Consider the following 56207-nt stretch of genomic DNA (forward strand, 5'->3'; position numbering starts at 1 on the left):
CCTACTTCGACCTCGCCGACGCCATCATCACCATCCGTAGCCTCATCCGCCAGGCGTGGATCTTGTACCGATGGGACACCCGCCCCACCCGCCGACCATGAAGCCCACCTATTTGCGCGACCACTTAGCCGCTCGCGAAGAAGACCCGACAACCGGCTGCCGGCCTGCTCGTCGTCCGCCGTACGGCGAGCTACGTCAGCAACGGCCACCAGGGCCTGGACCGATGCGAGGAACTGGCCGAGACTGGAGTTGACGAAGCTCGTTGATTTCTCGTCGGACAGATGGTCGGTGACGTACAGCACCCCGGTCCGTCGCTCGATGACAAACCACGAGTAGTCCACCGGCTGGCCCTGCTGTTCTCGTATCGAACCGATGACATACCCATCGATCGGGGAGCCGGGCGGGGTCTCCTGAGCGAAGCGTTCGGCCACGGCGGACGTGAAGACCGTCGGCATCACGCAGCTGATGGCCACCCGGGGCGGCAAGCCCTGGGCCAGGACCTGCTTGGTGGTCGGTGGCAGGTCGAGGTTTGCAAGCCCTGCGGGGTCAAGCCGATGCCGCTCGTGGTCCACCCGGGAATCATGCACGAACCCCTACGAGCTACGTGCCCCGCCAGCTTCCATAGCGGCGACCGTAACTGAGGCGGACAGAGACGGCTCCGGCAAGCGAGGCTGTGGGACCAATGTCCCCACAGGCCACGACTCAGCAGAAAGTCAGCGAACGACGTGATACGTGACCGAGGCCAATGGCCACAGCCGGCGGGACGCCAAGGCAGAACCACGGCGAACGACACCGGCCGACACTGGTCGACAACAGCGAACAGGCTTTCCCAACGGGGGTCATGAACGACAGGTCGGAGGCGCGCCCGACCGGATGAGATGCGCTGCGGCGGGTCACCACAGCTCATCGAGGGCCGCGATCTGCTTGCGGAGGGTTCGGGCGTCCTGCGGCGGAAGGACAGCAACGGCGACGTCCAGAATCCAGCGCAACTCGGGCGGGTTAGGACAACACTCCATCACCCCACAGCCGGCTGTCGGGTCCCACAAGCGATGCCAGGGGTGGCGCACAAACCATGACCAGGCCCGTAGTGCATCAGACACGGCCTGGTTCCAGAGGCGGGTGCGTTCGAGGTACGCGATGGCTTTCAAGCCGCGGGCCGAGAGCCCGGGGATGACGGAGGTGGACCCGTCGAGCGATCGCCGGTAGGTGGAGTCGGCACGCAGTTGTGCGGGGCGCCTACGCGGCATTGCCCTTTCGTGGAGTCGACATGACGATCATCGTTGCACACACCCGTGTTCGGCTCACCGGCCCGACGACCTACGTGCACGGGGACCGGACCACGATGGAAGGCGGGCCGGGCCCAGCATCTTGTCGTGCTCGGGGATCGCCGGTCCTCGTCATCGGCGGTCTCGGTTCCGGTCCGTCGGAGATCCTCAATCATCCGCTGCAACCGATCCTCGTGATTTATGACCGACCGCGTGCCCGGTAGCGATCTGGGCGGCAATAGCCCATGACCTCGGCATGATCATCGGGCACAACGCGGGCACAAGTGACGCCGACAACGGCTGCCAACTGCCGTAAGGCAGCGGAAGATCTCGCCGAGGTCAGGCGGCCAATCCGCCCGATCGGAGTCGATCAGCACCACGCCGGAGGGGTTCAGGATTCCAGTCCCTGGCGGCCCCGCACTGCCCCGGGCCGTCCGCCCTGCGACAGGGGTCGCCTAGTTGATCGAGTCAGATCGTAGCCAGATGGGCCGAGACGGACGGGCCGGGACGTAGGGCACGGTCGTCGTACGAGCACCATTCGAGCATCAAGGAAACGGCGGGCGCCATACCGTGCACGTCACCAGCCGCCGCGGTGGGGGCGCGTAGGATGCTCAGCAGGGTGACTCAGTTCCGCCTGCGCACATCGCGGATCATGCCATAGAGACGCACCATCGGTGGCCAGCGGAGGACAGCTCGGCCTCTTCGTCCCGAAGGAACCACCAGCAGTCGATGCGCTGCTTGAGTCTTGGGACTCGCCTGTCCGAAGGTCCACCGCCATGAATATTGGCTCGTGTCTTGGGAGGCGGACCCCAGCGTCCACGGGCGTCTGACATTGCTCGCGCCCGTTGTCACCCAGATAGTCACTCAGCATCCGTCGTCGCGTCCCTCCTCGGCTGCCATGTCACTGGTACGGTTCGCGCGGGAGGCTCTGCGATGTCCGGATCAGACGAGCATGGGCCGTGGTTCGTGCCCACAGCCGGAAACCTGGCGGCACCGGTGCCGACACCTCCGCGCCGAACCGTGGCAGCGGTGGTGATGAGCCTAATCGGGGCCGTTCCTGGAATGGCCCTGTCGTTTGCTCCGCTGGCACTCATTCATCAGTACGTGGAGGTGTTCGCGGCCACTGCCACACCGGACAGCGGGTTTAACATCTACACCCTCGGGGCGCTAGCCTGCTTAGCGCTCGGCGGCTTCCTGCTGGTGAGCGCGCTTGTGACGTTGTTCTTCCGGCAGACACGGGCGCTCGGTATCGGGTACCTGTCTGGCCTCGTAGTCGGGCCTGTCTCCTTCATGTTTGTCCTTGCGGTCACGAGGCTGGCCGCATAGGGCCTTCAGAGCGGCATCATCAGACACAGGTGCTGCTCACCATCCCGATGCTCCTATGGACCGTCAAGTCAGGGGTCCCGTGTCGTGTCGGCGGTCCACGCGCCCGTTCCGGGAAGGAACGATCATGGCTGGTTGGCCATGAGCAGGGGTACTGTCGTCACACCCGACCGCGTCGCCGGGCCCGCTGACGCGCACAATGCCAGCGTGCGGGTAGTCGCGAAGGATGAGTCCGGCGAATGGACGACGTGGCGAGTAGGGCGCCGACGCCTGGCGTGGCGACCCGACTACAAAGGATGGTTCATCGACGCCGCCGAGATGGCCGGGATCGTGCTCGTGCTAAACGTCATACCGCTGGCCATCTACCTGCTGAACTGGGCTGCTGCACTGCTGGCGACCACGATCGTGTGGCCCCTGCGGGCAACAACCGGCAGCTGGCAAGTGGTGGCCTATTCGACCACGGTCGGTGACAAGGGTTATCGGACCCACGTGCAGGGTCGCAACGCCGCCGATGCGCTGGCGCATCAGTGGGGGCTCGAGATCAAGCAGCATGGTCAACCGCAAGCACCAGCAACCGGTGGTTGACCCCCATCCCGTTGCTCGTATGAAGGTCAAGTGGTCAGGGCGGTGAAGTCGGCGACCAGTGCGGTGTAGTCGGGCGTCCTCGACGTTCACGCCGACGGCACCGGCGTCGAGCACGGCGCGGGTGGTCAGGCCGACCTCCGCGACGTCGCGGACGATGTAGCGCTTCAGGTAGCGCAGGATCTCCTGCTTGCTGAGTCCTTCAGTGATGCGGCGGTGGACGTAGGCGCGGGTTCGCTGGTCGTAGCGCATGCGGCAGAGCGCGATGGTATGCAGGGCGTGGTTGGCGCCGCGGTCGCCTCCTCGGTGCAGGCGGTGGCGGCGCACCCGTCCGGAGCTGGCGGGGATGGGTGCTGCGCCGCAGAGGTGGGCGAGGGCGGCCTCTGATCGCAGACGGTCGGGGTTGTCGCCGGCGGTGGTGAGCAGTTGGGCGGCGACGTCGGGGCCGACGCCGAACAGGGCCGTGGTGCGGGGTGCCGCTGTCTGGACGATGGGTGCTACCTGCCGGTCGAGGGTGGTGATCTCGTCGGTGAGGACGGTGACGCGGCGGGCGAGTCCGGCCAAGGCTGCGGCGGTGGCTTGCTCCGGCTCGTGAAGTCTGGCCGGGTCGTAGGTCAGCGCAGCGGACCGGCTGACCAACGTGACGGCACTGACCCCGGTCAGGTGCGCTCGTAGGGCCTCCGGGGCGGCCGCGACCAGACCGCGCATCTGATTCAAGACGGCGGTGCGGGCCTTGACCGCTCCTCGGCGGGCGACCCTGAGCGCGCGGATGGCCTCGACCGGTCCGGTGCGGGTCTTCGGGGTGCCCATGGCGGTGCCGGCGAGGGTCGCGCGGGCGGCGGCGATGGCGTCGATCGGATCGGACTTGCCCTTGGCCCGGCGGGTCCTGCGGTCAGGGCGGCCAACCTCCCTTACGGCGATCTTTTTGCTGGTCAGATAGCGGGCCAGGCCGGCGCCGTAGCTGCCGGTGCCCTCAACTCCCACGGCAGTTACCCGCCCGAAGGAGCGCATCCAGGCCAGCAGATCCGCGTAGCCGGCGGTGGTCGCGGGGAATTCGACGGCGCGCGTGGCCGAGGGCAAGGTCGTGTTCGTGCCCACCCGCTGAGCCGTCACAGCACAGACCGCGGATCGAGAGAGGGAGTTCGGTGAATCAGCCACGGCGGGACCGGTACTGCACCGCGTGCGGCTCGTTGCTGGTCGCGGGGTCGTGCCCGGGCTGTGGGCGGAGTGTTCTCGGTTCCGGCGCACTCGGGGAAGCCCCTTCCCCGCCTGGCGTGGGCCCGGCTTCCCGCCACCGGTGCCACCGGCTCCGCACGGAAGGCCGGCCATGGCCGGCTCTGGCTGCCCATCGTGATCGCGGCGGCCGTCGGGCTGGTGGGTCTCTGCGCGGCATCGGTGCTGCTGGTGCCGCGATTTGTCGGACCGGAGGCCGCGGTGCGCGCCTACTTCGACGCGTTGACCGACCGGGACGCCGACCGGGCGCGTACGTTGCTCGCCGAGGGTTCCACGGTCGGTCAGTCGGGATCCGTCGCCGGAGTGGACGCGCGGGCGGACTTGTCGCTGTTGACGAACAGCACGCTGGCCAACAGCGGTTACACCCCGCCGCGCAACGTCGAGATCAAGGTCACGAGCTGGACCGTGGGCAGCGCGTCCACGCAGGTCAGCTACGACTTCGGTGGCCCACGCATCACGAGGACCCTGCCCCTGATCAACCAGGGGGGATACGAGGGCTGCGTTCATGGCGGATCACGGACGGGCTGCTCGAACTCACGCTGGCCCACCCGCTGGCGGACCGGCTGGTCGTCGCCGGTACCTGCCTGTTGGTGACCACCACGGTCCATGATCGCCTATCCGGGTGCCTACCGGGTCACCCTCCCCGAGCACCCGCTGTACCAGGCACAACCGATGATCGCGTTTGCCGGTGGCGCGATTCTCGAGCATTCCTCGGCCGAGGTCCGCGACGATGTGCGCCGGGACATCGAGCAGCAGGTGCGGGCCCACGTGGACGACTGCGCGCGCCGCACCGAGCGTGATCCGGCGGACTGCCCCTTCCGGGCGAGCAGCTACGTGGCGACGGTCAAGGCATGGACCATCATCCGGTTTCCAGAACTGGTCCTCAAGGTGGTTTCGGGCGGCATCGTCTCGGTGCAGTCCTCCGCCCAGGGCGTAGCCACCGTGACCCTGGTCCGCTCGCCGAGTGACACCAACTCCTGGCAGGAGTCCGTCGCCTTCGAGATCACCGGAACCGTACGGGCCGTCGACGGTAAGGCGAAGTTCTCGTTCGTACGCTGACACGGATGCGGGCGGCGGTCTTGTCGTGGCCGCCGACGAGCAGACGCATGCCGCCCTGCTGACTCTCATCAGGAACCAGCGCGCCAGGAGGGATTGAGTCGACATCCGCTTCTCGGCACGACAGCGCCCTCAGTGTGAGCCGGCGACCGCAGGGCATCGTTGCGCACGGTGACGGAGGGACGTCTGTCCAGGGCGCTCGCCCGGCACCTCACGAGCGGGTAGCCCGATACCGTTTCGATCCATGGATGACCACTGGCGCGAGCAGGATGGTCACGCACCGTTGACCGGTGCGCAGGCTGCTGACGTCGTTCGGAGACGAATCGACCACGGAATGCTCGAAACGTGGTTCAAGCACGACCGAGGACGACTGCTCGCTGTCGTTAGCAACGGCACCCGCGCCTTGATCATGCTGCTCGAGGAACCGGGCGATCCCGGCGAGCACGCCATCGACCCGACCGGAACCGGTCAACAGGACGGTTTCGTCCTCAGCAACGGGCAGCACGACGCATGCAGCGACCGCGACAGCGTCCCGCTTGTACAGGCGCTCGCAATCGTGGAACACATCGTCGATCACGGTCACCTGCCGGCCAGCCTCGCGTGGCACGTCGACCGGTAGCTACCAGCGGCTAGCCCGGCGATCAGCGCCAGTGAGCGGACGTGTAGTTAGCCGTTTGCGGATGCGGTTCGGCATGCTCGGCGAGCGTTGACGCACGGGCGCCTTCGCCGGAGAAGCTGGATCGGAGTCGGGGATGGGTTTCTGGGGCACCTTCGTAGTCCACCGTGACGAGCGACTGCTGTGGGAGCTGCTCCCCGGCATCGCCGCGTTCGACGATGCTGAGCTCTGCTACGACGGGGTGTCCGGCGGTTGGCAGGTGACCCGGGTCTTCCCCAGGCCCAGTCATCTGCCAACCGGCTTCCTCGCCGACCTCAGGGAGGCGAGCGGGGCGCCGGTGCTGGCCGCCGACATCTTTGACAGCGATGCCGCCTTCGTGCGGGCGCTGGGCCCGGACATGTCGGGCTGGCAGGCGTGGTTGGACCTCGACGCGGCGCTCGCCTACCTCGTGCCACCGCCTGCTCCGTTCGCCGAGGATGGCACCTACCTCGGCGACGACTGGAGTGACCCGGACCACGACCGGAAAGTTAGCGACGTCAGGCAGCGCATGTTGGCGGAGGCACCCGAGGGCGTGGCCGCAGCGGCCGCGGTGGCCTGGGCCGTCGAGGCCGGCTTGGAACCCGGCACCGTCGAGCAGGTGAGGGAGGTGCTAGGCAGCCACGAGGTGTTCGTCGAGGACCTGTTCTTCGCCCTACTCAACCGGCTCGGCATTGCCACCGACGAGGTGGACACGCCGGCGCGACCGGCGATTGTCGAGGTGCTGCGGGGCCTGTTCGGCCACCGGCTGAACGCGGTCGAGATGACCGCGCACCGGCCCGCCTGCGGCGAGCGGCTGGCCTTCCGCGGCAGGCCAGACCTGCGGTTGCACTTCGGCGGTCGGCAAGCGCTGGTCGCTTGCGGTTGCAGTAGGGAATTCACCTTGCTTCCCACCGTCCTGAGCGACGATTCCGCTGAAGCATCGAAGCGGCGCGTCGACGGCTCGCTCGCCCACGCCGCTTCCGTTGTCCTCGGGCGACCGTTGACCGACGCGGCGACCGTGCGCCACCGGTACCTGCCAGACGTCAAGGGCGTCGCGCTCCGCTTCGGCGGCCCCGATCTGTTCGTTGTCACCGTCGACGGTAGGTGGACCGTCGCGAAAGGCTCGACAGCGCCGACGCAGTTGATGAACGAGCTTGGACCGCACCGCCGAGACGAGATCCATGTAAATCCCTGGCTGGCCGGCTGAGCCAGCGAGCTGGGATACCGAGCGGCCGCGACTGATGCCCGGATTCTGAACGACGTGGGCTCTACGCCAGCAACATACTCATATCGGCTACTTGTGCGAACTCGCCCGCCTCTGAAGCGAGAGCCCACCGGTCCTGACGCCTTCGGCTCCGCCGAAGAGGTCACCGAGCAGGATGGCCTGGTCAGCGCACTGTCGATGGGATCGAAGTCTCGGCTCTTGGGACCTGCACCGGCGCCTGAGCGTTTGCCCGCAGAGTCAGGCGTCGATCTAGCAGCCTCGCTCCTGGCCCGTCCAGGCGTTCGACACGGCTATGGACGCCGGTCGATCACGGAGCCGCAGCGGAGTGACCACTTCGGTCTTCACTGGGAGGTCAAGCGAGCCAGACCGCCATATCGTTGCTGCTCAGCGCCGTACCAGCGCCGATGCCGGTTGAGCACTTCGCTAGCGGTGACCACTTCGGAGGCGTGCGCCCAATCTGCTCCCAGCGCAAGGCCCAGCCCGCCTACCGGGTCGTTACCGCCCTGACCTGCGCACACTCCCCCACCAGGTGAAATAGAGCCCAGTTGAAATCCGTTCAGCGCGGTTGAGCCCTGCGTGTGAAGCAGGACGCCACACTGCCTCTGACCTGCGAAAACGAGAACCCGCAGGTCGTCGTGGGTGCAGTTGAGTGCGGTTCGGTGCAGTTGAGCGCTGTTCAACGCCGTTCAGTGCACCCCGTTGCTCCCAAACCTGCTCCCCGGTCTCGGCCTGTATCGGCAGCAGCTGATCCTCTGAACCGGCCCCCAGGGGTCTTGGTGTTTTCCAACGCGTTGGCTGCGGTACCGCTGATGTGTGGGACGGATCGAACTCGGTGCAACGCGGCGACTACCCGATCTTCGTCTATCTGGCCGTAGACCCTCGCTAGATGCCCAGACAGGTCGTGGCGAGGGCCCTGACTTGGTGGTCTTCGTGATCGAGTAGCTGAAGGTGCAACTCCTGCAGCTCTTTCCAGTCCCCGCCGTCGCCGTCGTAGAGCGCGGAGCCGACCATGGCGTCCAGGGCGCGGGAAAGGTCGCCGCGATCGAGCGCCGTGCGCACGTCAGCTGGCACCGCCGGCGGCGGGTTATGGAAGACATGATGCTCATGACGCACACCAAGATCCTTGTACATGGGCTAGGTCGGCGCGGTGGCCCGACTGGCCGCCATGCTCAGTCAGGTCGGCGGCCATGAGCGCGAAACCCGGGACCCTGGCTGGCGACCACGCCTACGCCCGCGGAAGGTGACGGGCCTCCGACAGCCGACGCGCGAGTCGCGGCAGACGAGGCTATGTGGTCGTGTGGTTCTGGTGTCGCTGTACCCTCTTCCGGTGGCGTTACCCAGCAACGAACGCGAGCGTCGGCTGTCGCTTTATCGAGACCGGGTCGATGCCTACGTGGGCGTGGATGCGGAATTCGGACAGCGTTGGCGGAGCTGGTGTCAGAAGCTGTTGTCGTTCGGGGGCTCGCTCGTCGTTCCGCCGGGCAAGCCCGAGTCCGATCTTGAAGAGTTGCGTGCCGGCGGGTCTGCGTTTGGATCGGCAGTGCGATACGTCCAGGGCGATGCCGGTGAGTGTCATCGCAACGTCGCGGCGCTCTGGATTGACGGAGTCATCGAGTCGATCGGCACGGGCTACGCGCTGTCTGCCGACGAACTCTGGCGGCAGCACTCGTGGGGCGTGGAGCGCGACGGCGCGCTGGTGGAGACCACGGACGAGCGGCGCGCCTACGTGGGCATCGTGCTGCCCGCGAGGGCGCCGAGCATGCAGTTCGCCGGGAGCAACGCCCAGGAGCACCTCAAGACGGTGTTACGGCAACGCGGTCCCCGCACCGCAGGGCTGATCAGCATGATTCGCGAACTGGCGAGCGCGGGCAGGTCTCGGTCCTAGCTGGCGTTGGCGCGCCGCTGGCGCGGGACATTGTGTACCCGGCTTCGGACAGCCAACGGTCACCGTAGGTGGCGGGCGTGCGATCGGACAGCGCTCGCGATCGGCGGCAGATCCGGATACTGAGTCCCCGCCGTAGGGACAGGAAGTCCGTCTGCGCGGGCAGAGGGCCTCATGGGCGCGGTTGGGGGTCTCGGTCTTCGGCGAAGGCTGTCTGCTCCGCGGGTGCAACCCAGATGCCGGATAGCTGTCTGACGTGGTGGACCATGGTCTTCACTCGGCAGGTTCCCGACGCTTCGGGCGGCCATCGCTGTCACGCTGCGCGACGCGCAACTTGCGGCGATGCCGTGCCATACTGCGGCGCGTGCACGTGACCGGGGAAGTGCAGATGACGTACGGCCTGCTGCGGCGGATGAGCCAAGACGCACAGGGCCGCTGGCAACGCGTCATGCGGATGCTCCTGCTCGCCCTCGCGGCACTGGTTGTGCTGCTGGCCACGCTGCTCGCGGCAGTGACCGGGTTCAACGGTCGGCTGCTCTACCTCGTGCTGGTGTTGTGTGCCGCGTTCGCCGTGACAGAACTCCTTCCGGTACTGAGTTGGTTGCTGCAGCGCCGCCTCTTCGTCGAGCCGTTCCAATACGGGGTGAGCACGTCGGGCGTCGACATCCAGACCGCGAGCAGCCGGACCCAGATCGACTGGTCCGGCATCACCCGGATTCGGCGGCGACGCCATACCTGGCTGCTGAAGTACGGAATGAGCCAGATCCCGGTGCCGCGGGCGGCGTTCTCGCCCGAGGATCAACGGATCGTGGACGACTTCATCGTCGGGCGCCCCGAGTTCGCCGGGTGACCGTCCCCCGACGCGGCCAGCCCGAGCAGCGCGACCGCCGAATTGTGCAGCACGTCGACAGCGTCCCCGCGCGCAGCAGCCGACTGCTCGGCTACGGCCAGTAACCCGTACGGCAGTTGCGCAACGCACGGATCGCGGAAGAAGAGTAAACCGAATCTTGGAGTCTTGCGGCAACGGTCGTAGGCGCGGTCGGCGAACAGTTCGCCGAGTCGCCGGCGGGGTCGGCCGCGACGGCCTCGGACCCAGGGCTATTGCGTTGTCGGGTAACTGCTGGTCACGGCGGTGATCAGGTCGTGTGATCGGCGGGTGGCCCGGGCAATGTTGGTCGCGCCGGTGGTGCGGTGCCAGCCGATCGCGCTGTTACGCAGCGTTGCGATGACGGCGGGTCCGTTGCCTGTCCGGGCCTGGTGGAGGTCTTCACGGAACGTCACGTCGCGCACGTGATGGATCTTGTTTTCGATGTGCCAGTGTTGGCGGATCCAGCTCTGCAGGTCGACCGGCTGGGCTTGGCCGGCGGGTAGTGACACGGTCAGGTAGGCGGTTTCGCGGCTGGTCCTACCAGCGGCGATGCGGGTTCGGGTGATGCGCACGGCCTGCTGGGCGTGGGGGAAGACGATGCCGCCGGGGGTGGCGACGGTGACGGCTTTGACGGTGCGGGTCTCGCGGCGGCCGTGAGCACGGTCGCGAGTCCTGTCACCGACCGGGATCTGCGCCCAGGGAAGCCGTTTGAGCTGCTTGAACAGAGTCGGCTGGTTGGCCTTTACCTGCACGAGCAGGTGCGCTCGGCGGGCGGTGACCTCGTGGGCGTGAGGGGTCTGGGTGTGCAGGGCATCGGCGATGAACAGCACCCCGGCCAGGGAGCCGAGCACCTGTTCGGCGGCGTCGAGCAACGGAGCGAACGACGTGATCTCATTGCTTTTCGCGTCCACGGTGACCTGGGCGAGCACGATCCCGGTGGTGCTGTCCAGTGCGGACAGCAGATGCACCTGGCGGCCGTCGCCGATGCGGGCGCCGCGCAGCGTCTTGCCGTCGATGGCGATCACCGTGCGGTACCGCCTCGGCCTGGTCACCTCGACGGGAGTGCGGGTACGCAGCCAGCCGGCCGGAGCGTTGCCGAGCAGCGTGTCGTCCAGGCGCGTCAGCAGCCGCCAGACAGTGCTACCGACCGGCACTGCGGCGGTGAACCCGAGCCGGGCCTGGGCTTGTTCTTCCAGGTCGTGCAGCCAATCCGTGATCGCGGCGAACGACGACGCCCCGGCCATGACGGCACAACCCGCCACCGCCAGTAGCGGGGTCAGCGGGTAACGCACGCCTCGCGTGGGTCGCGTGGATCAGGAACAGCGGCGAGCGCGTGCAGCAGCCCGCCGCGTTCACCGTCGGTGACGGGCGCGGCCTCGGCGATGGAGGCGGGTGCTGCCACGGCCAGTGCAGGGATGAGAGAGGATGCCATCGGCGGGTGGGGTCTTCCTCGGAGTCATGAAGCGTCGCAACTCCATGATCACCGATGCGGCCTCACCCGCTTTTAGCGCCTCCACAGAGGCCGAACTCGTCTCGAAACTCCTGGTCAACGGCGCGCCGGCTGACTATGCAATCGCCCTGCGTACACGCCTGGCAGGATGAGCGTGCCGTCCTCGGTGAACAGTCCGGCAAACGCGTCAGCGTCGTGCGCCGCCCATGCCTTCACCATCCGTGCCGACATCGCCGCGACCGCCGCCTGGTCCGTCCCGTCCAGGACTGGAGCGTCCATACTCGTGGTCATCCTCTACCCGCTTTCGTCCGTCGTCTATCGGCAACAACTGATGACCATCGTGGCCGAGATCGAGCTGTCCTGGCGTCTTCCAGCGTGCGCCGAGTGGCCATGACGCGATCCCTGAGCCTCGATCCACCGATGGATGTCGGGCTGGGGGGTACCCCGCAGATAGAAGGCGCCCTCTGAACTGGAAGGACAGAAGTTCTCACGCCTCTATTCCGCCGTTCGAGAGAGCACCTCGCAGGTGAGATCACGCCATGACGCGCCGGTGGTCCGCGCGACGGCGCGAACCCGCGCCGCGGGACCTACCGGCGAAAGCGCCGTGCAGACCACTCCTAATTTGATCGAAGGATAGCGATGATTCCAGGTCGTCGAGCCAGAATTCCGTCCCGGTTGTCGATCTGCCACCCACCCGGCTCGTCGTAGGGTAGAGGCCACCACGGAGGGGCCGGCACACGTTGGGATACGAATGATGGCGAAGTACATGATTCTCATCTATGGCGACGCCCAGCAGTGGGACGCGATGACCGATGAGGAGTGGAAGGCGAACGACGCCGCCCACGAAGCGTTCACGGTCAAAGCAGGCTCACGGATCATTGACGGACAGCAGCTGGAGCCGGCGCCCACGGCCACCTCGCTGCGCACGGACGCGTCTGGCCAGATCAACACGACCGATGGGCCGTTCCTGGAAACCAAGGAAGCGCTGGGCGGCTACTACCTGATCGAGGCGACCGACCTGGACGAGGTTCTGTCGATGGTGACGCTGCTGCGCGAGGTGCACCAGACGCACAGCGGTGTGGAGATCCGTCCGGTGGTCGACCACGGATGACGTGGTGAGCCACGGATGAACGATGAGGTCGTCGCGGCGGTCGCGCAGGCGCACCGCCGCGACTGGGCCCAGGTGCTCGCCACCACTGCCCATCTGACCCGTGACCTCGACCTCGCCGAGGAGTGCACCCAGGACGCGTTCGCCCAGGCCCTGGAGACCTGGGCAGCGACCGGCATTCCCGACCGACCGGGCGCCTGGCTCACCACCATCGCGGGCAACCGGGCCCGGGATGTCCTGCGCCGCGAGTCAGTGTTCCGACGCAAGATGCCCCTGCTTGTCGCGGACGAGACGGTGCCGGGACCCGAGGACGGCCTGGTCGACGACCGTCTGCGACTCATCTTCACCTGCTGCCACCCTGCGTTGTCCAAGGAGGCGCAGGTGGCCCTGACTCTGCGCCTGGTGTGCGGGCTGTCCACGCCCGAGGTGGCCCGCGCGTTCCTGGTGCAGCCGGCCACCATGGCCGCGCGTGTCACCCGGGCCAAGAGGAATATCGCCACGGCACGCATCCCGTACCGGGCACCGGGCCCGGAGCAGCTCGAAGAGCGGGTTAGTGCCGTCCTCCAGGTCGTGCATCTCATCTTCACCACCGGGCACACGGCACCGCTCGGCGCTCACCTGGTCCGCCGGGACCTGGTGGACAGCGCGATCAGGTTGGCCCGCATGCTACATCTGCTCATGCCGACCGACGCCGAGATCAGCGGCCTGCTCGCGCTGTTACTGCTCACAGCGTCGCGTCTGGACACCCGCATCTCCGACGATGGGCGCCTGGTACTGCTGTCCGAGCAGGACCGCTCACGCTGGGACAGCCAGCTCATCGCCGAAGGCCAGTCGTTGTTGACCGATGCGTTGCGCCGACGGCCACCGACACGGTACGCCCTGGAGGCCGCGATAGCGGCAGTGCACACCGAGGCGCCGACATGGCAGGACACCGATTGGACGGAAGTTGTCGGCCTCTACGATGCCCTGTTCCGGCTGTGGCCCTCACCTGTGGTCGATCTCAATCGCGCCGTCGCGATTGGCCTGCGCGACGGGCCACGGGCCGGACTCGACGCGCTGACGCCGTTGCTCGCCGATCCGGCCCTGGCCGCATACGGATATCTCAGTGCCGCCCGCGCCGACTTCCTGCGCCAGCTAGGGCAGTGGGCGCAGGCCGCGACGGCCTACGAAGAGGCGCTGACCCTCACCGACAACAGCGTCGAGCGCGTCTTCCTCACTGAGCGGTTGACCGAACTGCAGCAGTATCTGTGATCGTCAGCATCTCACGGACGGTCTCGAAGTACCCGTCGATGCCATAGCGGCCGCGGCGGTTAGCGCCAGGGTCATTGCGTAGTTGTATAGCTGCTGGTCACCGCGTCGATGAGGTCGTTTGAGCGTCGGTCGGCGCGGCGGGTGGCTCGGGCGATGTTGGCCTCGCCGTTGCTGCGGTGGTAGTTGATCGCGGCGTGGCCAGAACCGTTCGGCGGGCAACGCTCTCAGAGCCTTCTACCGCGATGACCGGATCCTGTACTCCGAAGGTTCCAGCGACGGGGAGTGGCTTGACCGCTTCTACGTCAGCATTATCGAAGGCGTAGAAGGCAGCGGTGGGGGTGGCGGTGAGGTGCCCATTCCGGATAGGCCGCCGGTGGTCGACGCCGGCCCGCGCCTCGGCGGCAACGAAGGTGCGGCGGTAAACCTCTACGGCTCCGCAGTCGACGACAACGGATCGGTGTCGACGACCTGGTCGTACACGGCCGGCGCTGACGTCGACCCCGGCACCACCTGCTCCTTCGGTAACCCGAACGCCCCGCGCACCACGTTCACCTGCACCGACGACGGTGAATTCACCCTGACGTTGACCGGATCCGACGGCGTCAACGCCGCCGTCAGCGACACGACGACGGTGACGCTGCAAAACGTGCCGCCGCGCATACCAGCCTGAGCCCGGCCAACTGGGACGTGTTCAAAGTCGGCCAGCACGCTGGCAGGCGCCTTCACCGACGCCGCCAACGACACCCACACCTGCCGGGTCACCTGGGACGACACCACCTCCACCGTGTTCGCCCCGGCCGACCGCACGTGCCGCCAGGCGCACGTGTTCACCAACCCCGGCATGTACACGATCAAGCTGACGGTCACCGACGACGATGGCGGCTCCGCAACCGCCGAGACGATGGTGGTCGTCTACGACCCGGACGGCGGCTTCGCCACCAGCGGCGCACACCTGGACTCACCGGCTGGCTCATTGACGTCGGATCCGCAGGCCAGTGGACGCCTCAATGTGCAGATGAACCCGATGTACAAGCCGGGCGACACCGGGCCGGTGCCGGGCGGCGGGCGCATCAGCACGAGCCTGCAGGGCGCCGGCATGGTCCTGGAGTCCACGGCGCTGTCGTGGCTGGTCATCACACCCGACTACAAGGTCGCCGTCAAGGGTGTCGGTACCGTCAACGGTGCCAGCGGCTACGGGTTCATCGTCTACGGCTACGACGACCCCGACAGGCTGCGCCTGGTGGTGTGGCCCCTGTCGGCAGGCGAAAACCCGGGAAGCACCAAGCTGTACGACAACCGTGCCGTCGGCGGCTGGGACCTTGACGTGGCCGATCCGCAACCACTGAGCGGCGGCAGCCTCCAGGTGCATCAGTAACAGTCAGTCGGGTAACCAGATCCCAGGCCGGCGCCGTGCGGCGCCGGCCTGGGATATCCCTGCGGAGGTGACGGTGGTACACCTGCTCGGCGGCGTCGGCGGCACGGTCGCCGCCGACCACGGCCTGTTCCTCGTGCTCGACGAGCGCGCCGACGATATCGGCGACCCCGACTTCAGTCAGGACCGCATCTGCTGGAGCGGGCGCGACGCACTGTTTGTCGTCAGCCCGTCGATCGCCACCTGTCGGGCGTCGGTGACCGTGCAGGCGTGGGACGGAGAACCCGCGGCCGTCGACTCCACGACGTGGCCGGATACCGACAGCACTGAGGTCACCCTGCGGACCGGCACCGTGTACCTGTCGCACCTGCTCGACATGGCCCCCGTAAGCGACCTTCTGCCGGTAGGCCCTCCCGGCCGCTACCGGGTACGCGTCGACGTCGCGGGCCGGGCCCAGACGCGGGCGCTGCTGCGCTCGCCCGACTTCGATCCGGTCGGGCGCACCGTCGGCCCCGAGCGGATAGTGATCGGTTTCTGGCCGGCCTGCTGACCGCGTTCGTCAGGCCAGGCAACGCCCGCCGGGAAGCGTGCCGACAACCCGGGGGAGCCGGACACCGGTGAAGTCCACGGACCCCAGCACGCACCCGGTGCCGGCAGCGACGGCGTAGAAAACCGAGCCGGGCGACGCCGCGTCGGTCGGCTGTCCCCAGCGCACGGTCACGACGGTGAAGCCGCCCTCTGTCAGCACCTGTCGGATGCGCTGCACGCCGTCCGGCCCGCTGGTGGGCGGCACGGAGCCGAGCTGCACCGGAAAGCACGCCTCGGCGCCCGCGTTGGCGCCACAAGCCCGGTTGAGTTCGTCCTTGATTTCCTCGGCGGCGCGCTTGGCGTCCAGGCGCTGCTGCTTGGTCAGCTCGCTGCGGTTCGCCTCATCGACGAGCGGCTGGCGGCACTGCTCGTCCTCCGCGGCTGTTGGCGAACCTCTCCCCAGACGAGAGTGGCTCGCGAACGGAGGCCGCCGGTGATGACGTCCCAGCTGCCCATTCCCAGCGCTGGACCCACGCCGAACCGACCGAGCTACAGGACGCAAACGGCACCTCCGCACACGCCACTACGCCCGATGTGGGCGTGCCGCTCGTGTGGCCAGCCATGGCCCTGCGGTGAAGCGCGTCTCCTACTGACGGCCGAGTACGAGGCTGCCCTCCCCGCCCTGTCGATCTACCTCAGCGGCTTGATGTACGAAGCAATGCGCGACCTCTTTCAGCTGAACCCGCATGACGGGCCAAGCCCGCGCGACATGTTCGAGCGCTTCGTCGCCTGGGGGCCGTTCCGAAGATCAATCCTCGAGGACCGGTGACCATGCCCCGCCGCTACTGGAGGCGGGTGAGGGGACCTCCGCACCGACCCGCCGCGAGTCCACAGCGATTCATGATCGTTCCACGACACCGAATAGACCGACGCAATTCAGCGCCGAAGGTGGCGCGATGGCACCTTCCGCTGATCCGCGCAGGATGAAGGAGGGGTTTTGAGTATCACCGCAGACAGGCCGGTCACGATCGCCGCAGATCCCTGCACTCTCGTCTCGGCCGAAGTCTTCCACAAGATCACCCGCTACTTCGCTACCAGACAGGAGGTAACCCAGACCTACGCCGAGCGCGCGGTCGGGCAGTTCCTCGTCTTTCTGAAGGCATACGCCGATCGCATGGGTAGGACGGACTTCGGGATGCTCCTGCCGACCGGCGAGTCCTACCGGGTCGTCCCGACCCGGCCGGTCGACGCTGTCTGGCACGCCGCCCTGCAGATCAGCGAGCCCTACACCGCCGCCTGCAAGGAGATCGCGGGCCACTACGTGCACCACCGGCCGATCCTGACCGAGGCCATGCAGGACGGCACCGCCATCACCTACACACTCTCGGCGCTGCACGAAACCGGCTACCGGGTAGACATGGAGTTCTGGGGTGGCGAGGCCGAGTCCTGCTGTCCGCCGAACCCGCCTCAGCCAGGCAAGTAGCAGAAGAGAGAGCCGATGCGTAGCGACTGGACCGCTCTGCCGGAGAGCGTCACGGCAGGGATCGCCGAACGGATCGGCGGAACCTTCGACGTCACCCCGGCTTCCAGTGGCAACCACGCCGAGATCGTCTCGACGGTCACCGGACCTGCCGGGCAGATCTTCGTCAAGGCTGCCTCCGGCGAGCTGAGCGTTCGATCGCTGCGCTACGAACTGGCGGCAACCCGGGCCATCGACCGGCAGCCACCCGCAGTCCTGTGGCATTTCGAATCCGATGGCTGGCTGGTGGTGGGGACCGAACATCTTGCCGGCCCCCACCCCGACCTGTCACCCGGCAGCACGGACCTCGATCTGCTCCTAGCCGCACTGAAAGCACTTCAAGAGACGCCGGCACCTGACGAAATGTGGTTCACCCCGGCAGCCCGGCTCGGGTTCGCGCACCCGGCGATGGATGGCGAGACACTTATCCACTCCGACCTCAATCCTGCCAACTTGATCGTGACGCCACTCGGCCTACGGATCGTCGATTGGGCGTGGGCAACCAAGGCCGCCGCATGGGTCGAACTCGCATTGCTCGTCCAATGGCTGATCGGCAGCGGCCACAGCGCCGAACAGGCAGAAGAGTGGCTAACCCAGCTTGCCGCATGGACTGCGACTGACCGTCAGGTCCTGGACGACTTCGCGTCAAAGAACGCAACGAAGTGGGCCGCCAAGTCCCGGCAGAGCACCGAGCTCTGGGTACACGACCTCGCAATGTGGACCGGCGAATGGGCCAACCATCGGACCCACGGCCGCCAGTCAAACCATGAGCCATAACCCGGGGGCGCCCTCTCGCCACGCGGGCACCGGTAGCGGTCGGCCCAACTCCTCAACTAGCCAGCAGGCCCGCTCGGGACCGCAAATCAGGTCACTCAGCCGGGCGGGTCCATGGCGGCCCGAACCGAGAACCAGCCGCGCTGCTCCCAATCTGCTCCCAATGTAAGCCGCACAGACAGCGAAGCCCGTTACCGACTACTCCGGCAACGGGCTTCTGACCTGCACAAACGTACGGTGGGCGATACTGGGATCGAACCAGTGACCTCTTCGGTGTGAACGAAGCGCTCTCCCGCTGAGCTAATCGCCCTCAGCGCCGATGACTCTACCCGATCGTGGAACCGGACCGGAAATCCGGGGTCAGTGCGTCGCGAGGTACTTCATCGCCGCAGCCACCACGTCGATGCCGAGGCTGTACTTGAGCGACAGCCACACCACCATGGCCACGAAGACCAGGCCGACGGAGCCGAGCGCGATCCGTGCCGGCAGTGACTGCCGTTTCGCCCAGTTGGTCCAGCCGTGCACGTGGCGGCGGGTGAAGCCGAGCAGCCGGCGGGCCCAGTGGTATTCGACGGCCCAGATGCCCAGCCCCGCGATGACCAGCAGCCAGCCCGGCCCGGGTAGCGGGATGAGGGCGATGCCGATGGTCACGACCAGCGCCCCGGCGATCGCGATGCAGACCTTGAGGGCGATCCGGCCGGTGGGGTTGGCCCGGATCAGGTCGATGGTGGTGGAGAATCGCTCCCGCCAGCGAGGGCGCCGCGGCCGGTCCGCCACCACGAGGACGCCACCGGCACGGCCGGCCCTGTCCCCGGCGGTGCGATCCGCACCACCGCCGCCAGACCGGCCCGCCTCTCGGTCACCGGGGCGGCCGGGGTCGGAGCCCGGCCGACCGGGCCGCTCGGGCTGCTCCATTGGCACTGCGTACCCCCGCTTTTCGGCTGCTCGGACCGCGACGTTCGGCGGACCGGACGCCGCTGCCTGATCCACTGAGGATCGCTTCGCGACCATTTCACCCCCCAGTGTCGCTCGGGCCCGTCACTGCAACGGCCGACTGGACGTTACCGGAGTAAGTCGACGACTGAGCCACCCGATGCCGGGCGGGATCACGCACTGGGCAGAACCGGAAATCCTACATGAATCCTCACATTCACGCGGCCTTTCCGTCCCCCTTCCCACCACTGGGTGAAGTCAGCGTATGGCGGAGCGTAGCCAGGAGTAGCACCTGAGTATGGGAAAAGCGGGACACGCGCGTTCCGCAGCGGTGCCGGGGGGAGAACGTCCATGAGTGTCATCCGACCGACGACCGTAGAGGTCGAGACGTCGCTAAGGCTCGTCGCGCCTGACGCCACCGCTTTGCCGGTGCGTGCCAGTTTGCGTTACGACCCTGCTGACCCGTATGCGGTCCATGTCCTGTTCCATGCCGAATCGGCCGGCGGCGAGGCGGTGAGCTGGTCCTTCGCCCGCGAACTGCTCGTCACCGGCCTGGATGAGCCAGCCGGCATCGGGGATGTGCGGGTGTGGCCCTGGGCCACCCCGCGCGGAGACTTCGTCGCGCTGGCCCTGTCGTCACCGGACGGCAACGCCCTCTTCGAGGTGCCGCGCAGCGTCCTGGTGCGTTTCCTTCGACGGACCTACGTCGTCGTCCCACGCGGCCGAGAGGCCGAGCACCTGGACGTCGACACGGCGGTGAACCGGCTGCTCGCCGGTCGCTGACCACCGCCCGACCGGGCAACACCGGCCATCACGGGGCCGCGCGGATCTGCCGACCGCGCGGCTCCGGCACACCCTGGGGTACGCGGGCCCGCCCGCCAAACGGGTCGGCCGGTGCTCAGCCGTGCGTGGTGATGCCGCCGTCGACCGGGATGACCGCCCCGGTGAGGTACGCGCCGGCGCGGGACGAGAGGTAGATGGCCGTGCCGGCCATGTCCTCCGGGCGCCCGATGCGGCCCAGCGGCACCTGCTGCTCGATGCTGGCCCGGCTCGTCGGGTCGTTCAGCGCGAACGCCATCATCTTGCTCTCGAACGGGCCGGGCGCGATCGCGTTGACGGTGATCTGCTCACCGGCGAGCTGGTGGGCCAGGCTGCGGGTGAGCATGTGCACGGCCGCCTTGGTGGCCGAGTACGCGTACACCTCCATCCACGGCACCCGGATGCCGTCGATCGACCCGATGTTGATCACGCGGGCCGGGTCGTCGGCGCTGGCGGCTGCGCGCAGCGCCGGCAGCAGCGCGGTGGTCAACCGGAAGACGGCCTTGACGTTGACCGCCCAGAGCTTGTCGAACGCGGCCTCTGGGTAGTTTTCCAGCGGGGCGCCCCAGGTCGCGCCGGCGTTGTTGACCAGCACGTCGAGGCGGGGGAAGCGCTCCTGGACGGCGGCGGCCAGCGACTCGGCCCCGGCGTCGGCGCCCAGATCGGCCGGGATCGCCTCGCAGCGCCCCTCGGCGGAGAGTTCCTTGGCGACCGCCTCGCAGACGTCCGCCTTGCGCGACGAGATGATCACGTGCGCGCCGGCCCGGACGAAGCCCTGGGCGATCATCAGACCGATCCCCCGCGACCCGCCGGTGACCAGGACCGTCTTGCCTTCGACCGAGAACAGCTGCGTCATGCCCATCCCATCGCGAGTCGGCGGGTCCGCCGGTCCGGCGGGCGGCCGGCGGGGCGCCGGGCGGACCGGGGACCGGACGGCGCTACCGCCGGGTAACGTAGCCCGGCCGCCGGGATCGCGACAAGCCCGTGGCGGCGCGCCGGATCCGCTGCGGCGGGCGCGCCGTCGGTCGGGATGCGGTGACCTGCGGTTCGGGCTACCGTCGCAGGCGATGGTCTCTACCGGTCCCCTTCCTGCGGCAATGATCGGAACGGCACCACCCGTCCCCGACGAGATCGCCACGTTCGCGCTGGCCGACCTGGCCCGCGATCGGGGCTGGCGCCGTCCGGTGTTCGTCGAGCGTGAGCTGCTGATCCTCACCACCCGTGGGCACGGCGACGCCGAACTGGATTTCCACCTGCTGCCGTGCCGGCCCGGCACGCTGCTGCGGGTCCGTGCCGGCCAGGTGCTGCGCTGCGCCGGCCCCCAGTTCGACGCCACCGTGGTCGGCTGGGATTCCGAGGCGTTGCGCGGTCTCGACGTCGACCCGGACGCGGCGCCGACCTGGCGGCAGTTGGCCGGCGAGGACGAGGACGCCGTGATCAGCGAGGTGAGCCAGCTGGCGGTGGACTGCCAGCGGCATCGTGACACCCCCGCCGGCCGCGCCCTGCTCCGCCACCAGCTCGCCGTGCTGCTGCTGCGGCTGGCCCTGCCCGGCGGGGACCGGTCGGGGGGCCGGCCCGAGGTGGAGACGTTCCACCGGTTCTGTCGGGAGGTCGAGCACGGCTACCAGCACACCCGGCGGGTGGAGGACTACGCCGCCGGGCTCGGCTGCTCGGTACGGACCCTGACGCGGGCCTGCCTGGCCGTCACCGGGCGCAGCGCCAAGCAGGTCATCGACGAGCGGGTCGCGTTGCAGGCCGGTCGGCTGCTCGCCGCGACCGACGAGCCGATCGCCCGGATCGGTCGGGAGCTGGGCTTCTCCGAGCCCACCAACTTCGGCCGCTTCTTCACCCGCGAGGTCGGGCTCAGCCCCGGCGCGTTCCGGGCCGCCCGGGACCAGCCGGCCGCCGCCCGGGTGGTCCGGCCCCGACCACCGGCCGAGACGACGAACGCCAATACCGGCAGGTTCCGCCCCGGCACCCCCGGCGGGCCGGCCAACGGTGGTCACGCCGCCCGACCCGGGTAGCCCGCCGGGCCAGGTGGCGGCTCCGGCCGGGCATGATGGCAGGGTGCAGATCTCCGCGCGCGGCGACTACGCGGTACGGGCGGCGCTGAGCCTCGCCACCGCGTACCCCTCGCTGCGGTCCACCCAGGCCATCGCCGCGGAGCAGGACATGCCTCGCAAGTTCCTGGAGGCGGTCCTGGCCGATCTGCGCCGGGCCGGCATCGTCCGCGCCCAACGCGGCGCCGAGGGTGGCTACACGCTCGCCCGTCCACCGCGCGAGGTGACCGTCGGCGCGGTGCTGCGCGCGGTGGAGGGTCCGCTGGCCGGGGTACGCGGCCTGCGCCCGGAGGAGACCCGTTACGAGGGCGCGGCGGAGAACCTGCCCGGCCTCTGGGTGGCCGTACGCGCCGCGGTCCGTCGGGTCGTCGACGAGGTGAGCCTCGCCGAGATCATCAGCGGGCGGCTGCCGGCCCACGTCCGCAAGCTCACCGCTCTGCCCGACGCCTGGGAGCCCCGCTGATGCCCACCCCCACCCTGCGCACCGACCGTCTGCTGCTGGAGCCCTACCAACCGGCCGACGCCGAGGATTTCGTCGCGCTGCTCGCCGACCCCGAGGTGGGCCGGTTCATGGGCGACGGGCCGATGACCGTCGCGGACGCCACCGACCTGTTCGGACGCGTGTTCAGCCGGGTCTACGCCGACGACCTCTTCGACGTGTGGGCGGTCCGCCGGGACGGTCGATACGTCGGGCACGCCGAGATCAAGAGGACCGACGACGTCGAGGGCCACGAGCTCGTCTACGCGCTGGCCAAGCCGGCGTGGGGTGGCGGCCTGGGCACCGAGCTGGCCACCGCACTGGTCCGGTACGGATTCGATCGTCTCGACCTGACCCGGGTGTACGCCACGGTCGCCGAGGCCAACCACGCGTCGCTCGGGTTGCTGGCCAAGCTGGGCTTCGTCCACCAGCAGGACGTGACCGAGGACGACGGCAGCGTCACCCGGGTCCTCGCGCTGGACCGGGACACCGCCCCGGCCTGAGCCCGGCCGGCTCGCCGCGCAGCTCCTGAATGGAGCCTGTGACGCCGCATCGGACGACCGTCCACGGCGGACTCCGACGGGGTTTCGGAATTCACCGGTTCGGGAATGTTCGATCTCGACACGGCAGGGAACGGTGACGAGGGGAGACCTCCGATGGGGCTCATGTTTCGCAAGCGCAAGAAGTATGGTCCGATCATCCTGAACTTCACCGAGAACGGCTTCTCCTCGTGGAGCATCAAGATCGGGCGCTGGTCCTGGAACTCCAGGGCCAGGGCGCACCGGGTCGACCTGCCGGGTCCGCTGTCCTGGAAGCAGGACAAGTCCCGGTCGTAGTGTCCCGGGAGTCGAGCGGGGTGCGGGTGATCACGGGCACCCCGCTCGGCGTCCGTGGGCCGGTGTGCGATCGGCCGGGCGCGCTCAACGCGTCGACGTGATGATCTCGTCGCCGGCCAGCCGGCCGGTCTCGCGTTCGCGGCGCACGTCGCCGGCGTCGAGCAGGTCGGTGAGCGCCCGGGTCGCGTCGGCGGCCCGGTAGACGGTCGCGGTGAGGGTGTGCCGGCGCAGCTCGGTGACCGGCCGCGGACCGCCTTGCCGCAGCTCGGCCAGCAGCTCGCGGGCCAGTGGCTCGGGGTCGGGATCGCCGGCCACGTCGACCGGCGCGCCCGCCGGGTCGGCCGGGTCGCGGAAGCGCACGTCGAGGTCCGCGCCGACCGCCCAGAGCGCGTCGCGGACAGCCTCCAGGCTCCGGTCCGAGCGGCTGCCGAATGCGATCACGCCGGCCGCCGCGCCGTCCGGGAGCACCGGCGCCACCTCGGCGACCAGGGGGAAGCCGGCGGCGACCAGCGCGTCGCGGGCACCGCTGCCGGCGTGCAGCAACACCTCCCCGGTGCGGCCGTTGGCCGCGGCGGTGAGCAGCTTCGGGGTCACGGCGCCGGGCAGGTCCATGAAGCAGAACAGCGGGGAGCCGGCGGCGCCGGCCGCCTTCACCGCGACCGGCAGCCGGTCCGGGACGCCCGGCAGCAGGTGCACGGTGACCTCGGCGGGCAGTTCCGCCTCGACCGGGCCGAGCCGGGTCGGCAGGTCAGCCGCGCCGTCGGCGAGCACCAGCACGGTCACCCGCCGGCCGCGCACCTGGTCGGCGTGCCCGGCGATCACCCGGAGCGCGGCCTCCGCGCCGCCAGCGTCGTCACCAGCCCAGGCGAGGGCGACGGTGGCCCGCCGGGAGCGGTGCAGGGCCGCGGGCAGCCAGGTCGTCAACTGGCGGACCAGCAGCTCGCGGAGGAAGTCGGTGGTCCGGTCGGTCGACATCGGTCCGTTCTACCCTACGACCGGTCAGGCCGGGACGGAGATCCCCACCCCGCCCCGGGTCTGCCCGCCGTAGCGCTGCCGCTCGGCGGCCAGGTCGAGCCGGCCGATCCGCTTGCGGGCGGCCAGCGCGTCGTCGTCGAGCCGGTCGGCCGGGACCAGCCAGACCACCTCGAACTCCAGGCCGTCCGGGTCCTGCCCGTAGAGGCTCTTGGTGGTGCCGTGGTCGGAGGTGCCGACCAGAGCGCCGGCGGCCGAGAGCCGCTCGGCGGTGGCGGCCAGCTCATCGAGGGTGTCCACCTCCCAGGCCAGGTGGTAGAGCCCGACGGTGGCCCGGCCGGCGGTCGACCGCCCGGCGCCGGCGCCGATCTCGAACAGGCCGAGGTCGTGGTCGTTGGTCGAGTCGGGGGCCTGGAGGAAGGTGGCGCCCCGAAAGCCGTCCGGGGTCATCGGCACCGGGCGGAAGCCCAGCACATCGCGGTAGAAGGCGACGCTGCGGGCGAGGTCACTGACGTAGAGGACAGCGTGGTTGAGCCGGTGGATTCCCATGGCTCCAGGCTAGCGCGGTTTAGTTGAACTCTCAACTACTCCGCGTATGATGGCGGTCATGACCCGCTGGTTGGACCCCGACGAGCAGCGCACCTGGCGGGCGTTCCTCACCGCCTCCCGCGCGCTGATGGACACGCTCGACCGCGAACTGCAACGCGACGCAGGGATGCCGCACGCCTACTACGAGATCCTGGTCCGGCTCTCCGAGGCCCCCGACCGGCGGCTGCGGATGAGCGAACTGGCCGAGGCGACCGGGTCGTCGCGGAGCCGGCTCTCGCACGCGGTGGCCCGACTGGAGGCGGCCGGCTGGGTGCGCCGCGAGGAGTGCGCCACCGACCGGCGTGGGCAGGTCGCGCTGCTCACCGACGCGGGCTTCGCCACCCTCGCCGCCGCCGCCCCCGGCCATGTCGAGGGGGTACGCCGGCACCTGTTCGACGCGTTGAGCCCGGCCCAGGTCGACCAGCTGCGCCGGATCAGCGAGACGCTGGCCGAGCACCTGACCGGATCCTGACCGATCGGCACCGGCGCGGGTCTTGTACTTACCGTCGTCGGATGAGCACGATGGGGCGTGCCCTCCGGCTTCGGCGAACTGACTGATCAGGCGCACCACCTCGTGTCCGCCGGCGACCTGGCCGGCGCACAGCGGCTGCTCTCCGACGCGCTCACCGACGCCGACCCCAGCCCGGCCAACGCCACCCCCGAGCTGGCCGAGGCCGCCAGCCTCCAGGCGCGGGTGCTGGTCGCGCTCGGCGAGCCGCACTCCGCCCGGGGTTGGGCCGCCTTCGCGTACGCGGCCACCACCCGGTTGCACGGCCGCTCCGACCCGCGCACGGTGGCCGCCGCGGCGACGCTGGCCGCGGTGCTGCACCGGGTTGGCAGCCACGCCCGGGCCGCGCGGCTCTACCAGGAAGTCATCATCGAACTGACCGCACAGGACGGCCCCGAGTCGCTGCGGGTGCTCGCCGCGCACGCCGACCTGGCCACCGTCGAGTACGCCCGCGGCCAGTGCACGGTGGCCCGTGACCGGCTCCAGGACGCCTGGGAGCTGCACCGCGAGGTGTACGGCGACGGGCATCCCAGCGGCATCAAGATGCTGGCCCGGCTCGGCGCGATGCAGCGCGACTGTGGGCAGTTCGCCGAGGCGCACGACAACCTGGCGTTGGCCCGCGAGCTGTGCCGGCAGCACCTGGCCGCCGACGACCCGCTGGCCGCGCAGGTGGCCGCGCTGGCCCGGGCGGCGGCCAACCCCGACCACGTCTGCGCCGACGAAACGCCCCGGGACACCCCGGTCGTGCCGGCCGCCCGGGCTCCGTCACACGCGGACGGGCCGGTCGAGTCCGGCTGTCACCCACCGGAGCCCCCGCCGCGGCACGCCGACCCGGCGGCGGCCGGCCCCGGCATCAGCGACGATGCGGCCCTGGCCGGCCGTGGGGCCGTGGCCGGCGGCGGGGCGGTGCCGAGTCCTCGATCGCCGGCCGACGAGCCGGGCGGGTCGGTGGGCTTCACCTGGCCACCCGATCCGGCGGACGAGCCGGCTCGCCAATCCACCGACACACCGGTCCCCCCGTCCGTTGTCGGGCTCGCCGGCGGCGCGGAAGAGGCTTCCGGGGTGTACCGGCTGCACCGGCCGGGCGCGCCGGCCGAGCCGAGCCCGCCGTCCGAGCCGTCCGGCGCGTACGCCCAGCCGGATCCGTACGCGCGGCCGGATCCGTACGCGCCGCTGGAGCCGTACACACCGTCCCGGCTGTTGCCGGTGCCCGTGCACCGGGCACCGGCGCCGCGGCGCAACCGGCTGGTGCCGGTGCTGGTGGCCGGTGTGGTCGTGGTGCTGCTGGGCACCGCCGCGGTGATCGCCGGGGTGGCCCGGGTCGGCGACCGGGACGACCAGTCCCGCGTCCCGGACACCGGCTCCACCAGCGCCGGCCCGACCGGCACGGGCGCGCCGGCCACCACCAGCGCCTCCCCCTCCGGCGCGGCGCCGCCCGCGGCCGCGCCGGGCACCCCACCGGGCGCGGTGACCCTGCGCGACAACCGGGACAACATCGCCCTGCGCTGGACCTACCCGGCCGGCGGCGAGGGGCCGGTGGTCGTCTCCGCCGGCCGGGCCGGCCAGGGCAAGAACGCCATCGCCACGCTGCCCGCCGGTGCCACCAGCTTCGTCGTCTACGCGCTCAACCGCGCCAACGACTACTGCTTCACGGTGGCCGTCGTCTGGTCCACCGACACCGTCGCCAGCGCCGACGAGGTCTGCACCCGCCGCCGTTGACCACGCTGAGCCGCGATCGGTCAGCGGCCGGCCCGTGGCTCCTCGTCGGTTGGCAGTGCCGGCAGCAGCAGACACACCCGTAGCCCCTGCTGGTCGTCACCGTCGGCCAGGCTGATGCTGCCGCCGGCCCGGCGGACCAGCTCCCACACGATGGCCAGGCCCAGGCCGGCCCCACCCTCGTCGCGGGCCCGCCCGTCGTCCAGCCGGGTGAACCGGCCGAAGACCCGCTCCCGGTCGGCCACCGGAATCCCCGGGCCGTCGTCGGTCACCGTCACCAGGTGATACGCCGCCTCCCGGTTCCTGGCCGACGTCGCCTCCACCGCGAGCAGAACAGCGCCGTACGCGTGCCGGACCGCGTTGTCCACCAGGTTGGCCAGCACCCGGCGCAGCTCGTCGGCGTTCCCGGCCGTCCACAGCGGGCCCGCCGGCGGCACCACCCGCACCGGCGGCGACGGGTACCGGGCGGCGACCTCGGTCAGCAGGTCGCCCAGCTCCACCGGCCCGGTCCCCCGGGCCGGTGGCGTCTCGTCCAGGCGGGCCAGCAGCAGCAGGTCGTCGACCAGTCGGCTCAGCCGGTCCGTGTCGGCGAGCAGGTTGGCGGTCACCGCCGTCCAGTCCGTGCGGCCGGCGAGGCGCTGCGCAACCTCCAGCTCGGTCCGGATGTTGGTCAACGGGCTGCGCAACTCGTGTGCCGCATCGGAAACGAACGCCCGCTGCCGGGCCCGGGCAGACTCCAACCGGCCCAGCATTCCGTTGAGGGTGACCGCCAACCGATGGATCTCGTCGGCAGAGGCGGGCACCGGCAGTCGCCCGGTCCCGGCCCGCCCGGTGATCTCCTCGGCGCCCTGGCGCAGCGCCTCCACCGGCCGCAGGGTCGCGCCCACCACCCGCCAGGCCACCACGGCCAGCAGGGCCACCAGCAGCGGGAACGCCACCAGCAGGATGGTCCGGACCACGTGCGTACTGTGCCGCACATCGGCCATCGAGCGGGCGACCAGCACGGTGAGCGGGTCGGCAGCGGTGCCGGCGGGTACGGCGACCACCCGGACCGGGCCGGCGAGCCCGACCCGCTCCGCCGGCACCTCCAGCCGCTGCCGGCGGTCACCGTTCAGCCGCTCCGGGCGGACCATCGGGACCAGCCGGTCGGCGTCGATCGAGGCGGCCCGGATCCGCCCCTGCGTGTCGATCACCTGGACGCGGACCTGCCCGCCCGCCACTGGCAGCGGGTCGGGCAGCGCGTCCTCGGCGGCGAGCAGGGCGACGGCGTCGGCGGTCCGGAACGCCTCGGTGTCCACGGTGCGCTGGAGCACGTAGCCGAGCGCGCCGAGCAGCACCACCCCGCCGAGGGCCAGCCCCACGGCGAGGCCGAACACCCCGATCGCCATGAGCCGGCCGCGCAGGCCGAGCACCGGCAACCGGCTGCGCCAGGGCCGGCCGGCGCGCCCCGGACCGCCGGAGGCCGCCGGACCGGTGGAGATCGCCTGGCCGGTGCAGGTCGTCCGGCGGTCGGCGGTCGCGGCGGCGCCGGGCGCGGGCGGCACGCCGGTCGTCAGGTCGGCCGGCACGTCCGTGCTCACGTCGCCAGCCGGTAGCCGGCGCCCCGGACGGTCTCCAACCGGTCCCGGCCGAGCTTGCGACGCAGGTAGCCGACATACACCTCGACCGCGTTCGGCGCGGTCTCCAGGCTGGCGTCCCAGACGTGGTCCAGCAGCTCGATCTTGGAGACCACCTGGCCGGGCCGGCGCATCAGGTAGTCCAGCAACGCGAACTCCCGCGCGGTCAACGCCACCTCGGCGTCGGCCCGGGTCACCCGCCGCCGCGCCGGGTCCAGCCGCAGGTCGCCGACCGTCAGCACGGCCGGCCGTTGCGGCGCGCCCCGGCGCAGCAGCGCCCGCAGGCGAGCGAGCAGCACCACGTACGAGAAGGGCTTGGTGAGGTAGTCGTCGGCGCCGCAGTCCAGGCCGTCGGCCTGGTCGTACTCGCCGTCCTTCGCGGAGAGCATCAGCACCGGCAGCCAGTGCTCCTCGGCGCGCAGCCGCCGGACCAGCTCGTAACCGGAGAGGCCGGGCAGCATCACGTCGAGGATCATCGCGTCGTACCCGCCGTGCCGGGCGGCGTCCAATCCGGCCGGGCCGGTCGCCGCCACATCCACCGCGAACCCCTCAGCCTGCAACCCGCGTTGCAGCGCAGCCGCCAACCGGACCTCGTCCTCCACCACCAGCAACCGCACCACTCAAGGGTGCCACCTGGGTCAATCCCGGCGGATCGGCGTCCTCAGCGTGTTCACAGCGCCGAGCGGGCAGGATGGTCGCAGGAGGTTCCCACATGTCCGTTCTGAGAAGCCGTCCCGTCCTGCGCTGGCTGGTCCCGGCGACCGCCGCAGTCGCCGTCATCGGTGGCGGCGCGGCGATCGGCACGTTCGCCGCCGAGGCCGAGCCGAGCCTGCCGCCGCGCACCGCCGCCCAGCTCCTTGTCGATCTGCAGACGTCGCGGCTGGAGGGGCTGTCCGGCACGGTCGTGCAGCGCGCCGACCTCGGTCTGCCACCGCTGGTCGGGCTGGTCCCCGGCAACGACCTGACCACCCTGTTGAGCGGCACGCACACCCTGCGGGTCTGGTACTCCGGTCCGGAGCGGCAGCGGGTGGCGCTGCTGGACACCCTCGGCGAGCGGGACGTCATCCGCAACGGCCGGGACGTGTGGACCTGGGAGAGCCGCACCAACACCGCCAGCCACCGCACGCTGGGCGGCGCCGAGGCCGAGAAGCCGGTGCCCGAGCCGGCGCCGAGCCCGCCGGCGACGCCGCAGCAGGCAGCCGACCTGGCGTTGGGCGCGATCGACCCGAGCACCGAGGTGAGCGTCGGCCGGTCGGCGACCGTGGCCGGCCGGGACGCGTACGAGCTGGTGCTCCAGCCGCGCGACCGCGAGTCGCTGGTGCACCAGCTGCGGATCGCCATCGACGCCAAGCAGCACGTGCCGCTGCGCTTCGAGGTGCTCGCCAGGGGCAGCGACCAGCCGGCGTTCGAGGTCGCCTTCACCCAGGTCGACTACCAGCGCCCCGACGCCGACCAGTTCACCTTCAACCCGCCGCCCGGCGTGACCGTCACCGAGGAGTCGGCCGAGCGGCCGCCCGCGGGCCGGCCCGGCCACTCCGAGCCGGCCGGTGATCCGCAGGTGCGTGCCGTGGGCACCGGCTGGACCACCGTGCTGGTCGCCCGCCTGGACGAGGCCGTCGGCGGCAAGCCGGCCGGCGGGAAGCCCGCCGGTGCCAAGCCGGCCGGTACGCCGGACGTCGACATGTCGAAGCTCCTCGGCGGGCTGTCGGCGGTCAGCAGTGACTGGGGCAGCGGTCGGCTGCTCACCGGCAAGCTGTTCAGCGTGCTGCTCACCGACGACGGCCGGGTGCTCGCCGGCGCCGTCACCCCGGAACGGCTCTACCAGGTCGCTCGCGGCTGATCTTCCGGTGTTGTCGCGCCGGGTCGACCATCGGTCGGCCCGGCGCGTCGTCGTGTCCGGTCCCGGTGGGCGCCACGGTCGAGCGAAGCGGACCGTCAGCTGGCGCCAGCAGGCCGCGTCAGGGGGTGGCGGTCGCGCCGAGGGCGGTGAGGAACGCGTCGGCGAGCACCGCGTGGCCGGGCAGGTGCGGATGTACCCGGTCGTCGGCCCAGCGCTTCGCCGGGCTGACCGCGAGCACGCGGTCGAACGCCGCCTGGCTTGGCACGTGCACCGCGTCGAACTCGGCGGCCAGCGCGGCGACCACGGCGCCGTACCGGTCGGTGTCGGCGCGCTGCGGGTCGCCGCGGTCCGTCTCGATCAGGAACGGGTCGCCGAGAATCAGCCGGCAGCCGGTGGCATCCACCGCACGGCGGAGCAGGTCACGCAGGGTGCGCTCGTACTCGTCGATGGGGACGGCCTCGTCCGGCCAGTCGCCGTAGCGTCGCCAGATGTCGTTGATGCCGATCATGACCGAGAGCCAGTCGGGGCGCTCGGCGATGGCGTCGTCGTCCCAGCGGGCGGCCAGGTGGCGGACGGTGTCCCCGCTCACGCCCCGGTTGATCCACTCCACGTCCAGCTCCGGGTGGCGCGCGCCGACCAGGGCACGAACGAGGCTGACGTAGCCGGCGCCGTAGGGCGCGGCGGTGTCTCGCCGGCCGCAGTCGGTGATGCTGTCGCCGATGAGGACCACCCGTTGCCCGGTCCGCAGGATCATCGCCGCCACCTCGCGATCACCGGGCGCGCCGACCCGGTCAGCTTGGTCGAGGCCGGCGGGACGCGCTATCTTCAACAGTTCGAGGGCACAAAAAAGAACGGCTTTAAAGCCGTTCCTGCAAAGGATTCTAATCTTTAGGGAGACGGCTTGTCAAGGCACTCCGGCGGTTCCGGCGAATTGCCGCTCGATGACGAGATCGGTCGCGAGCAGGAGTACGTCTCGATGCTCTACGACCGGCTGGACGGGCTGCGTGAGCAGGCCGCCTCCCGGCTCACCGACGAGCTGCGCAACACCGGCGGCACCCGCCAGGACCGCTCCCAGCGGGACAGCTCGGTAGCCATGTACGCCGACCAGGTCGAGCAGTTCTCCGCCGTGGAGGACGGGCTCTGTTTCGGGCGTCTCGACGGCGACGACGACTCCCGCCGCTACATCGGCCGGATCGGCATCTTCGACACCACCGGTGACTACGACCCGCTGCTGATGGACTGGCGGGCCCCCGCCGCCCGCCCGTTCTACCTCGCCACCGCCGCCAACCCGCAGGGCGTACGCCGCCGGCGGCACCTGCGTACCCGCCAGCGGAAGGTGACCGGGCTCAACGACGAGGTGCTCGACATCGACACCGCCGCTCCGGACGCCCACGAGGAGCTGACCGGCGAGGCGTCACTGCTCGCCGCGCTCAACGCCGGTCGCACCGGCCGGATGCGCGACATCGTGGAGACGATCCAGGCCGAACAGGACCGGATCATCCGCGCCGATCTGCCCGGGGTGATGGTGGTCCAGGGCGGGCCCGGCACCGGCAAGACGGCGGTCGCGCTGCACCGGGCGGCGTACCTGCTCTACACACACCGGCGGGAACTGTCCAGCCGGGGCGTGCTGCTGGTCGGCCCGAACGCGACCTTCCTGCGCTACATCTCCCAGGTGCTGCCCACGCTGGCCGAGACCGGAGTGCTGTTGCGTACCCAGGGTGATCTCTTTCCCGGGGTCAGTGCGCAACGGGCCGAGCCGGCCGAAACCGCCGCGCTCAAGGGCCGAGCGGTGCTGGCCGAGGTGCTGGCGCTGGCCGTACGGGACCGGCAGTGGGTGCCGGACGAGCCGCTGGAGATCGAGGTGGAGCGGGAGGCGCTGGCCCTCGACCCGGAGACCGTGCGTACCGCCCGGGACCGGGTGCGCCGCACCGGCCGGCCGCACAACCTGGCCCGGGCGCTGTTTGACGTGGAGATCGTGCACGCGCTCGCCGACCAGGTGGCCGAGCGGATCGGCACCGACCCGCTGGGCGGGGAGAACCTGCTCGATGAGGCCGACCGGGCCGAGATCCGCCGGGAGTTGCGTGAGGAACCGGAGATCCAGGCCACCCTCGACCGGCTCTGGCCGGTGCTCACCCCGCAGCGCCTGCTCGCCGACCTGTACGCCGACCCGGACCGGATCGCCGCCGCCGCGCCGATGCTCACCGACGAGGAGCAGGCCCTGCTGCACCGCGAGCCGGGTGGCTGGACGCCGGCCGACGTGCCGCTGCTGGACGAGGCCGCCGAGCTGCTCGGCGAGGACGAGCGGGCCGCCGCCGCGCGGCTCGATCGCATTCGCCGGATGGAACGGGAGTACGCCGAGGGCGTGCTGGAGATCGCCCGGGGTTCCCGCTCGATCGACGTCGAGGACGAGGCCGAAGGCGGTGAGATCCTCGGCGTGACCGACCTGATCGACGCGGACCGGCTGCTGGAGCGGCAGGAGGAGGCCGACCGCCTGACCACCGCGCAGCGCGCCGCCGCCGACCGGACCTGGGCGTTCGGTCACGTCATCGTGGACGAGGCGCAGGAGTTGTCGCCGATGGCGTGGCGACTGCTGATGCGGCGCTGCCCGAGCCGGTCGATGACGATCGTCGGGGACGTGGCGCAGACCGGTGCGCTCACCGGCACGCCCTCCTGGGCGGACGCCCTCGCCCCGTACGTGGCGCAGCGGTGGCGGTTGACCGAGCTGACGGTCAGCTACCGCACCCCCGCCGAGATCATGGCCGTCGCCGCCGACGTACTGGCCGAGATCGACCCGGACCTGCGGCCCCCGCGCTCGGTGCGGGAGAGCGGCGTACCACCGTGGGACCGGGCGGTGCCCGACGAGCAGTTGGCGGCGGAGCTGGTCGACGCGGCCACCCGGGAGGCGGCCGCGCTGGCCGAGGGCCGGCTGGGCGTGATCGTGCCGGCCGGTCGGGTGGACGAGCTGGGCGCGGCGGTGACCGCCGCGCTGCCGGAGGCCGCCGTGGGCGAGCATCCGGAGCTGGAGAGCCGGGTGGTGGTGCTGACCGTCGCTCAGGCCAAGGGGCTGGAGTTCGACTCGGTGCTGGTCGTCGACCCGGACCGGATTGTCGCCGAGTCCCCGCGCGGGCGCAGCGACCTGTACGTCGCGCTCACCCGCGCCACCCAACGCCTCGGCATCCTGCGCCCCGGCCGCTGACGGCCCGGACCCGCGCCGCCCCCGCCGATCTGCCGGTCGGCGGGGGCGGCGTGCAGGGTGACTGACCGCCGGTCAGTCCCGGTCGGTGTCCTGGATGGACTTGGCCGGTCCGGTCGCGGACGTGGACTGGTCGCTGGTGCCACCGCCCATCGGGGTGCTCAGGCCCCCGGTGGTGGCGTCGCCGGTGGTGGTCGGCGCCACCTTGCCCCGGTGCCGCTCCGGCTGCCGGGCCACCCGACGGGCGCTCGCCGGGCCGGCGGTACCGCCGGTCGTGGTCACCGCGCCCTGCCCGCCGACGGGGCCGCCGTCGCGCAGCACCAGCGGGTCGATCCGTTCGTGCGCCGGGTCGAGTGGATCGTCGCGCTGGATCTGGCTCTGCACGTCGGTGCGGGGCACCGTCACCTCGTCGAGAGCGCCCTCGCCGTACACGCCGCCGGCGATCCGGTTCTCGGCCCGGCGGGCGGCGTCCTGCCGCATGTCGTCCTCACGCACGTCCATCACCTCGCAGAAGCTGTGGAACTGACTGCGTGCCCGACCGTCGGCCGGCCAAACCCGCCGGGACCGGGAGGTTGTCCACACCGGTTCACCGTCGCGCCGTCCGCCGGCCGCCTGCCGGCCGTCCCCGGTGTCCATGCTGTCCGGCGACCGGTGGGAGACGCCCGCCGGCAGGAGGGGATGACAGCGTGCGCAGAGTACGCCGTACCGCCATCGCGGCCCTGGTGGCCGCGATGGTGACGACCGGGCTCGCGGTGCCCGCCCAGGCGAAGCCGCGACCGGACCGGACATTCGACGTGCAGGCCCACCGCGGCGGCCTCGGGCTGCGGGTGGAGAACACCCTCGCCTCCTTCGGCAACGCCCTCCAGCTCGGGGTGAGCACCCTCGAACTGGACGTGCAGATCACCGAGGACGGCCAGGCCGTGGTCACCCACGACCGGAAGGTCACCGGCACCAAGTGCGTCGACACCACCCCGGTGGCGCCCGGCGACCCGGAATTCCCGTACGTCGGAAAGTACGTCAACACGCTCACCCTGGCTCAGGTGCGCACCCTCGACTGCGGTTCGAAGACGCTGGCCGACAAGCCCGGTCAGCTCGCCGTGCCGGGCGCCCGGATGCCGCTGCTCCGTGAGGTGTTCGCGCTGGTCAACCGGTACCAGGCGAAGGACGTCACGCTCAACGTCGAGACCAAGGTGGGCCGGCGCGCCGACCGAGACCGCGCCCCGTGAGCAGTTCGTCCGGGTCACCGCGGCCGAGATCCGCGCCGCCGGGCTGCTCAAGCAGGTCACCATCCAGAGCTTCGACTGGGGTGCGCTGATGCGCATGCGCCAGGTCGAGCCGAAGCTGCCGCTGGTTGCCCTGACCAACTACGACTTCCTGCAGACCGGCCAGCCGGGGGCCTCGCCGTGGCTCGGCGGGCTGGACATCGACGACTTCGGCGGCGACCCGATCCGGGCGATCCGCAGCTTCGGCGCCAGCGCCTTCTCGCCCGTGCACGGCTCCCCGCAGAACGGCACGGTCACCGACCCCGGCTACAAGCCGTACGTGACCCGGGAGATGGTCGCCCAGGCGCACCGCTACGGGATCAGGGTGATCCCGTGGACGGTCGACGACCTGCCGACCATGGCCAAGCTGATCGACGACGGCGTGGACGGCATCATCACCGACTACCCGGACCGGCTACGCGGCCTGCTGGCCCAGCGCGGCTACCGGCTGCCGAAGGCGTACGCGGCGCCGTTCGACATCCAGGCGCACCGCGGCGGTCGGGCCACCCGGCCGGAGAACACCCTGCCGGCCTTCGCCAACGCGCTGGCCAACCGGGCCATCTCCACCCTGGAGCTGGACACCGGCGTGACCGCCGACGGCAAGCTCGTGGTGCTGCACGACCGCACGGTCAACAGCTCGCACTGCGTCGACACCGCCCCGGTGCGCCCCGGCGACCGGCAGTTCCCGTACGTGGGCAAGCCGGTGCACCAGCTGACCCTGGCGCAGCTCAAGACCGTGGACTGCGGCACGAGGACCCTGCCCGAGCTGCCCGCGCAGGTGCCCGCGCCGGGTGCCCGGATCCCCACGCTTGACGAGGTGTTCGCCCTGGTGAAGGCGAGTGGCCGGAGCGACATCGGGATGAACATCGAGACGAAGATCAGCCCGGTGGTGAACGACACCGAGCCGTACCGCAGCTTCACCCGGAAGCTGGTCGGCGAGATCCAGCGGGCCGGCTTCACCGACCGGGCCACCATCCAGTCGTTCGACTGGCGCACCATCACCTACGCCCGGCAGCTCGACCGTCGGATCGGCACGGTCGGCCTGATCTGGCAGTACGGCCCGGCCGAGTGCGCCACGCTCGCCGACGAGTGCTCGCTCGAGGCCGTGTACGGCGACCCGTCGGTGAAGAGCCCGTGGACCGGTGGGCTGGACTGGTGGAGGTACCAGGACCTGGGCAGGTTGACCCGCGCCGCGGGCGCCGGCACGGTGTCGGCGAACTGGCAGGTGCACGACCCGCACCAGGGCGTCGTCACCTCGCCCGACTGGTACCTGCGGGAGAACCCGGCATACTTCCACGGACCGGACGTGCGGACGCTTCAGACGCGGTACGACCTGAAGGTGATCCCGTACACCGTCGACGACGCGCGGGTGATGCAGCGGGTCATCGATCTCGGCGTCGACGGCATCATCACCGACGACCCGGACCTGCTGGTGAGCGTCGCGGTCCGCAACGGCCTGCGCTGACCGCACCCGGACCGCCGGCCGGGATCTTTTGGCCGGCGGTCCGGGTGTTACCTGCTCAGGGGCCCCGGGTAGTCGGGGGGTGTCCCCGCCGTGAACACGAACCGTGCCGTGGCCGAAACGCGGTAGCGGGGCGGGAATGCAGGTACGACTCATCGCATCCTGAGGAGGACCAGATGAGCACGCAGGCTGCTTCCACCCGGCCGACGAACCGGCCGACGTCGGACGTCCAGAACCCCGCGTCGATGCGGGACACGCAGACCCGGCAGATGCCGGTCATGCAGGACGGACGTCGGAACGACATTCAGGCACCCGGCACGGAGACCAAGCAGGCGTTCCGGACCACCGAGTTCTGGATCTACATCGCCGCGGTGGTCGCCGTACTGGGCGCTTCGCAGGTGGTCGGGAAGAACTCGGCGGGGGTGGACATCTTCCGCGCCGACAACGCCTGGTTCCTGATCACCCTGCTGACGCTGGGCTACCTCGGTAGCCGCGGGCTGGCCAAGGCCGGCAGCAACTGGCGCAGCAGTGAGGAGCGCAAGGCCCGGCACTGACCGGGTACCGGTAGCACGACGCGCAGTGGCCTCCGGGAGAACCTCCCGGAGGCCACCGTCCCGTCTGGACGACTACTCGCCGCCGAAATCGCCGCCGAAGTCCCCCTCGAAGGCGTCCTCGATCATCTCGCCGGCGATCATGCCGCCGGCGACACCGAGCGCCGCGCCGGCCACCATGCCGCCCATCCCGTGCCCCCGGCCGTGGCCGTGCCCGTGACCCGGCCCGAAGCCCTGGGAGCGCAGGCTGCCGTAGCGGGAGGTGGTCTCCCGGAGCCAGCCGTCGACCACCTGCGCCCAGTCGACCTGGTCGACGTCGGCGTGCGACACCTGGTACCGGCCGAAAGCGTCGTGCCCGGCGCTGAGGAAGCCGCCGCGCTTGTCGCACTCCAGGATCACGTCCACGCCGCGCTGGCTGGTCACGAAGGTCAGCTCGACCTCCCGGATCGTGCTGGCGTACTGCGGCGAGGCGAAGAACTCGATCTCCTGGTAGAACGGCAGCGTCTGCTGGACGCCCCGGATGTGGCCCCGCTCCAGGTCGGCGTGCTTGAACCGGAAGCCCAGCCGCTGGAACGCCTCCAGGATCCGCTCGTGCACCGGCAGTGGGTGCACCGCCACCTGGTCCAGGTCGCTCTTGTCCACGGCGCGGGCCACCGCCAGCTCGGTACGCAGGCCCATCGTCATGCCGTGCAGGCGCTGGCCGTACACGTCGGTGATCGGGGTCTCCCACGGCACCGGCAGCTGGAACGGGATCGAGAGCTGCTGCTTCGGCGCGAGCTGGAGCGGGCCGCTCACGGCCATCCGGTGAAACTCCATGGTGCCCGCGTACTCGGTGTCGTGTCCCTCGACCTCGACCCGGGTGACCAGGCCGATCACCACCTGCTCGATGGCCGCCGGGCTGTCACCGCCGACGAGGTTGACCTGCCCGTCGAGGGTCAGACCAGGCCGGGTGTTGGGGTTGGTCAGCACGGTGTCCACGCTGGGACCGCCGACACCGAACGCGCTCAACATCTTCTTGAAGACCATCGGAACTCCTGTGCGACAGCCGACCGCTCCAGGATGGAGTCGGACGTTGACTCGTGGGCACCCTATCCAGGCGCCCTGTGAGGTGGCTGTGAAGTGCCGACCTTCAGCACCCTGTGTCGCCACATCGGCGCGCTGGGTCGTGTCAACGGCCCGTGCGTCGCCGGAACAGCACGCCGGACACGGCCACACCGACCACCAGGAACCCGACGGCCCAGGCGAGCGCGGCCGGGGCCGACTCGGCGACCGGACCGCCCACCAGCAGCCCGCGGACCGTCTCGACCAACGGCGTCATCGGCTGGTTGCGGGCGAACCCCTGGAGGAAGTCCGGCATCGTCTCCGGCGGCACGAACGCGCTGCTCACGTACGGCAGGAACAGCACCACGAAGGAGAACGCTCCAGCCGCCTCCGCGTTCGTCACGAGCAGGCCGAACGCGGCCGACAGCGCCGATATCCCGGCCATGAAGAGCATCAGCAGCCCGACCAGTGCCACCCAGTCCAGCACCGAGGCGGTGGGCCGGAAGCCGAGGAGGAGCGACACCGCGACGACGATGGTCGTCGAGAGCAGGTTGCGCGCCACGCTGGCCACGATGTGCCCGATCAGCACCGCCGAGCCGAGGACCGGCAGCGAACGGAGACGGGCGATCATCCCGGTCGTCATGTCCTGGTTCACCCCGGCTCCGGTCGAGGCGGAGCCGAAGGCCGCGCAGATCAGCACGATCCCCGGCACGACGTAGGTCAGGTACCGCGTGCCCGTCTCGATCGCGCCGCCGAAGACGTAGACGAACGCGAGCAGTATCAGCACCGGCAGCAGGATCGCGGTGATCAACGCGTCGACGCTGCGGACCGATCGTCGCAGGCCGCGACCGACCAGCGCGCTCACGTCCACGATCACGCCGGGCGTCCGGGTCAGCTCGGGCGCGGTCATCGGGTCACCTCCAGGGTCTGCGGCCGCTCGGCCGGCGGCTGCTCGGCTGCGGGCTGCTCGGTCAGCGCAAGGAACACCTCGTCGAGCGTGGGCCGGTGCAACGCGAGCCGGTCCACCTCGACGCCCTGGGCGTGGAGCAGGTCGAGCAGGTCTCGCACCGCCGCCGCACTGCCGTCGGTGGGCACGTGCACGGACAGCGCCTCGACGTCCTCCCGGGCGGATACCGCGTTCGCGGCGAGCAGCGCCACGGCGCGGGCGAGCGCGTCAGCGTCGGGCAGGACAAGGTGCGCCGTCTCACCGCCGATCCGGGCCTTGAGCTGCTCGGCGGTCCCCTCGGCGGCGACCCGGCCGCAGTGCAGCACGGTGATCCGGTCCGCCAGCCGGTCCGCCTCCTCCAGGTACTGGGTGGTCAGCAGGACGGTGACGCCGCCGGCGGCCAGCTCCGCGATCGAGCCCCAGACGTCGCGGCGGCTGCGCGGGTCCAGCCCGGTGGTCGGCTCGTCGAGGAACAGGACCCGAGGCTCGACGACGAGACTCAGCGCGATGTCCAGCCGGCGGGCCATCCCGCCGGAGTAGGTGGCGACCCGCCGCCCGCCGGCCGCCGTCAACTCGAAGCGGTCGAGCAGCTCGTCGGCCCGGGCCCGCGCCGACGCCCTGGTCAGGTGGCGTAGTCGTCCCATCAGGACCAGGTTCTCCCTGCCGGTCAGCATCTCGTCGACCGCCGCGTACTGGCCGGTGAGGCTGATCGAGCGACGGACCGCCGCCGGCTCCGAGACGACGTCGTGCCCGGCCACCACCGCCCGGCCACCGTCGGGGCGCAGCAGCGTGGACAGCACCTTCACCGCCGTGGTCTTGCCGGCCCCGTTGGGCCCCAGCAGTGCCGCGACGCTGCCGCGTTCGACCCGCAGGTCAACCCCATCGAGTACGGCGACACCGCCGAACCGTTTCGTAACTGATTGAAGCTCGACTGTGTATGCCATAAACACAGTGTATGCCATACACCGGGTATAGGATCAACCCCTCATGGAACGCGCGATGTCACCGCTCGAGGCGGTCTGGACAGCCAAGCCCGCCCCCGAACCACGGGAGGGGCTGTCGCTGGCGCGCATCGTCGGCGTGGCGATCGAGGTAGCCGACACCGACGGTCTCGGTGCCGTGTCGATGAGCCGGGTCGCCAAGAGTCTCGGGTTCACCACGATGTCGCTCTACCGGCACGTCGCGAACAAGGAAGAGCTGATCCTGCACATGCAGGACGCCGCCGTCGGCCCCCCGCCCGCGGACCTGGTGACGGGCCAGGGCTGGCGGCCGGACCTGGAACGTTGGTCCTGGGCCGCGGTACGCAAGCTCCGCCGCCACCCGTGGGTCCTGCAGACGCTGTCGATCTTCGGCCCGCCCGCCACCCCGAACCAGCTCAGCTGGCTCGAGCACGGGCTCCGCGCACTGGGCCCGACTCCGTTGGACGAAAACGAGAAGGTGTCGACCCTCCTGCTCATCCAGGCGCACAGCTTCGCCGACCTGACGTTCCACGCAGCCAGCGCGCCCAGCGCGATCGCCGACACCGACCCTTACGAGACGCTCTTCACCCGGATCATCGATCCGGCCCGGTTCCCCGCGCTGACGGCCGCGTTCAGCGGCGGCGGCTTCGCCTCGACCGACGACCCCGAGGCCGACCGGGACTGGCTGTACCAGTTCGGCCTGCAACGGATCCTCGACGGCGTCCAGGTCCTCGTCGAGCAGCGCCGCTCCGGGGAAGCCTGACGCCCTCCCCGTTCACCCTGTTGCCTGCGTCATGGTCAACTCGACATCAGCGACATGGGGGCATCCCGGCCGCCGGAAACCCCGATATCCGCGATACCGAGCCGATCACTGGCTTCGTCCATGATCCGCCGGTTGGCAGCTGGCGGTGCGGCGCTTGAAACCGGTGGCGCAGCGCCGCGGTGCGCCATTACCGTGCTGCCGAAGCAAGCCGTCTAGTCAAGGACGTCCCGTTGTACACCCTGTGAGACCTCCCGAGCGCTGATTTGTCGCGCGTCGCGCATGTGCGCCGCGCTCCTTCTTGCTGCGGACTTCTCACTGAAACCGGTGTATCTCTGTGCTCAACAACTGGCTGGTCGTGCCCACCTGCCTGCCGCTCGTTCGCCGCCGTTGCCACGCGTGCGCGTCCGAGCGCCTCCAGGCAAGTGGCAAATTTCGCGTCAACGCGAACCACAAGCTCATCGACGTCTGGCTCCTCGCTCTCTGTACCGCCTGCGGGGAAACCGCGAAGCTCACCGTCCTGGAACGGATGACTGTCCGCTCCATCCGACCTGAGCTGCTGGACCGGCTGCATGACAACGACCCTGACCTGACAGCTGAACTGCTCCAGGATCCGGTCGTGCAGCGCCGCAATCGCATCGCCCTCGACTGGGACAACGCCTGGCGCCTCGAGACCGGCGGATCGGATCACCTGGACCGCGAGGTGATCGACGTATCGGTCCGCTTCGCGGCGCGGATCCCTGTCCGGCCGGTGCGACTGATCGCCGAAGGGTGCCGTCTTTCGCGGGCCACCGTCGAGAGACTGATCATGGACGGGAAGCTCGTTTCGGCAGTCCGGCTGGGCGGCAAGCTCTCCGGCGACTTCACCTTCACACTCAAGCGCTGAGCCCTCCGCGGGACCACGGGCCTGTCCGGCATGATCCGTCGGACAGGCCTCCCCTAGGGCGTGACGACCAGCTCGCCGACCTGCTCGCCGATCGCGGTACGCGCCTCCGCCGGCAGCCCGACGTCGGTGATCAGCACGTCGGCCGCCTCCAACGGGGCGATGGTGGCGATGCCGATGGTCTCCCACTTGGTGTGGTCGGCGAGCACCACCAACCGGCGGGCGGCGCCGATGAGGCAGCGGTTGACCCCGGCCTCCAGCAGGTTGGGCGTGGTGAAACCGGTCCGTGGGCTGAGCCCGTGCACACCGAGGAAGAGCAGGTCGACGTTGAGCGCGCTGATCGCCGCCTCGGCCACCGGCCCGGTCAGCGCGTCCGACGGGGTACGGATGCCGCCGGTGAGCACCACCGTCTGGTCGGCGCGCGGATTCTGGTACAGAGCGTCGGCCACCGGGATCGAGTTGGTCACCACGGTCAGCCCCCGTACGTCGGAGAGCAGTGTGGCCAGCGCGGCGGTGGTGGTGCCGGCGGAGAGCGCGATGGCCATTCCCGGCTCCACCATGGTCGCCGCCCGCTCGGCGATGGCCCGCTTCTCCGCCTGCTGGCGGATCGACTTCGCGGCGAAGCCGGGTTCCTCTGCGGAGCCCGGCCCGGCCAGCGTCGCGCCGCCGTGCACCTTGTCCACCAGGCCGCGTTCGGCCAGCACCTCCAGGTCACGCCGGATCGTCATGTCGGACACGCCGAACCGGCTGACGAGCTGGCTCACCCGTACGCCGCCACGCTGGCGGATCAGATCGAGGATGGCGGTCTGCCGCTGCTGGGCGAGCACCTGGGGAACCTCCTTTGCGCCGTGACTGTCACCGGGTCAGGCCGGTCCGTCGGCCCGGTCCTCCCGGACCACGGCCACCTCGCCGGCCGGCACTGTCAGCTCACCGGCGCACCCTGCTCCGGTCAACAACTCGGTGCCGGTCACCGCGAGCCGTACCTCGCTCTCGGTGTGGTTGATCGCGAACAGCCAGCTCCGCCCGCCGTCGCGACGCCGGACCACCTCCACCCCGGTCGGCGCCTGCGCCGCCGGGCGGACGCCGGCCTCGTCGACCAGCCGGGCGACCAGCCGGTCGGTGGCCGGCTCGTCCAGCCGGGTGCCGACGTACCAGGCGGCGCCCGCGCCGACCGGATGCCGGGTCAGCGCCGGCACGCCCGGCAGCGGCCCGTCAGCGTACGAGGTGAGGACCTCGGCGCCCTCCGGGTGGAGCCACTCGGTCCACACGTCGGCCGTGCTGCCGTCGTCCAGCCGCACCTGCTCGCCCTCGCGCAACGGGAAGAACTCCTCGGTCCGTACGCCGAGCAGCTCCCGGAACGCGCCCGGGTAGCCGCCCAACCGGATGTGGTCATTCTCGTCCACGATGCCGCTGAAGTAGGTGATCGCCGCGGTGCCACCGGCCTCGACGAACCGGCGCAGCGCGTCGGCGTCGGCATCGCGGACCAGGTAGAGAGTGGGTGCCAGGACCAGCCGGTAGCCGCTGAGGTCGGCGGACGGGTGGACGATGTCGGCGGTCACGCCGGCCCGCCACAGCGCGCCGTACAGGGCGGTCAGCCGGTCGGCGTAGCGGACGTCCACGCTGGGGTGCGAGTCCAACTCGACGCCCCACCACGCCTCCCAGTCGAACAGGATGGCCACCTCGGCGTCCACCCGGCTGCCGCGTACCTCGGCCAGCGCCTTGAGGTCCGCGCCCAGCTGGCAGACCTCGCGGAACACCTTGGTGTCCGGCCCGGCGTGCGGCACCAGCGCGGAGTGGAACTTCTCGGCGCCGGCCCGGGAGGCCCGCCACTGGAAGAACAGCACCCCGTCGGCACCCCGGGCGACGTGCGCGAGGCTGTTGCGGCGCAGCTGCCCCGGCAGCTTCGCCACGTTGCGCGGCTGCCAGTTCACCGCGCTGGTGGAGTGCTCCATCAGCAGCCACGGGTCGCCGCCCGCGACGCCGCGCGTGTGGTCGGCGGAGAGCGCCAACCCGAGGTGCGCCTGCGGGTCGGCGGCGGTCAGGTAGTGGTCGTTGGAGACCAGGTCCACATCGTCGGCCCAGGACTGGTAGTCCATGTGCTTGATGCCGGTGCCGATCATGAAGTTGGTCGTCACCGGCTGGCGGACCAGCGTCTTCAACAGCTCGCGCTCGGCGCGCAGTTGGGCCCGCTGCTCGTCGGAGGAGAAGCGCAGGAAGTCCAGCTGCTGGGTGGGGTTGGCGAAGGTCGGCGCGGTGCGCGGCGGGTTGATCTCGGCCCAGTCGCCGTAGCGCTGGCTCCAGAACGCGGTGCCCCAGGCGTCGTTGAGCCGGTCCAGGTCGCCGTAGCGCTCGCGCAGCCAGCCGCGGAACGCCTCGGCGCTGACGTCGCAGTAGCAGTGCACGTTGTGGCAGCCCAGCTCGTTGGAGACGTGCCACATCACCACCGCCGGGTGCTCGGCGTACCGGCCGGCGACCGCCCGGACCAGCTCCAGCGAGCGCTCGCGGAACACCGGGGAGCTGGGGCAGTACGCCTGCCGCCCGCCCGGCCAGAGGATCGCGCCGTCGGCCCGGCGGGGCAGCGTCTCCGGGTACGCGCGGGCCAGCCACGGTGGCGGGCTGGCGGTGGCGGTGGCCAGGTCGACCTGGATGCCGCCGTCGTGCAACAGATCGAGCACCCGATTCAGCCAGCCGAACTCGAACCGGCCCGGAGTGGGCTCCAGCAGGGCCCAGGAGAAGATGCCGACGGAGACCAGGTTGACCCCGGCCCGACGCATCAGCTCGACGTCCTCCGACCAGGTCTGCTCGGGCCACTGCTCGGGGTTGTAGTCGCCGCCGAAATAGATGCCGTCGCCCTGCCATCGCCGCATGAGAGCTGAGATTGCACCTGGCAACCCACGGAAGTCAACAGGTTCAAACATCGATTTCTTTTCCAACGTTTACCACGTAACAGCCGTGTCACGACTGGGTTCCGGGCGGCGAACTGCCCTCTTGACAGCGCTCGCCGGACGGGTAGCTTGAGGCCCCAATGGCCGTTCGTGTTCGCCAATGTGGATTCTCGGGGGATCCCGATGTGTGATCACGCCGCCGGATCTGCCTTCACCACCCCTGACGGCCCTTGGGCGTAGCACCTCTTCATCCGCAGGAGGCACAGATGTCCCGTCCCCGATCCCAAGCCGAATACCTGGCTCGGCTCGTACCGCCCTCCGTAGCCGGCATCAACCGACGCTCGCTGCTGGCCGGCGCGGCCGGCACGGGCGCGCTGCTCGGCACTGGCCTGCTCGCCGGCTGCGGCGACGACTCCGGCGGGTCCGACTCGAAGGAGGTGTCCCTCGGCTCGAACCAGTCCGACGCGAAGCCGAAGGACGTCCTCGCCAAGGTCACCGACGGTTTCAAGACCTCGTCCGGCGTCCAGGTCGCGGTGAACACGGTCGACCACAACACGTTCCAGGAAAACATCAACAACTATCTGCAGGGCAAGCCGGACGACGTGTTCACCTGGTTCGCCGGCTACCGGATGCGCTTCTTCGCCCAGAAGGGCCTGGCCAGCGACGTCAGCGACGTGTGGGGCAAGCTCTCCGGCTACTCCGACGCCTTCAAGAAGGCGTCCACCGGGGACGACGGCAAGCAGTACTTCGTTCCGGCGTCGTACTACCCGTGGGCGGTCTTCTACCGCAAGTCGGTATGGCAGCAGTACGGCTACCAGACGCCGAAGACCCTCGACGACTTCACCACGCTGGCCGGCCAGATGAAGAAGGACGGCCTGACCCCGATCGCCTTCGCCGACAAGGACGGCTGGCCGGCGATGGGCACCTTCGACATCCTCAACCTGCGGATCAACGGCTACCAGTTCCACGTCGACCTGATGGCCGGCAAGGAGGCCTGGACCTCCGACAAGGTCAAGAAGATCTTCGACACCTGGGCCGGCCTGCTCCCCCTGCACCAGCCGGACAGCCTCGGCCGCACCTGGCAGGAAGCCGCGCAGTCGTTGCAGCAGAAGAAGAGCGGCATGTACCTGCTCGGTCTCTTCGTCGGCCAGCAGTTCAGCAACGAGGAGCAGAACGACCTCGACTTCTTCACCTTTCCGGAGATCGACCCGGTGATCGGCGCCAAGGCCCTGGACGCCCCGATCGACGGCTACATGATGGCCCGCAAGCCCAAGAACGAGGACAACGCCCGGAAGCTGCTGGAGTACTTCGGCGGCAAGGCAGCCGCGGACATCACGGTCAAGAACGACCCGGCCACCCTGGTCGCCAACACCGGCGCGGACGTCAGCGGCTACACCGCCCTGCAGAAGAAGGCAGCCGAAGTGGTCGGGTCGGCCACCGAGATCGCCCAGTTCCTCGACCGGGACACCCGGCCGGACTTCGCCTCCACGGTGATCATCCCGGCGCTCCAGCAGTTCATCAAGGACCCCAAGGACATCGGCGGGCTCACCTCGAGCATCGAGAACCAGAAGAAGTCGATCTTCACCGACTGACGGCGGAAGGGGGAGGACATCGTGTCCGACCTGCCCCTGATCCAAGCGGATCGCGCCGTGCCGCCGCCGGCCGCGACCACCTCCACGGGTGGTCGTCGCCGGCGGCTACGGCTCCTGTCCCGCACCGACCGCGTGGTCATCACGCTGATGGTGCTCGTCCCGCTGCTGCTCGTCACCGGATTCGTCTGGCTGCCGGCTGTGGCCACCGTGCTGCTCTCCGGCACCAACTGGGACGGCATCGGCCCTCTGAACGAGATCGAGTTCGTCGGCGCCCGCAACTACAGCGACGTGGTGAACATCTACCCGCCGTTCGTGCCGGCGATCCAGCACAACCTGCTCTGGCTGGCGGCGCTGTTCGTCGTCGCGACCCCGTTCGGCATGTTCCTGGCCGTCCTGCTCGACAAGGAGCTGCGGGGCAGCCGCTTCTACCAGACCGCGCTCTACCTGCCGGTGGTGCTCTCGCTGGCGTTGATCGGCTTCGTCTGGCAGCTGCTCTACTCCCGCGACCAGGGTCTGATCAACGCCGTGTTCGGCAGCAACGTCGACTGGTACGGCGACTCGAGCGTCAACATCTGGGCGGTCATGGTCGCCTCCGGCTGGCGGCACGTCGGCTACATCATGCTGCTCTACCTGGCCGGGCTGAAGGGCGTCGACCCGTCGCTGCGGGAAGCCGCCGCGGTCGACGGCGCCTCGGAGAGCCGGACGTTCTTCCGGGTGGTGTTCCCGGTGATGCGGCCGATCAACATCATCGTGCTGGTGGTGACGGTGATCGAGTCGCTGCGCGCGTTCGACCTGGTCTGGGTGGTCAACAAGGGCCGTAACGGGCTGGAGCTGATCTCCGCGCTGGTCACCCAGAACGTGGTCGGTGAGGCGAGCCGGATCGGATTCGGCTCGGCGCTGGCGACCATCATGCTGGTCGTCTCGCTGGTCTTCATCACCATCTACCTGGCGACCGTGATGAGGGAGAACCGGCAATGAGCACCGCGACCGCGACCCGGCGTACCGAGGACGGGGTCGAGGCCCCGGCCCGCCGCAAGCTGACCCCGCTGCGGCTGCTGCTGCACGGTTTCCTCATCACCGTCGCGCTGACGTGGCTCTTCCCGATCGCCTGGGCGGTGCTCACGTCGCTGCGCTCCTACGAGTACACCGCCGCCAACGGCTACGCCTCGTTCGGCGGCTGGACCCTCGACAACTACGTCACCGCCTGGCGGACCGCGGAGTTCGGCAAGCACTTCCTCAACTCGGTGTACATCACCGTGCCGGCGGTGCTGCTGACGCTCTTCCTCGCCTCCTGCGTGGCGTTCGTCATCGCCCGGTTCAGCTGGAAGCTCAACCTCGTGCTGCTCGGGGTGTTCACCGCCGCCAACCTGCTGCCCCAGCAGGCGCTGCTCATCCCGCTGTTCCGGCTGTTCACCGAGGTGCCGCTGCCGGAGTTCATGAGCGACTCGGAGCTGCTCTACGACAGCTACTGGGGTCTGATCCTGATCAACGTGGCCTTCCAGTGCGGGTTCTGCGTCTTCGTGCTCAGCAACTACATGAAGGCGTTGCCGCGCGACCTGTACGAGGCGGCGATGGTCGACGGGGCGAGCATCTGGCGGCAGTACTGGCAGGTCACCATGCCACTGTGCCGGCCGGCCCTGGCCGCGCTGGCGACCCTGGAGGTGACCTGGATCTACAACGAGTTCTTCTGGGCCACCGTCCTCATGCGCACCGGTGACAAGTTCCCGGTGACGAGCTCGCTGAACAACCTGCGCGGCGAGTTCTTCACCGACAACAACCTGGTCTCGGCGGGCAGTGTGCTCGTCGCGATCCCCACTCTGGTGATCTTCTTTATGCTCCAGCGGCACTTCGTCCGGGGCCTGACCTTGGGAGCCTCCAAAGGATGACGATCCTGCACCTGCGCCACGCGCGGACCAGCCTGGTGCTCGACGCGCGCGGCCCGGGGCTGCCCCGGGTCGCGCACTGGGGCGGCGACATCGGCGACCTCGACGACGACGGCCTGCGCCAGCTCGTGGACGCGACCGTGCCGCCGGTGGTGTCGAGCAGCTTCGACGAGCCCACCGTGCTCTCCCTGCTGCCGGAGCCGAGCGCCGGCTGGAGCGGCCGGCCGGGGCTGGCCGGGCACCGCGACGGCACCGGCTGGTCCACCGCGTTCCGCCTGGACGGCCTCGACGTCGACGCAGTCGCCGACGGGGGCCCGGCACGGGTGACCGTACGGGCCAGCGACCCGGCCGCACGGCTGTCCCTGACCATCGAGATCGAGGTGGACCCGACCGGGTTGCTGCTGTTGCGCCACCGGCTGCGCAACGACGGCGACGACGCGTACGAGCTACGGGAGCTGACCCCGGTGCTTCCGGTGCCGGCGGTCGCCACCGAACTGCTCGACCTGACCGGCCGGTGGTGCCGGGAACGGTCCCCGCAACGGCACTCGTGGCAGTTGGGCAGCTGGGTGCGCGAAGGCCGGCACGGGCGCACCGGGCACGACGCCACCCTGCTGCTGGTGGCCGGCACCGCCGGGTTCGGCTTCGGCCACGGCGAGGTCTGGGCGGTGCACACCGCGTGGAGCGGCGACCACGTCACCTTCGCCGAGCGCCGGCCCACCGGCGAGTCGACCCTCGGCGGCGGCGAGCTGCTGGCCCCCGGCGAGGTCCGGCTGGGCCCCGGCGAGTCGTACGCCACTCCCCTGCTCTACGCGGTCTGGTCCGACGCCGGGCTGGACGGACTCAGCGACGTGCTGCACACCCACCTGCGGGCCCGGCCCCGGCACCCACGCTCCCCCCGCCCGGTGACCCTGAACGTCTGGGAAGCGGTCTACTTCGACCACGACCTGGAACGGCTGCGGGCGCTCGCCGACCGGGCCGCGCAGATCGGCGTCGAGCGGTTCGTGCTTGACGACGGCTGGTTCCGCGGCCGGCGCGACGACACCGCCGGGCTCGGCGACTGGTTCGTCGACGAGGGCGTCTGGCCGGACGGCCTGCAGCCGTTGATCGACCACGTGACCGGCCGGGGTCTGGAGTTCGGCCTCTGGGTGGAGCCGGAGATGGTCAACCCCGACTCCGACCTCTTCCGCGCGCACGCCGACTGGTTGCTGGCCGTGCCGGGGCGGCTGCCGCCGCTCTGGCGCAATCAGCAGGTGCTCGACCTGGGCCGGCCGGAGGCGTACGACTACCTGTTGGAACGGCTCGACAAACTCCTCACCGAGCATCCCGGCATCAGCTACCTCAAGTGGGACCACAACCGGGACCTCACCGAGGCCGGGCACCACGGCCGCCCCGGGGTGCACGGGCAGACCAAGGCGGTCTACCGGCTCCTCGACGAGCTGCGCCGCAGCCACCCCGGCGTGGAGATCGAGAGCTGCGCGTCCGGTGGCGCCCGGGTGGACCTGGGCATCCTGGCGCGCACCGACCGGGTCTGGGCCAGCGACTGCAACGACGCCCTGGAACGGCTCAGCATCCAGCGCTGGACCGGGCTGTTGCTGCCGCCGGAGCTGGTCGGCACGCACGTCGGGCCGGAACGCTCGCACACCACCAACCGGGTGCACGACCTCGGCTTCCGGGCAGCCACCGCGCTCTTCGGCCACCACGGCATCGAGTGGGACATCGCGTCGATCAGCGCCGCCGAGCAGGCCGAGCTGGCCGCCTGGGTCGCGCTGCACAAGCGGCTGCGTCCGCTGCTGCACGCCGGGCGCGTGGTCCGGGTCGACCATCCGGACCCGGCCGTCTGGGCGCACGGCGTGGTCGACCACGACGGCACCAGAGCGGTGTACGCGGTGGCCCGGCTGGCCACGTCGGTGGCGCAGTCCCCGGGCGCGGTCCGGCTGCCCGGTCTGGACCCGGGCCGGCGTTACCTGGTGCGACCGGTGTCGGACGTGCCGGCCCCGGCGACCGGCGACCGGTCCGCGCCGGTCTGGCTGGCTGGCGGCGTGACGCTCAGCGGGGCGGCACTGGCCCGGGTGGGCGTGCAGCTGCCCGCGTTGCACCCGGAGCAGAGCCTGGTGCTGGAGGTTGACGCGGTCAGCTGAAAAGATTCGGGGATTCTTTGACCGGGGTGTCGAGAACCGCGTCGTCTGCTTCTACCTCAGGGTGAGAGCACCGACGATGGTGCGCAGGCGTGAGGAGCGAACGATGAAGTACATGCTGCTGATGCAGTTCAGCGCCGCCGGGACCGACTTCCCGGGCATCGACACCTGGACTCCGGCGGAGGTCGAGGCGCACCTCGCTTTCATGGGCGAGGTCAACGACAAGCTGACCGCCGCCGGGGAGTGGGTCGACGGGCAGGGCCTCGGCGGCCCGCAGCAGGCGCGGATCGTCCGCGCCGGTGAGGGCGGGACCCCGGTGGTCACCGAGGGGCCGTTCGCCGAGACGAAGGAGTTCCTCGCCGGCTTCTGGATCGTCGACTGCGACAGCCCGCAGCGGGCGGTGGAGCTGGCCGCGTACATCTCCACCGCGCCCGGCCCCGGGGGCCGGCCGCTGAACATGCCGCTCGAGGTGCACCCGATCATGTCCGCCCCGCCTCAGGAGCTGTGAGGGCTGACCGCCACCGATCCCCGCATCGAGGACCTGCTGCGCGAGCTGGCGCCGCAGGTCCTCGGCGTGCTCGCCCGCCGGTTCGGTGACTTCCCCACCGCCGAGGACGCGGTGCAGGAGGCGCTGCTGGCCGCCGCGACCCAGTGGCCGGCGGACGGGCTGCCGGCGAACCCGCGCGGCTGGCTGATCCAGGTCGGCTACCGCCGGATGATCGAGCTGGTCCGCGGCGAGCAGGCGCGGCGCCGCCGCGAGGACCTGGTCGCCCGCCGGGACCCGGACGACCGACAGCACGCGCCCGCGGCGGACGAGGAGCTGACCAGCGAACGGGACGACACCCTGGTCCTGCTCTTCCTCTGTTGCCACCCGGCGCTCACGCCCGCGTCGGCCGTCGCGCTGACCCTGCGCGCGGTCGGTGGGCTGAGCACCGCCGAGATTGCCCGCGCGTTCCTGGTGCCCGAGGCGACCATGGCGCAACGGATCAGCCGGGCCAAGCAGCGCATCCGCTCCTCCGGGCTGCCGTTCCGGATGCCGGAGCAGGCGGAGCGGGCCGACCGGCTGGCCGCCGTGCGGCAGGTGCTCTACCTGATCTTCACGGAGGGGCACACGAGTACCGCCGGCCCGGACCTGCGCCGGGTCGACCTGGCGGTGGAGGCGATCCGGCTGACCCGTGCGCTGCACACGCTGCTGCCCGGCGACAGCGAGTCGGGCGGTCTGCTGGCGTTGATGCTGCTCACCGAGGCGCGCAGCCCGGCGCGGACGGGGCCATCCGGCGAGCTGATCCCGCTGGCCGACCAGGACCGCACCCGCTGGGACGCGGCGGCGATCGCCGAGGGCGTCGCGCTGGTCACCCGGGGGCTGCCGCGCGGGCCGGTCGGCCCGTACCAGGTGCAGGCCGCCATCGCCGCGCTGCACGACGAGGCACCGAGTGCCGGGGCGACCGACTGGCCGCAGATCCTGGCGCTCTACGGGGTGCTGGACCGGCTCTCCGGCAGCCCGGTGGTGGCGCTCAACCGGGCCGTGGCGACCGCCATGGTGCACGGGCCGGCAGCCGGCCTGGCCGCTCTCGACGCGCTGGCCGACGACCCGCAGTTGGCCGGGCACCACCGGCTCTCCGCCGCCCGCGCGCACCTGCACGAGATGGCCGGCGACCGGGCCCGGGCGATCGCCGACTACCGGGACGCCGCCGGGCGGACGAGCAGCCTGCCCGAGCAGCGCTATCTCATGATGCGGGCGGCCCGGCTCGCCGTTGAACCCGGATCGACCACCGCCGCCGCGCCCACGCCGACCGCCGCCGCGCCGGCGCCTGACCGTGCCGAACAGGGCGCAAGCTGACGTCGCACCCGGTCCAGACCGAGTCGGAAGGCCGGATGGGAAGCTCGACCTGGGGGCCGGAGCAGCTACCTGGACCGCCCTTTGGAGCTGATGTCGTCAGCGATTCACCCCGCCGGCAGGTGGCCGGGTCTGAATCGTTTGTGACATCAGCTCCAAAGGGACTGGATGACATCCACCCGGACGGCGCGGACGCCGCACCGGAGCAGGCGGCGCTAGCCTGACCACCGACGACCCACCGAGCATTCAGGACCGAGGACCGCATGGCGTACGTGCTGCTGGGGATCGCCATCGCCGCCGAGGTGCTGGCCACCAGCCTGCTCAGGACCACCGCCGGATTCACCCGGCTCGGGCCGACGTTGGCGTGCCTCGGCGGTTACCTGCTGGCGTTCATCCTGCTGGCCCAGGCCGTCAAGGAGATCCCGGTGGGCGTCGCGTACGCCCTCTGGTCGGGTCTGGGCACCGCCACCATCGTGGCGATCGGAGCGGTGTTCCTGGACGAGCCGGTCGGACTGGCCAAGCTCGCCGGCATCGCGCTGATCATCGCGGGGGTGGTCATCGTGAACCTGGCCGGAGATCACTGACCACGACAGGTGACCGGGCCCGGTGCGGACCCGGCCACCCGCGCGTCGCTCAGCTCGCGGTGCAGCTCACCTCCGGCCTGGCGTTGCTGCCGGTCCAGCTGGCGATGAAACCGAAACTGGTGCTGGCACCGGCGGCCAGACGGCCGTTGTAGTCCACGTTGCGCGCGGTCACCGCGGCTCCGCTGCTGGTCAGCGTCGTGTTCCAGGACTGGCTGACGCTCTGCCCGTTGGCGAAGGACCACCGGGCGTTCCAGCCGGTGATCGCGGTCGCGCCAGCGGTCACCCGCACCTCACCCTGGAAACCGCCCTGCCACTGGTTGGCCACCGTGTACGTCGCCGTGCACCCACCGGCCGGCGGGGGCGTCGGGGGTGGCGTGGTCGGCGGGGGCGTGGTTGGCGGGGGCGTGGTTGGCGGGGGCGTGGTGGGCGGTGGAGTGCCGCCGAAGACACTGGCCTCGCGGGCGGTCTGCCGGATGCCGTTGGCGCCGTTGAAGATCCGCTGACCCCAACTGGTCAGGCTGGCCGGGTTGAAGGCGGTGGCCATGTCGAGATACTCCACGCCACCGCCGTTGCCGCTCCACGACCAGCCCAGCCAGCCGATCCCGTTGGCCTGGCTGTAGGCGAGGATGGTGTCCTCGTCCGGGTCCCCGTCGGAGTGGTTGAAGCCGAACTCGCCGATCACGATGGGCAGGCCGGTCGCCCGGAAGCGGCCCAGGTAGTCGGTGATCTCCGCGGCGGTGTCGAAGACCCCGTACATGTGGATGGAGAAGACGGTGTTGCGGGCCGGGTCGGCGGCGAAGACCGAGGCGGCGTTGTCGCGCATGGTGAACGACCAGTCCTGCCCCCAGTTCGGCGCGTCCACCATGATCGTGTGGGTCAGCCCGCCAGCGCGGAGCCGGCTGATCGCGTTGGCGTTGTCGGTGGCCCAGGAGGCGTAGTTCTGGTTGCCGTACGGCTCGTTGCCGATGTTGACGATGACGTACTTTTCCTGGCCGGCGAGGACGTCGGCGAGACCGAGCCAGTAGTCGACGGCCCGGGCGAGGGTGATCGCGCCGCTCTGCTCGCCGTAGCCGGTGGTGTCATGCACCTCCAGCACACAGATCAACCGGTTGGCCTTGCACAGCGAGATGACGTTGGCGACGTCGGCGTTGGTGTTCCGGGTCCACCGGTCGCCGCTGGAGAGCACCACCCGCACGGTGTTCGCGCCGAGCGCCTTCACGTCGGCGAACGAGCTGGTCTGCTGCGGGTACCAGGTGTGCGCGTGGTTGACCCCGCGCATGATGAATTCGGTGCCGTTGGCGTCGTACAGCTTGCCGCCCGCGACGGTGAAACCGGCCGCGGCGTGCGCCGGCTGGCCGACTGCCAACAGGGCGACGAGCAGCGCGAGCAGGGCCGCGCCGGCGGCGGAGAGTCGAGTCTTCATGGCCTTCCTCAGGGAGGACCCCCGGTGCCCGACAGGGGTGGGACGTGACAGGGCAAGGCGACTGCAGCCCGACAGCCGCCGCCCGGATCCCGGCGGCACGCATCAGCGTAGGGCGATGGATGGGTCGGCGCAACCGGTTCAGTGGCCGGGCCGCAGCTGGCGGACAGCCGTGACGGCCCACGCGAACGCGGGCCGCCACGGGGCGGTCATCCCCACCACAGGATGTGCGCCACACCGGGACTCTTAACCGGTTAAGAGCGACGGTAGGCAGGTCACCGCCATCCGTCAAGCACCGCCCTTCCGAACCGGACGGGAGGGTTGACCGCTGCCGACCTGGGTATCCCGGGACGATCCGTCGGCGGGAAGGAGACACCAGAATGGTCAGCGTCGGCTACACCCTGATGTGCGAGCAGGCCGGTCCGAAGCAACTGGTCGACCACGCGGTACGGGCCGAGGCTGCGGGCTTCGACCAGCTGGTGATCTCCGATCACTACTACCCCTGGTTGGATGCCCAGGGCCACTCCCCGTACGCCTGGTCGGTGCTCGGCGCGGTCGCCCACGCCACCTCCCAGGCGGAGCTGATGTCCTTCGTGACCTGCCCGATCCGCCGCTACCACCCGGCCGTGGTCGCGCAGAAGGCCAGCACGATCGGAGCGCTCTCGGACGGCCGGTTCACCCTCGGCCTCGGTGCCGGGGAGAACCTCAACGAGCACGTGGTCGGTGGCTGGCCGCACGTGCAGCAGCGGCACGAGATGTTCGAGGAGGCCCTGCAGATCATCCGGCCGCTGCTCAACGGCGAGTCGCTGAGCTTCTCCGGCAACCACTTCGACGTGCCCGACGCCTACGTCTGGGACCGCCCGGAGCAGCCGGTCTCGATGGCCGTCGCCGCCTCCGGCCGACAGTCCGCCACCCTGGCCGCCGAGTACGGCAACGGCATCGTCGCCACCGAGCCCGACCGGCACATCATCGAGATGTACGACGACGCCGGCGGCGCCGGCCAGCCGCGCTACGGGCAGGTGGCCATCTGCTACGGCCCGGACGAGGCCGAGTGCCGCAAGATCGTGCACGACCAGTTCCGCTGGTTCGGGCTGGGCTGGAAGGTCAACGCCGAGCTGCCGGGCCCGGACTCCTTCGCCGCCGCCACCCAGTTCGTCCGCGAGGAGGATGTCGCCGAGGGCATCCCCTGCGGCCCGGACGTGGACGCGCACGTCGAGGCGTTCCGCAAGTTCGCCGACGCCGGCTTCACCCACGTGGCGATCGTCCAGGTCGGCGGAGAGACCCAGCCGATGTTCCTGGACTGGGCGCAGGAGCAGTTGCTGCCCCGGCTGCGCGCGCTGTGAGGTTCACCCCCGCCGGGCGGGACGAGGTGGTCCGGCTGGTCCCCGACGCCATCCGCCACCTCCTCGCTCCCGCTCCCGCTCCCGCTCCCGCTCCCGCTCTCACACTGACGGACAGGTGAACCCATGCGCTTTGGCAACACGGAGATCCGCCCGCTCGGCGGGGGCCTCGGCTGCCTCCTGATGATCCTCTTCTCGATCGTGGCCTCGATCGTGCTGACCGTCCTGCTCAACGTGGTCCTCTGACCCCGCCCCGGGCCCGTGCGTTGCGGGCCGGGGACGCCGGGCCCGACTCAGGCCGGGTCGAGGTCCAGCTCGGCGACGACGGGGTAGTGGTCGGAGGCGGTGTCGGCGTCCCCGTCGCGGACCACCCGGACGTACCGCGTCCGCGCGGCCACCGCTGACGAGCCGAACAGGTAGTCCAGCCGCATCCCGGCGAACTCCGCCCCGCCGAACCGGGTGGGTACGGTGAGGCCGTCCGGCTCCGGTGCTCCGGTGGCGCACGAGAGCCAGAGGTCGACCAGGCCGGCGGCCAGCAGCCGGGCGACAGCCCGGGTGTCCACGCCGCCGCCGGCCCGCCGCAGGTGACGCCGCCGGTAGAGGGCGGGCATCCCGGCCAGGCGCGTGGTGTGGTCGACGGTCGGGTCGAGCGAGTTGAGGTCACCGGTGACCAGCGCCAGCGGTCCCTGGGCGCGTCGCACCGCGGCCACCAGCCAGTCGACCTCCATCCGACGCCGTCCGCTGGAATACGGATGGAGGTGGGTGCCGAGCACGGTCAGCGGGCCGGCCGAGGTGGCCACCACGACGCTGGCGGCGGCGTGGTGGAACGGCCGGCGCAGCACCCCCGCGGAGACGACCCGCAGCGGCGGCCGGACCAGCACCGCCACCGGCTGCCCGAAGCAGGACCGGGCCAGGTGCGGTGTCATCCCCAGCCGACCGGCGACCTCGGCCAGGAGTCCGTTGCGGTCGAAGCCACGCAGCTCCTGCAGGGCCAGCACGTCCGGCGCCTGCGTGGTGACGACCCGGACCACCGGATCC

55 protein-coding genes, 1 tRNA gene and 4 pseudogenes (1 of these 60 running past the window's edge) are annotated in these 56207 nt (G+C 70.5%); 38 read left to right on the forward strand and 22 right to left on the reverse strand.

From position 1 onward, the window contains the following. A pseudogene (locus KBX63_RS35365) lies at positions 1-101 on the forward strand (IS5/IS1182 family transposase); the annotation flags it as partial. A gap of 84 nt (positions 102-185) precedes the next feature. On the opposite strand, the pseudogene KBX63_RS35370 reads toward KBX63_RS35365, so the two are convergent. After that, positions 186-587, reverse strand: a pseudogene (locus tag KBX63_RS35370) (SUKH-4 family immunity protein); the annotation flags it as partial. Positions 588-2198: 1611 nt separating this feature from the next. Between KBX63_RS35370 and KBX63_RS21425 the strand changes: the two are divergent. Next, a complete protein-coding gene (locus KBX63_RS21425; RefSeq protein ID WP_210913344.1) occupies positions 2199-2591 on the forward strand; it encodes a hypothetical protein in 393 nt (130 codons plus the stop codon). Positions 2592-2927: 336 nt separating this feature from the next. On the opposite strand, the gene KBX63_RS35375 is transcribed toward KBX63_RS21425, so the two are convergent. Further along, the gene (locus KBX63_RS35375; protein ID WP_307871788.1) at positions 2928-4268 is read right to left on the reverse strand and encodes an IS110 family transposase; all 1341 of its coding nucleotides are present in this window, start codon (positions 4266-4268) and stop codon (positions 2928-2930) included. Between the two features lie 252 nt (positions 4269-4520). Here KBX63_RS35375 and KBX63_RS21435 point away from each other — a divergent pair, with 252 nt between their 5' ends. The 4 genes from KBX63_RS21435 to KBX63_RS21450 all read left to right on the forward strand — a co-directional run bounded on the left by KBX63_RS21435 (position 4521) and on the right by KBX63_RS21450 (position 7300). Then, complete coding sequence (locus KBX63_RS21435) at positions 4521-4997, forward strand: hypothetical protein (RefSeq protein WP_210913345.1); 477 nt, start codon at positions 4521-4523, stop codon at positions 4995-4997. Between the two features lie 12 nt (positions 4998-5009). Next, on the forward strand, positions 5010-5462 hold the full coding sequence (locus KBX63_RS21440; RefSeq protein WP_210913346.1) for a hypothetical protein: 453 nt from the start codon (positions 5010-5012) through the stop codon (positions 5460-5462). A 241-nt stretch (positions 5463-5703) separates the two neighbouring features. Continuing rightward, positions 5704-6078, forward strand: a complete 375-nt coding sequence (locus tag KBX63_RS21445; protein WP_210913347.1) for a hypothetical protein — start codon at positions 5704-5706, stop codon at positions 6076-6078. Positions 6079-6211: 133 nt separating this feature from the next. After that, complete coding sequence (locus KBX63_RS21450) at positions 6212-7300, forward strand: hypothetical protein (RefSeq protein WP_210913348.1); 1089 nt, start codon at positions 6212-6214, stop codon at positions 7298-7300. Positions 7301-8200: 900 nt separating this feature from the next. Here the strand turns inward: KBX63_RS21450 and KBX63_RS35380 are convergent. After that, positions 8201-8431: a hypothetical protein gene (locus KBX63_RS35380; RefSeq protein ID WP_247662822.1), complete on the reverse strand. Its 231-nt coding sequence runs from the start codon at positions 8429-8431 to the stop codon at positions 8201-8203. Between the two features lie 214 nt (positions 8432-8645). Here KBX63_RS35380 and KBX63_RS21460 point away from each other — a divergent pair, with 214 nt between their 5' ends. Together KBX63_RS21460 and KBX63_RS21465 are read left to right on the forward strand one after the other, a co-directional pair. After that, positions 8646-9203: a hypothetical protein gene (locus KBX63_RS21460; RefSeq protein WP_210913350.1), complete on the forward strand. Its 558-nt coding sequence runs from the start codon at positions 8646-8648 to the stop codon at positions 9201-9203. A 361-nt stretch (positions 9204-9564) separates the two neighbouring features. Next, positions 9565-10050, forward strand: coding sequence for a YcxB family protein (locus tag KBX63_RS21465; protein WP_210913351.1), 486 nt, complete (start codon positions 9565-9567; stop codon positions 10048-10050). Positions 10051-10298: 248 nt separating this feature from the next. On the opposite strand, the gene KBX63_RS21470 is transcribed toward KBX63_RS21465, so the two are convergent. Next, entirely contained in the window at positions 10299-11360 is a 1062-nt protein-coding gene (locus KBX63_RS21470; protein ID WP_210913359.1) for an ISAs1 family transposase, read from the reverse strand. A 290-nt stretch (positions 11361-11650) separates the two neighbouring features. Continuing rightward, positions 11651-11809: pseudogene (locus KBX63_RS21475) on the reverse strand (SgcJ/EcaC family oxidoreductase); the annotation flags it as partial. A 463-nt stretch (positions 11810-12272) separates the two neighbouring features. Between KBX63_RS21475 and KBX63_RS21480 the strand changes: the two are divergent. The 5 genes and pseudogenes from KBX63_RS21480 (at position 12273) to KBX63_RS21500 (ending at position 15799) form a co-directional block, all read left to right on the forward strand. Further along, complete coding sequence (locus tag KBX63_RS21480) at positions 12273-12629, forward strand: YciI family protein (RefSeq protein WP_210913362.1); 357 nt, start codon at positions 12273-12275, stop codon at positions 12627-12629. Between the two features lie 15 nt (positions 12630-12644). Next, positions 12645-13877 carry an RNA polymerase sigma factor gene (locus KBX63_RS21485; protein ID WP_247662823.1) on the forward strand — a complete coding sequence of 411 codons (1233 nt, stop codon included), beginning with the start codon at positions 12645-12647 and terminating at the stop codon, positions 13875-13877. 373 nt (positions 13878-14250) lie between these two features. Continuing rightward, a complete protein-coding gene (locus KBX63_RS21490; protein WP_210913364.1) occupies positions 14251-14547 on the forward strand; it encodes a hypothetical protein in 297 nt (98 codons plus the stop codon). 27 nt (positions 14548-14574) lie between these two features. After that, positions 14575-15252, forward strand: a pseudogene (locus tag KBX63_RS21495) (PKD domain-containing protein); the annotation flags it as partial. Positions 15253-15319: 67 nt separating this feature from the next. Continuing rightward, positions 15320-15799 carry a hypothetical protein gene (locus KBX63_RS21500; RefSeq protein WP_210913368.1) on the forward strand — a complete coding sequence of 160 codons (480 nt, stop codon included), beginning with the start codon at positions 15320-15322 and terminating at the stop codon, positions 15797-15799. Positions 15800-15808: 9 nt separating this feature from the next. Here KBX63_RS21500 and KBX63_RS21505 read toward each other — a convergent pair whose 3' ends face one another. Further along, positions 15809-16339, reverse strand: a complete 531-nt coding sequence (locus KBX63_RS21505; protein ID WP_210913370.1) for a hypothetical protein — start codon at positions 16337-16339, stop codon at positions 15809-15811. Between KBX63_RS21505 and KBX63_RS35385 the strand changes: the two genes are divergently transcribed. The 3 genes from KBX63_RS35385 (at position 16274) to KBX63_RS21515 (ending at position 18073) form a co-directional block, all read left to right on the forward strand. Continuing rightward, the gene (locus KBX63_RS35385) at positions 16274-16606 is read left to right on the forward strand and encodes a hypothetical protein (RefSeq protein ID WP_247662824.1); all 333 of its coding nucleotides are present in this window, start codon (positions 16274-16276) and stop codon (positions 16604-16606) included. The two genes, KBX63_RS21505 and KBX63_RS35385, sit on opposite strands and share 66 nt — an antisense overlap. Positions 16607-16774: 168 nt before the next feature. Further along, positions 16775-17260, forward strand: coding sequence for a hypothetical protein (locus KBX63_RS21510; RefSeq protein WP_210913371.1), 486 nt, complete (start codon positions 16775-16777; stop codon positions 17258-17260). 15 nt (positions 17261-17275) lie between these two features. After that, on the forward strand, positions 17276-18073 hold the full coding sequence (locus KBX63_RS21515; protein WP_210913372.1) for a phosphotransferase: 798 nt from the start codon (positions 17276-17278) through the stop codon (positions 18071-18073). 235 nt (positions 18074-18308) lie between these two features. Here KBX63_RS21515 and KBX63_RS21520 read toward each other — a convergent pair. Both KBX63_RS21520 and KBX63_RS21525 read right to left on the reverse strand, forming a co-directional pair. Beyond that, positions 18309-18380, reverse strand: a tRNA-Val gene (locus tag KBX63_RS21520). A 50-nt stretch (positions 18381-18430) separates the two neighbouring features. Further along, positions 18431-19060: a TIGR02611 family protein gene (locus KBX63_RS21525; protein WP_374102253.1), complete on the reverse strand. Its 630-nt coding sequence runs from the start codon at positions 19058-19060 to the stop codon at positions 18431-18433. 294 nt (positions 19061-19354) lie between these two features. Here KBX63_RS21525 and KBX63_RS21530 point away from each other — a divergent pair, with 294 nt between their 5' ends. Next, positions 19355-19786 (forward strand): SsgA family sporulation/cell division regulator, encoded by a 432-nt coding sequence (locus tag KBX63_RS21530; RefSeq protein WP_007457244.1) that lies wholly within the window; start codon positions 19355-19357, stop codon positions 19784-19786. Positions 19787-19901: 115 nt separating this feature from the next. On the opposite strand, the gene KBX63_RS21535 is transcribed toward KBX63_RS21530, so the two are convergent. Then, positions 19902-20678: a glucose 1-dehydrogenase gene (locus KBX63_RS21535; RefSeq protein ID WP_210913374.1), complete on the reverse strand. Its 777-nt coding sequence runs from the start codon at positions 20676-20678 to the stop codon at positions 19902-19904. A gap of 241 nt (positions 20679-20919) precedes the next feature. Between KBX63_RS21535 and KBX63_RS21540 the strand changes: the two genes are divergently transcribed. The 4 genes from KBX63_RS21540 to KBX63_RS21555 all read left to right on the forward strand — a co-directional run bounded on the left by KBX63_RS21540 (position 20920) and on the right by KBX63_RS21555 (position 23196). Beyond that, the gene (locus KBX63_RS21540) at positions 20920-21846 is read left to right on the forward strand and encodes a helix-turn-helix transcriptional regulator (protein ID WP_210913375.1); all 927 of its coding nucleotides are present in this window, start codon (positions 20920-20922) and stop codon (positions 21844-21846) included. A gap of 43 nt (positions 21847-21889) precedes the next feature. Continuing rightward, complete coding sequence (locus KBX63_RS21545; protein WP_210913376.1) at positions 21890-22345, forward strand: Rrf2 family transcriptional regulator; 456 nt, start codon at positions 21890-21892, stop codon at positions 22343-22345. After that, positions 22345-22863, forward strand: coding sequence for a GNAT family N-acetyltransferase (locus KBX63_RS21550; RefSeq protein WP_210913377.1), 519 nt, complete (start codon positions 22345-22347; stop codon positions 22861-22863). The genes KBX63_RS21545 and KBX63_RS21550 overlap by 1 nt, the downstream gene beginning before the upstream one ends. 153 nt (positions 22864-23016) lie before the next feature. Continuing rightward, positions 23017-23196 (forward strand): DUF4236 domain-containing protein, encoded by a 180-nt coding sequence (locus KBX63_RS21555; protein ID WP_124770697.1) that lies wholly within the window; start codon positions 23017-23019, stop codon positions 23194-23196. Positions 23197-23280: 84 nt separating this feature from the next. Here the strand turns inward: KBX63_RS21555 and KBX63_RS21560 are convergent, their stop codons facing one another. Both KBX63_RS21560 and KBX63_RS21565 read right to left on the reverse strand, forming a co-directional pair. Continuing rightward, the gene (locus KBX63_RS21560; RefSeq protein ID WP_210913379.1) at positions 23281-24171 is read right to left on the reverse strand and encodes a hypothetical protein; all 891 of its coding nucleotides are present in this window, start codon (positions 24169-24171) and stop codon (positions 23281-23283) included. Between the two features lie 24 nt (positions 24172-24195). Then, positions 24196-24717, reverse strand: a complete 522-nt coding sequence (locus KBX63_RS21565; RefSeq protein WP_121656934.1) for a VOC family protein — start codon at positions 24715-24717, stop codon at positions 24196-24198. A gap of 49 nt (positions 24718-24766) precedes the next feature. Between KBX63_RS21565 and KBX63_RS21570 the strand changes: the two genes are divergently transcribed. Then, positions 24767-25228, forward strand: a complete 462-nt coding sequence (locus KBX63_RS21570; RefSeq protein WP_210913381.1) for a MarR family winged helix-turn-helix transcriptional regulator — start codon at positions 24767-24769, stop codon at positions 25226-25228. A gap of 57 nt (positions 25229-25285) precedes the next feature. Further along, on the forward strand, positions 25286-26983 hold the full coding sequence (locus tag KBX63_RS21575; protein WP_210913382.1) for a tetratricopeptide repeat protein: 1698 nt from the start codon (positions 25286-25288) through the stop codon (positions 26981-26983). Between the two features lie 20 nt (positions 26984-27003). Here the strand turns inward: KBX63_RS21575 and KBX63_RS21580 are convergent, their stop codons facing one another. Both KBX63_RS21580 and KBX63_RS21585 read right to left on the reverse strand, forming a co-directional pair. Further along, a complete protein-coding gene (locus KBX63_RS21580) occupies positions 27004-28368 on the reverse strand; it encodes a cell wall metabolism sensor histidine kinase WalK (RefSeq protein ID WP_210913581.1) in 1365 nt (454 codons plus the stop codon). A 188-nt stretch (positions 28369-28556) separates the two neighbouring features. After that, the gene (locus KBX63_RS21585; protein WP_210913383.1) at positions 28557-29213 is read right to left on the reverse strand and encodes a response regulator transcription factor; all 657 of its coding nucleotides are present in this window, start codon (positions 29211-29213) and stop codon (positions 28557-28559) included. Positions 29214-29308: 95 nt separating this feature from the next. Here KBX63_RS21585 and KBX63_RS21590 point away from each other — a divergent pair, with 95 nt between their 5' ends. Then, positions 29309-30436, forward strand: a complete 1128-nt coding sequence (locus KBX63_RS21590) for a sigma-E factor regulatory protein RseB domain-containing protein (protein WP_210913384.1) — start codon at positions 29309-29311, stop codon at positions 30434-30436. Positions 30437-30554: 118 nt separating this feature from the next. Here the strand turns inward: KBX63_RS21590 and KBX63_RS21595 are convergent, their stop codons facing one another. After that, positions 30555-31190, reverse strand: a complete 636-nt coding sequence (locus KBX63_RS21595) for an SGNH/GDSL hydrolase family protein (protein ID WP_210913387.1) — start codon at positions 31188-31190, stop codon at positions 30555-30557. A 222-nt stretch (positions 31191-31412) separates the two neighbouring features. Here KBX63_RS21595 and KBX63_RS21600 point away from each other — a divergent pair, with 222 nt between their 5' ends. Further along, positions 31413-33632 (forward strand): ATP-binding domain-containing protein, encoded by a 2220-nt coding sequence (locus KBX63_RS21600; RefSeq protein WP_210913582.1) that lies wholly within the window; start codon positions 31413-31415, stop codon positions 33630-33632. A gap of 72 nt (positions 33633-33704) precedes the next feature. Here the strand turns inward: KBX63_RS21600 and KBX63_RS21605 are convergent, their stop codons facing one another. Beyond that, a complete protein-coding gene (locus KBX63_RS21605; protein WP_210913389.1) occupies positions 33705-34124 on the reverse strand; it encodes a hypothetical protein in 420 nt (139 codons plus the stop codon). Positions 34125-34315: 191 nt separating this feature from the next. Between KBX63_RS21605 and KBX63_RS36040 the strand changes: the two genes are divergently transcribed. From KBX63_RS36040 to KBX63_RS21620, 3 genes are all read left to right on the forward strand, one after another. Continuing rightward, positions 34316-34855, forward strand: coding sequence for a glycerophosphodiester phosphodiesterase family protein (locus tag KBX63_RS36040; RefSeq protein ID WP_210913610.1), 540 nt, complete (start codon positions 34316-34318; stop codon positions 34853-34855). Further along, a complete protein-coding gene (locus KBX63_RS21615; RefSeq protein WP_307871789.1) occupies positions 34755-36356 on the forward strand; it encodes a glycerophosphodiester phosphodiesterase family protein in 1602 nt (533 codons plus the stop codon). The genes KBX63_RS36040 and KBX63_RS21615 overlap by 101 nt, the downstream gene beginning before the upstream one ends. A 173-nt stretch (positions 36357-36529) precedes the next feature. Next, the gene (locus tag KBX63_RS21620) at positions 36530-36907 is read left to right on the forward strand and encodes a hypothetical protein (protein WP_210913391.1); all 378 of its coding nucleotides are present in this window, start codon (positions 36530-36532) and stop codon (positions 36905-36907) included. Positions 36908-36979: 72 nt separating this feature from the next. Here the strand turns inward: KBX63_RS21620 and KBX63_RS21625 are convergent, their stop codons facing one another. The 3 genes from KBX63_RS21625 to KBX63_RS21635 all read right to left on the reverse strand — a co-directional run bounded on the left by KBX63_RS21625 (position 36980) and on the right by KBX63_RS21635 (position 39835). Continuing rightward, on the reverse strand, positions 36980-37930 hold the full coding sequence (locus KBX63_RS21625) for a sporulation protein (RefSeq protein ID WP_210913393.1): 951 nt from the start codon (positions 37928-37930) through the stop codon (positions 36980-36982). 142 nt (positions 37931-38072) lie between these two features. Then, the gene (locus KBX63_RS21630) at positions 38073-38855 is read right to left on the reverse strand and encodes an ABC transporter permease (RefSeq protein ID WP_210913395.1); all 783 of its coding nucleotides are present in this window, start codon (positions 38853-38855) and stop codon (positions 38073-38075) included. Next, positions 38852-39835: an ATP-binding cassette domain-containing protein gene (locus KBX63_RS21635; RefSeq protein WP_210913397.1), complete on the reverse strand. Its 984-nt coding sequence runs from the start codon at positions 39833-39835 to the stop codon at positions 38852-38854. Before KBX63_RS21635 ends, KBX63_RS21630 begins: the two co-directional genes overlap by 4 nt. 55 nt (positions 39836-39890) lie before the next feature. Between KBX63_RS21635 and KBX63_RS21640 the strand changes: the two genes are divergently transcribed. Together KBX63_RS21640 and KBX63_RS21645 are read left to right on the forward strand one after the other, a co-directional pair. After that, positions 39891-40613, forward strand: a complete 723-nt coding sequence (locus KBX63_RS21640; protein ID WP_210913399.1) for a TetR/AcrR family transcriptional regulator — start codon at positions 39891-39893, stop codon at positions 40611-40613. Positions 40614-40947: 334 nt separating this feature from the next. Next, positions 40948-41496, forward strand: coding sequence for a DUF1062 domain-containing protein (locus KBX63_RS21645; RefSeq protein ID WP_210913401.1), 549 nt, complete (start codon positions 40948-40950; stop codon positions 41494-41496). 53 nt (positions 41497-41549) lie between these two features. On the opposite strand, the gene KBX63_RS21650 is transcribed toward KBX63_RS21645, so the two are convergent. Beyond that, entirely contained in the window at positions 41550-42320 is a 771-nt protein-coding gene (locus KBX63_RS21650) for a DeoR/GlpR family DNA-binding transcription regulator (RefSeq protein ID WP_210913403.1), read from the reverse strand. 36 nt (positions 42321-42356) lie between these two features. After that, on the reverse strand, positions 42357-44360 hold the full coding sequence (locus tag KBX63_RS21655) for a beta-galactosidase (RefSeq protein ID WP_210913405.1): 2004 nt from the start codon (positions 44358-44360) through the stop codon (positions 42357-42359). Between the two features lie 284 nt (positions 44361-44644). Between KBX63_RS21655 and KBX63_RS21660 the strand changes: the two genes are divergently transcribed. From KBX63_RS21660 to KBX63_RS21690, 7 genes are all read left to right on the forward strand, one after another. Continuing rightward, entirely contained in the window at positions 44645-45970 is a 1326-nt protein-coding gene (locus tag KBX63_RS21660; protein ID WP_210913406.1) for an ABC transporter substrate-binding protein, read from the forward strand. A 21-nt stretch (positions 45971-45991) separates the two neighbouring features. Then, positions 45992-46948, forward strand: coding sequence for a carbohydrate ABC transporter permease (locus KBX63_RS21665; RefSeq protein WP_210913412.1), 957 nt, complete (start codon positions 45992-45994; stop codon positions 46946-46948). Continuing rightward, positions 46945-47856: a carbohydrate ABC transporter permease gene (locus tag KBX63_RS21670; protein ID WP_210913413.1), complete on the forward strand. Its 912-nt coding sequence runs from the start codon at positions 46945-46947 to the stop codon at positions 47854-47856. Before KBX63_RS21665 ends, KBX63_RS21670 begins: the two co-directional genes overlap by 4 nt. After that, positions 47853-49991, forward strand: coding sequence for an alpha-galactosidase (locus KBX63_RS21675; protein ID WP_210913415.1), 2139 nt, complete (start codon positions 47853-47855; stop codon positions 49989-49991). The genes KBX63_RS21670 and KBX63_RS21675 overlap by 4 nt, the downstream gene beginning before the upstream one ends. Positions 49992-50094: 103 nt before the next feature. Further along, positions 50095-50496, forward strand: coding sequence for a YciI family protein (locus KBX63_RS21680; protein ID WP_210913418.1), 402 nt, complete (start codon positions 50095-50097; stop codon positions 50494-50496). Between the two features lie 3 nt (positions 50497-50499). Next, positions 50500-51828: an RNA polymerase sigma factor gene (locus KBX63_RS21685; RefSeq protein ID WP_210913584.1), complete on the forward strand. Its 1329-nt coding sequence runs from the start codon at positions 50500-50502 to the stop codon at positions 51826-51828. A gap of 260 nt (positions 51829-52088) precedes the next feature. Continuing rightward, positions 52089-52409, forward strand: coding sequence for a multidrug efflux SMR transporter (locus KBX63_RS21690; RefSeq protein WP_210913419.1), 321 nt, complete (start codon positions 52089-52091; stop codon positions 52407-52409). A gap of 49 nt (positions 52410-52458) precedes the next feature. On the opposite strand, the gene KBX63_RS21695 is transcribed toward KBX63_RS21690, so the two are convergent. Further along, positions 52459-53832 (reverse strand): cellulase family glycosylhydrolase, encoded by a 1374-nt coding sequence (locus KBX63_RS21695; RefSeq protein ID WP_210913421.1) that lies wholly within the window; start codon positions 53830-53832, stop codon positions 52459-52461. Positions 53833-54209: 377 nt separating this feature from the next. Here KBX63_RS21695 and KBX63_RS21700 point away from each other — a divergent pair, with 377 nt between their 5' ends. Then, entirely contained in the window at positions 54210-55172 is a 963-nt protein-coding gene (locus tag KBX63_RS21700) for a TIGR03557 family F420-dependent LLM class oxidoreductase (RefSeq protein ID WP_210913422.1), read from the forward strand. Between the two features lie 290 nt (positions 55173-55462). On the opposite strand, the gene KBX63_RS21705 is transcribed toward KBX63_RS21700, so the two are convergent. Further along, positions 55463-56207 carry the 3' portion of an endonuclease/exonuclease/phosphatase family protein gene (locus tag KBX63_RS21705; protein ID WP_210913424.1) on the reverse strand. It continues 65 nt past the right edge of the window, so the window shows 745 of its 810 coding nt (coding positions 66-810); its start codon lies beyond the right edge, outside the window — the gene reads right to left on this strand; it ends in the stop codon at positions 55463-55465.

The organism is Micromonospora sp. U21 (assembly GCF_018070045.1).
Lineage (GTDB): Bacteria > Actinomycetota > Actinomycetes > Mycobacteriales > Micromonosporaceae > Micromonospora.

Excerpts from the sequence above, each read along its gene's own strand:
- KBX63_RS21620 (WP_210913391.1), top strand. The coding sequence starts at position 36,530 with ATGAGCACGCAGGCTGCTTCCACCCGGCCGACGAACCGGCCGACGTCG.
- KBX63_RS21680 (WP_210913418.1), top strand. The coding sequence starts at position 50,095 with ATGAAGTACATGCTGCTGATGCAGTTCAGCGCCGCCGGGACCGACTTC.
- KBX63_RS21425 (WP_210913344.1), top strand. The coding sequence starts at position 2,199 with ATGTCCGGATCAGACGAGCATGGGCCGTGGTTCGTGCCCACAGCCGGA.
- KBX63_RS21530 (WP_007457244.1), top strand. The coding sequence starts at position 19,355 with ATGAGTGTCATCCGACCGACGACCGTAGAGGTCGAGACGTCGCTAAGG.
- KBX63_RS21560 (WP_210913379.1), bottom strand. The coding sequence starts at position 24,171 with ATGTCGACCGACCGGACCACCGACTTCCTCCGCGAGCTGCTGGTCCGC.
- KBX63_RS21540 (WP_210913375.1), top strand. The coding sequence starts at position 20,920 with ATGATCGGAACGGCACCACCCGTCCCCGACGAGATCGCCACGTTCGCG.
- KBX63_RS21600 (WP_210913582.1), top strand. The coding sequence starts at position 31,413 with ATGCTCTACGACCGGCTGGACGGGCTGCGTGAGCAGGCCGCCTCCCGG.
- KBX63_RS21450 (WP_210913348.1), top strand. The coding sequence starts at position 6,212 with ATGGGTTTCTGGGGCACCTTCGTAGTCCACCGTGACGAGCGACTGCTG.
- KBX63_RS21660 (WP_210913406.1), top strand. The coding sequence starts at position 44,645 with ATGTCCCGTCCCCGATCCCAAGCCGAATACCTGGCTCGGCTCGTACCG.
- KBX63_RS21695 (WP_210913421.1), bottom strand. The coding sequence starts at position 53,832 with ATGAAGACTCGACTCTCCGCCGCCGGCGCGGCCCTGCTCGCGCTGCTC.
- KBX63_RS21655 (WP_210913405.1), bottom strand. The coding sequence starts at position 44,360 with ATGCGGCGATGGCAGGGCGACGGCATCTATTTCGGCGGCGACTACAAC.
- KBX63_RS21595 (WP_210913387.1), bottom strand. The coding sequence starts at position 31,190 with ATGATCCTGCGGACCGGGCAACGGGTGGTCCTCATCGGCGACAGCATC.
- KBX63_RS21485 (WP_247662823.1), top strand. The coding sequence starts at position 12,645 with ATGAACGATGAGGTCGTCGCGGCGGTCGCGCAGGCGCACCGCCGCGAC.
- KBX63_RS21635 (WP_210913397.1), bottom strand. The coding sequence starts at position 39,835 with ATGGCATACACAGTCGAGCTTCAATCAGTTACGAAACGGTTCGGCGGT.
- KBX63_RS21690 (WP_210913419.1), top strand. The coding sequence starts at position 52,089 with ATGGCGTACGTGCTGCTGGGGATCGCCATCGCCGCCGAGGTGCTGGCC.
- KBX63_RS21580 (WP_210913581.1), bottom strand. The coding sequence starts at position 28,368 with ATGGCGATCGGGGTGTTCGGCCTCGCCGTGGGGCTGGCCCTCGGCGGG.
- KBX63_RS21700 (WP_210913422.1), top strand. The coding sequence starts at position 54,210 with ATGGTCAGCGTCGGCTACACCCTGATGTGCGAGCAGGCCGGTCCGAAG.
- KBX63_RS21670 (WP_210913413.1), top strand. The coding sequence starts at position 46,945 with ATGAGCACCGCGACCGCGACCCGGCGTACCGAGGACGGGGTCGAGGCC.
- KBX63_RS21570 (WP_210913381.1), top strand. The coding sequence starts at position 24,767 with ATGGCGGTCATGACCCGCTGGTTGGACCCCGACGAGCAGCGCACCTGG.
- KBX63_RS21535 (WP_210913374.1), bottom strand. The coding sequence starts at position 20,678 with ATGACGCAGCTGTTCTCGGTCGAAGGCAAGACGGTCCTGGTCACCGGC.
- KBX63_RS21440 (WP_210913346.1), top strand. The coding sequence starts at position 5,010 with ATGATCGCCTATCCGGGTGCCTACCGGGTCACCCTCCCCGAGCACCCG.
- KBX63_RS21550 (WP_210913377.1), top strand. The coding sequence starts at position 22,345 with ATGCCCACCCCCACCCTGCGCACCGACCGTCTGCTGCTGGAGCCCTAC.
- KBX63_RS21630 (WP_210913395.1), bottom strand. The coding sequence starts at position 38,855 with ATGACCGCGCCCGAGCTGACCCGGACGCCCGGCGTGATCGTGGACGTG.
- KBX63_RS21625 (WP_210913393.1), bottom strand. The coding sequence starts at position 37,930 with ATGGTCTTCAAGAAGATGTTGAGCGCGTTCGGTGTCGGCGGTCCCAGC.
- KBX63_RS21515 (WP_210913372.1), top strand. The coding sequence starts at position 17,276 with ATGCGTAGCGACTGGACCGCTCTGCCGGAGAGCGTCACGGCAGGGATC.
- KBX63_RS21675 (WP_210913415.1), top strand. The coding sequence starts at position 47,853 with ATGACGATCCTGCACCTGCGCCACGCGCGGACCAGCCTGGTGCTCGAC.
- KBX63_RS35385 (WP_247662824.1), top strand. The coding sequence starts at position 16,274 with ATGACGTCCCAGCTGCCCATTCCCAGCGCTGGACCCACGCCGAACCGA.
- KBX63_RS21590 (WP_210913384.1), top strand. The coding sequence starts at position 29,309 with ATGTCCGTTCTGAGAAGCCGTCCCGTCCTGCGCTGGCTGGTCCCGGCG.
- KBX63_RS21555 (WP_124770697.1), top strand. The coding sequence starts at position 23,017 with ATGGGGCTCATGTTTCGCAAGCGCAAGAAGTATGGTCCGATCATCCTG.
- KBX63_RS21640 (WP_210913399.1), top strand. The coding sequence starts at position 39,891 with ATGTCACCGCTCGAGGCGGTCTGGACAGCCAAGCCCGCCCCCGAACCA.
- KBX63_RS21480 (WP_210913362.1), top strand. The coding sequence starts at position 12,273 with ATGGCGAAGTACATGATTCTCATCTATGGCGACGCCCAGCAGTGGGAC.
- KBX63_RS21565 (WP_121656934.1), bottom strand. The coding sequence starts at position 24,717 with ATGGGAATCCACCGGCTCAACCACGCTGTCCTCTACGTCAGTGACCTC.
- KBX63_RS21445 (WP_210913347.1), top strand. The coding sequence starts at position 5,704 with ATGGATGACCACTGGCGCGAGCAGGATGGTCACGCACCGTTGACCGGT.